This is a genomic window from Massilia arenae (assembly GCF_008014745.1).
GTDB lineage: Bacteria > Pseudomonadota > Gammaproteobacteria > Burkholderiales > Burkholderiaceae_D > Telluria > Telluria arenae.
In genome coordinates, this window is the sequence record NZ_VPFD01000002.1 from 1 (window position 1) to 57671 (window position 57671).

Below are 57671 nucleotides of genomic sequence, written 5' to 3' on the forward strand. Positions count from 1 at the left end.
ACGCCGCCGGCGCGCCGCGCACGCGCCAGGTCGACCGTGTTGCCCGGCGCGACCGGCGCCGGCGCCGGCGCCGTCGCCACGGCGCTCAGCGCCTCGAGCGCGGCGTCCAGCGCATTGTTCGCCACCACCAGCGTATTGGCCACCTGGCGCGCATCGGTCGGCATCGCATTGGTGGCGTGCTCCAGCGCGGCCAGGGCATCGGCCAGCAGTTCGAGACCGACGTTGGCGGCCGCGCCGCGCACCTTGTGCGCGAGGATGCGCAACTGCGGGTGCTCGCCGCCGGCCGCATGCAGGCGCAGCGCCTGGCCCAGGTCGGCGTACTGGCGGGCGAAGTGCTCGAGCGCCTCGGCATAGGCGTCCTCGCGGTTGCTCCAGCGGTGCAGGCCGGCGCGCCGGTTCAGTACTTCGCGCGGCGCATTGGCCGCACCAGGCGCATCCGGCGCGCTGGCCGACAGGCCGAGCACGCGCGCGATCTCGTGCGACAGTGCGAACCAGTCCACCGGCTTGCTGGCGAAACCGTCCATGCCGGCATCGACGCTGGCAGTGCGGTGTTCCTGCAGCACGCTGGCGGTCATCGCGATCACCGGCAAACGCGGGCGGCCCTCTTGTGCTTCACTGGCCCGAATCGCGCGGGTGGCGGCCAGGCCGTCCATGGTCGGCATCTGGAAGTCCATCAGCACCAAGTCGAACCCGCCGCCGACGGCCAGTTCGACCACGGCGGCGCCGTCGCGCACCGCGGTCATGGTGTGACCCCGGCGGCTCATCAGGAGCTGCATCAGTTCCAGGTTCTGCGGCACGTCGTCGGCCACCAGCACGCGCAGCGGCGGCAGCACGGCGGCGCTGCGCACGCGCGGCGCCTGTTGCGCAAAGCGCGCCAGCACCAGCGGCACCTGCACGTGGAAGGTGGTACCGCATCCGAGCTCGCTCTCGGCCCAGATCCGGCCGCCCATCAGCTCGACCAGCTGCTTGCTGATCGTGGTGCCCAGGCCAGTGCCGCCAAAGCGGCGCGTCATTGAGGCGTCGGCCTGGGTGAACGGGTCGAAGATGGCGGCCAGGCGCTCGGGCGCGATGCCGATCCCGGTGTCGACGACGGCGATGCACAAGCGGTCGCCTTCGGCGCCGACCTTGAGCGTCACGCTGCCCTTGGCGGTGAACTTGATCGCATTGTCCAGCAGGTTGGTCAGCACCTGGCGCATGCGCAGCTCGTCGCCGCGCAGGCCCGTCGGCAGTGCCGGGTCGTACTGGATGTCCAGGTGCAGGCCCTTGGCGCGCGCGTTCGCGGCCAGGGTCGAGGAGAGTTCGTCGATCAGGGACAGCAGGTTGTAGTCGTTCTGCTCCAGCTCCACCGCGCCTTTTTCGAGCTTGGCGGTGTCGAGGATCTCGTTGAGCAGGCGCAGCAGGGCGCGGCCGGCGCTGCGGATGGTGTCCAGGTGGCGCCGCTGCTCCACGTCCAGGTCGCCGTCCAGCAGCACGTCGGTGAAGCCCAGGATCGAATTCATCGGCGTGCGGATCTCGTGGCTCATATTGGCCACGAAGGTCGCGCGCGCGGCGGCGGCCTGCTCGGCGGTTTCCTTGGCGGCGCGCAACGCTTCTTCCATCTGGCGGCGCTCGGTGATGTCGAGGATGACGCCATCGAGCCACTGGATTTCGCCGGTTTCGTCGCGCGCGGCGGTGCCGTTTTCCCACAGCCAGCGCACACTGCCATCGGCATGCAGCAGGCGGTATTCGATCAGGAATGGACGGTCTTCGCGCATGGCCGTGCCGATCTCCTTCGTCACACGGACGCGGTCCTCGGCATGGATCAGCGCGCCAAATACCCGGCGTGGCGGCGTACCCAGGAAATCGCGCGCGGGATAACCGGTGACCAGTTCTACCGCATCGCTGATGAAGACCATCGGCCAGTCTCCGGCAAGCATGCTGCGGTAACCGATGCCGGGAATATTGCCGATCAGGGAACGGAATTGCTGTTCGCTCGTCTGCAGCGCCTGTTCCATCGAGCGCCGCTCGCTGATGTCGGTGACGAAGCAGACGAACATGTCCTGGGCGCCCAGCTTGGCGTGCCCCATCGCGCCGCGCACCGGCACCAGGCTGCCGTCCTTGCGCAGGCCGAAGGTCTCGGTGCTGGTGTTGATGCCTTCGAGGCTGCCCCGGGACAGCACGTACAGCAGGCCGCGCTCGGCCTTGCGGTCTTTTTCGTTGAGCAGCAGGCCGATGTTGCGGCCGACGATCTCGTCGCGCTTCCAGCCGAAGATGCGCTCGGCCGAGGCATTGAATTCGGTGATGGTGCCGTCGCGCCCCACCGTGATGACGCCGTCGACGGTGGTGGTGAGCAGCGCGCGCATCCAGGCTTCGCTGCGCGCCAGGCCGAGGTACATCTCGCGATAACGCAGCAGGCCGTTGGCGGCGACCACGCCCAGCGACAGCGCCACCGTGATGACCGTGATCGACAGCGCCAGGAAATCGCTGTTCGAACCGCTCAGGCCCATCGGATCGACTTCGCCGGCGAAGCGCGCGGCCGCCATTCCGGTGTAGTGCATGCCGGCGATGGCGCAGCCCATCACCACCGCCGCGATCAGCAGGCGGCGCGAATCGGTCATCGACTTGTAGCGCGACAGGCCATGGCGCACGCCCAGGGCCAGCGTGGCCAGCACCACCGCGACCACGATCGACAGCGCGAACATGGCGGGATCGTAATACAGGTCGAGGCGCATGCGCATGCCGGCCATGCCGGTGTAGTGCATGGCGCCGATGCCGGCCCCGACCAGCACCCCGCCCACCAGCAGGTGCGCCAGGCGCAGCTGGGGACGCGAGATCAGGCTGAGCGCGACCCACGACGCGCCGATGCTCGGCAGGGCCGATAGCAGCGTGATGCCGTGATCGTAATGGACCGGCGTGCACAGGTTGAAGGCGAGCATGCCGATGAAGTGCATCGACCACACGCCGGCGCCCAGCGCCAGGCTGCCGGTGCCGAGCACGATGGCGCGGTGCGCAGGGTTGGTGCTGGCGCGGCCCGTGATCTGCAGCCCCATCCAGGAAGAGAAGATCGCCACCAGCAGCGACAGCACGACCAGGCGTGGCTCGTGGACGCCATAGGTCAGCATGGATGGGTCGGCAGGGGCGTTAAATATTTGCAACATGTATTCGTGGGTAGTCAGGACAGGGGAATTCTGTCCGTAAGGCATGACCGCGAAGTATGGCATTTTCCCAGCTGGAAATGTTGTTGGCCATGGGAATGAACAGACGATTGGCGAGGTTTTGTAGCGCCCAAGCGACCATTTCTGTGCATTCCTTGTTCAAGGATTATGGTCAGCTGATATGCGGGCCGGCGCTGGTCGGCCCTACCGCGCAGCGGGCGCGCCGGCGCCGGCGCCGATTATTGCGTGACGTCGGCCGGGCCGGGCGGCAGCGTCGCCTCGAAGCTGGCTGGCGGCAGGCCCTGGCACCAGTGGCGCCACATCAGGCGCAGCGCGTGCTCGATGCCGTCGCCGACCCGGGTCATGGAGTCCGAGGTGGGGAGCACATAACGTTGGCGCAGCGTGGCGCGCACCGCCGCCAGCGCCGCCAGGTCGCCGCAGATGGCCAGGCCCTTGGCGACGAAATCGTCGACGCCGTGCGCGACGAAGTGGTGGAGCCCCCAATGCTCGAGGGAGCAGGCGGTTTGCCGTCCGGTCACGGTGCCCGCATCCAGGGTCAGGGTCGGCACGCCCATCCAGCCGGCGTGCATGGTCGTGGTACCGCCCGAGTAGGGGAAGGTGTCGAGGCACAGATCGACCTGCTGGTGCAGCTTCAGGTAATCGTGCAGCCCGGTGCGGCCATGGAAGTCGACCCGGTGCGCGGCGATGCCCTCGTGGTCCAGCCAGGCGCGCAGCTGGGCATGGTCGTGCTGTTCCGGCATGCCGCCGACCAGCAGCCGCGCATCGGGTAGCGCGCGCAGCAACTGCCCCCAGGCCTTGACCACTTCGCTGTTGAACTTGCTGAGACGGTTGAAGCTGCCGAACGTGATGTAGCCCTTGGCCAGCGCGGGCAGCGGTCCCACGTCGGGCGCGCTGCTCACCGGCTCGAAGGGGAACGACAGCGGCAACTGCACCAGTTTTTCCGCGAACAGATGGTCATACTGCCCGTGCGGCAGGAATTTTCGGTCGGTCAGGTAGTAATCCATCGCCGCCAGGCCAGTGGTGCCGGGATAGCCGATCCAGGATGCCTGGACCGGCGCCAGCCGGCGCGCGAACGCGGGCAGCCGGTTGAAGGCGGTGTGGCCCGACAGGTCGATCAGGATGTCGATGCCGTCGGCCCGCACCAGCCGCTCCAGTCCCTCGTCGTCGAGCGCGGCGACGTCGCGCCAATGGGGCAGGTGGCCACGCAGGCGCTCGGTGACGGCGTCGATCAGGGTATGGTTGTAGTAGGCATGCACCGCCAGCCCGGGGCGCTGCCCGAGGCGCTCGAAGACCGGTTCGATGAAGGTGGCGACCGCGTGGTTGCGTAGGTCGCCCGACACGAAGCCGATGCGCAGGGGCCGTTCCGGCTCGGGCGTATTGTCCCGGGGGGCGGGCGGCGCGGTCCTCTGTTCGATCAGGCTGCCGTAGGCTAGGTGTTCGGCGAACAGCGCCTCCGGCGTGATGCGGGGCATTTCGCTCAGGCAGAACAGCATATTGCTGTGGGCATCGGTATTCTCGGGATTGCGCGCCAATACATCGCGATAGACGTCCACCGCTTCGGTCGGCCGGCCCCGGTTCTGCAGGATCAGCGCGTGCGTGATGGCGGCCTTTTCATGATGCGGATCGAGCGCCAGCGCGGCCTCGATGCTGGCCTGCGCCTCGGAAAGCCGTCCCCGCTCCACCAGGGTCATGGCAAGGTGGTTGTGGGCATCCGCGTTCTCGTGCCGCAGCGCGAGTGAGCGCCGCAGCACGTTCTCCGATTCGTCCAACCGGTTGGCGCGCGTCAAGAGCATGCCCAGGTTGCTGAGCGTTTCGGCATCGTCGGCGTCGAACCTGGCCGACATCGCCATGGCATTCAGGGCGCCTTGTGCGTCACCGCGGCGGTGATAGATGCCACCCAATAGTTTCCAGCCGAATGAGTGCTGGGGAAAGCGCTCGACGAGCGAACGCGCGGCGTTCTCCGCTTCCTCGTTGCGTCCCTGGGCGAACAAGGCGGCGGCGGCGTTGATCTCGGCGTTGTCGGGCGCGCCCGAGCTGGTCAGTTGCCGTTCGATGTCGTCGATGATTGGACCTTGCAGGCCGCGGGTCCGGCCGAGCTTTAGCAGTTCAGTGGCGGCGGCAAACTGGTGCGCCTCGATCAGGGCGCCCAGATAGGCCAGCCAGTGGGCTTCCTGGCCGGGATCGGCTTCCAGGGCGGCGGCGAAATGGGGCATTGCCGTCTCGGCATCCCCGGCGCGGCTGGCCAGCATGCCCACTGCGTGGTGGGCGCCGGCGTGGCCGGGCTGGAGGTCGAGCACCGCCCCGTACAGGGCGAGCGCCTGCTCGAGGTTGCCCGCCTCGGTTTCGTGGTGTGCGGCTTGCATGGCCTGGTCGACGATCTGGCGGACGTCGTCGCTGGGGGGGAGCGTGCTCATGGCGCTACATTAGGGTAAGACGCGGGGGAGGGTCAAGGAGGGGCCATGAGGCGGCATTCTGCCCTGGCATGTTAATTTTCAATTCCGCCGTACAGGAATTTTCTTGACCCATGGATTTCCCAAGGTTCAGCACTGTAATTAAGAATGACGCTTATTTCTATGGCGGCTCGTTGATCTGGCGAGCCCGGCATTTTCAAGTCGTAAGTGTAAATTCCTTCGTAGTTGCAAGTCTTCTCTTCCTTGTTCTGGCAATCGAAGCCAATTTCAGAGGCAACACTTTCAATGGGTCGTCCATTCGCGTGTTTGTGAGCGTAATCTTGAACGAAATCTTTTAATTGAATATTGCTAAGACGATCGCTCCACGACGGGACTATCTTTTGCAAGCGAAGCCCTAACGGGCTTTTCCCCAAGCCGTCATAATTGCTAATGATGGATTGGAAGGCCCGCGCCGAGGGTATGGTCATCAAAAATATCGAGACGATAAGACAAAAGAAATTTCTCAATTTATGTGACCTGCGTGATCGGCTGAATCGCCGCGCTAGAAAGCAAAAAACCCGCGCTTCCTGGGAAGTGGCGGGTTTCACGCTGAACCGACTTGCTTGCTACTGGTGGTGCCTCCGGCCGGAATCGAACCGGCACGCCTTACGGCGCTTGATTTTGAGTCAAGTGCGTCTACCAATTCCGCCACAGAGGCCCAATCGCAGGCGCGCATCTTAGCACACGGCGCGCACAACTGACCAGTGTGCGCAAGAAATTGGCACAGCCCGGCGGACGGCTGCCTTTAAGCACGCCGCCAACCCGGCCCCGGCCCGCTGGCTCAACGCGCAATCCGATGCTGCAACAACCGCAAGCTCCCCACCGGCCCGACGATCTCGAGCACATGCTCGCGCACCGCGACATTGATCGCGCCTTCTTGTCCGCGCAGCCAGGGGCGCGGGCGGAAGTAGCGGATGCTGGTGCTGTCGGCCGCGGTGCGCCGGTAGCCCAGCGCGCCGAGCGCTTCGTCGAGCGTGCTGATCATGTAGTGGGCGTCGAAGCGGGTGCGCATCTCGAAGCGGCCAGGCCCGAGCATATACACCGGCAGCAGACCGCCTACGATGGCCGGCAGCACCAGGAAGGGCAGCGGCGTGTCGGGGTCGATCAGGTGCAGCGCCAGCACCAGCACCGGCAGGCCGCCCAGCAGCGTCAGTGCCCACGGCAGGGACTGGCGCCAGGTGTCGATGCGCCGCAGGAATCCGGGCCGCTCCCGGACACGCACGATCTCTGAAAACGTCACACTTTTCATGGTGATCTCTCCCTCACAGCATCTCGTGCAACGGTCCATGTTGGCCTGTACTTAAACTGACACAACACCCCATTCAGCCTGGTAATTGATCTGCATCGACTCACTTATTGTGACGAGCGACACCAGGCCGGTGCTTGACTCCGCGCAAACACGCATCCTTTGCGAATAGGTTCTCATATTGGCAACACTTGCCGCGCACAGGTGAATATCGTTGCTCACAAGCCTCATAAAGAAACAAGCCGCACGGTGTGCGGCTTGTCGAAGTGCATTTTATTGACTGCGGCGGAACAGCCTGAAGCGCTCGTCGCGGTCGGAGGCGCGCCGGCCTTCCCACAGAGGGATCGTGTTGCGTACGCCCCATTTGCGCAGCAGCGCGCGGTCGTTGCGGTTGCGCAGGCTGTCCTGCAGCAGCACATAGTCGCACTTGCCGCCGTCCAGGGTAACGAAGGGCAGGCGTCCGTAAAAGGCCAGTGAGGCGCGCTGGGCCGGGCCGACATTGGTCTCGATGCAGTCGGTGTCGGCCGGCAGGCGCGCCGCGATCTGCTGGGCCACGCCGGCGTAGCTCTTGCCGTAGTTCAGGTCAGGCAGGAACAGCGTCATCAGGAGCACCCACAGCAGGATCAGGCCACCGGACGACAGCACCACCGCGCGCCACAGCACCGATGGCTGGCGCGACAGGCGCCAGTGCACCAGCACGACCCAGCCCACGCTGGCGGCGGCGGCCACAGTGAAAGTGACGATGCCGATTTCCGGCGTGAAGCCTGGCACCAGCTTGAGCGCGTTCTTGGCCAGCTGGGCCGGCCAGCCGGTGAGCTTGGCGATCCAGAACAGCCAGATGGTGGCGCCCAGCATGGTCAGCACCATCACCGAGAACCAGTCGATGGCGTTGATTGCGCCGCGCTTCATGGTTGGCAGGCCGAAGGCGGCCATCAGGGCCAGCGGCGGCAGCATCTTGAGGAAGTCGCTGTTCTCGGGTACGGGGTCGCACAGCAGCTGCAGCACCAGGGCCAGGAAGAAGAACACCGGCAGCACGATGTGCAGCATCTGCTGCTGGCGGCGCCAGGCCCAGACCGCCCAGATGGCGAATGGCCAGGCCGGCCAGAAGAACCAGACGCCCGTGCGGAAGAAGGTCTTCACCGCAACCCAGCCGGGCACGCCAATCTGCTCCGCGTTCCAGGCCAGCCAGTCGGCCACCGGCGGCAGGCCAAACGGCTGCACGACGATGGCAGGCAGGATCCATACCATCGTCAGGCCAACGCCGACGCCGGTTGCGACGGCCAGGTGGCGCAGCGCCTGGCCTGCGGGCATGTCGAGGTAGCGGGTGCAGGCGAACAGGGCCACGATCAGCACCAGCGGCGGCAGGAAGCCTTGGGTGAGCGTCAGGGCGCCCAGCGCGAGGCCGACCAGCACCGCGTTGCGGGTGCTGGTGTGCTCGACGTAGCGCACGGCGCGGTACAGGAAATAAGCCAGCAGCGCGCCCTGCAGGGTGGCGGCCAGGGTCAGGTGGCTTTGCAGCAGCAGGCCCAGGCTGCCGAGGTAGATCAGGACCGCGGTGTCGCCCAGCGTGCGGCCATAGTCGTCGGGCTCGGGCTGGCCGCCGAAGGCCAGGCGCAGCGGCTGGGCCTCGGCGCGCCGGCCGAGGTGGAAGGCGGTGTACCACAGCGACATCGTGCCCAGCACGAAGATGGCGATGGTCGAGACGCGCGCGGCCAGCACGTCGCCCAGGATCCAGCCGAACAGCTTGATGCAGACGGCGCCCAGCCAGAAGGCCAGCGGGCCCTCGTCGACGCTGGCCAGGCCGGCGATGTTCGGATACAGCCAGTCATCCAGGCCGCCATGCGCCATGGTCCACATGATGCCGAAGCTGCCCGCGTCTTCCTTCCACAAATCGCGGCCGATGATGCCGGGCAGGATGTACAGCATGCCCAGCGCAAGCAGGGCCCAGCGGGGCAGCGCCAGGGTGGCGGCGGCGGGAAGACGGACTGGTTTCATCGGCAAATCGGATGGATGGAATAAAGCGCAGTATAGCTGCGAAAAAAAAGAAGCCGCTGAGGCGGCTTCTTTGGCGAAGCCCGGGTGGGCTTCGAAGATTCTACTGCAGCAATTAGCCGTTGGCGACCGAGGTCTTCGAGCCGACTGCGCCGAACTTCTGGCGGAATTTTTCGACGCGACCAGCGGTGTCGACGATCTTGTGCTTGCCGGTGAAGAACGGGTGCGACTCAGCCGACACCTCGATCTTGACCAGTGGGTAGTCCTTACCTTCGTGGTTGATCGTTTCGCGGGTGTTGATGGTCGAACGGGTGATGAATTTGAAGTCGCACGACAGGTCGTGGAAGACGACTTCGCGGTAATCTGGATGGGTATCGGTCTTCATGGTTCTGCTTTCTATTGAGTTGGTAGCCAAACAGCACTTCGTCGGTCGAACAGCTTCTTGACCCGATTGCCGATCACTTGCCAGGGGTTGGACTGAACCGGAGATTATAAAGCGGTTTCCGGCGCCAGGCAATGCCAAATAAAAAGGCAGCCCGAAGGCTGCCTCTGCACGCGTTGCGCTGGGGCGGATCAGCCGCCGCGGCGCATCATGTCGAAGAACTCGACATTGTTCTTGGTCGCGCGCATCTTGTCGAGGATGAACTCCATCGCCTCGATCTCGTCCATCGAGTACAGCAGCTTGCGCAGGATCCAGATTTTCTGCAGCTGGTCGGGCTTGATCAGCAGTTCTTCGCGACGGGTGCCCGATTTGTTCAGGTTGATCGCCGGATAAACGCGTTTCTCGGCCAGGCGGCGCTCCAGGTGCACCTCCATATTGCCAGTGCCCTTGAATTCTTCGTAGATCACGTCGTCCATGCGCGAGCCGGTTTCGATCAGCGCGGTCGCGACGATGGTCAGCGAGCCGCCTTCCTCGACGTTACGGGCGGCGCCGAAGAAGCGCTTCGGACGCTGCAGCGCGTTGGCGTCGACACCACCGGTCAGCACCTTGCCCGAGGCCGGGATCACGGTGTTGTAGGCGCGCGCCAGGCGGGTGATCGAATCCAGCAGGATGACCACGTCCTTCTTCATTTCGACCAGGCGCTTGGCTTTCTCCAGCACCATCTCGGCGACCTGCACGTGGCGGGTGGCTGGCTCGTCAAACGTGGATGCGACGACTTCGCCGCGCACCGAACGCTGCATCTCGGTCACTTCTTCCGGACGTTCGTCGATCAAGAGCACGATCAGGGTCACGTCGGGGTGATTGGCGGTGATCGCATGCGCGATGTGCTGCAGCATGACCGATTTGCCGGACTTCGGCGACGCCACCAGCAGGCCGCGCTGGCCCTTGCCGATCGGCGAGATCAGGTCGACGATGCGGCCGGTGATGTTCTCGGCGCCGTTCATGTCGCGCTCCAGGCGCAGCGGCTCGTTCGGGTGCAGCGGCGTCAGGTTCTCGAACAGGATGCGGTGCTTCGACGCTTCCGGCGATTCGCCATTGACCTTGTCGACCTTGACCAGTGCAAAGTAACGCTCGCCGTCCTTCGGCGTACGCACTTCACCTTCGATCGAGTCACCCGTATGCAAGTTGAAACGACGGATCTGCGACGGCGAGATATAGATGTCGTCGGTCGAAGCCATATAGCTCGCGTCCGGCGAGCGCAGGAAACCGAAACCGTCCGGCAGCACCTCGAGGGCGCCGTCGCCGAAGATCTGCTCGCCCTGCTTGGCGCGCTTCTTCAGGATCGCGAACATCAGTTCCTGTTTGCGCAGGCGGGCTGCGTTGTCGATGTCGAGGCCGATTGCCATTTCCAGCAGCGCGGAAACGTGCATCGCCTTCAGTTCAGATAAATGCATGTGTGTGGGTGACCCGTGACGGGTGAATTAGGTAGGGGAGGGGACTGCGTGGGTTAATCGAGGCGGGAGGGTGACTCCCGGCCAGTATTGTGACTGCGTGGCGACTGCGCGGGCGCGCCGTCGCCGCTATATTACTTGTATCAGATGTTGCTGTCGATGAAAGCGGTCAGCGGACCCTTGGCGACGGCGCCGACTTTCTGGGCTGCGACCTGGCCATTCTTGAACAGGATCAGGGTCGGGATGCCACGGATGCCGAACTGGGCCGGCACGGCCTGGTTCGCGTCGACGTCCATCTTGGCGATCGTGATCTTGCCTGCGTATTCCTTGGCTACTTCTTCCAGGATCGGGGCAATCATCTTGCAAGGACCGCACCACTCGGCCCAGAAATCGACCAGCACCGGCTGCTCGGACTTGAGCACGTCGGCTTCGAAGGATGCATCGCTGATGTGTTTGATGTTTTCGCTCATGGTTTCCTCAATGTGAGGTAAGAATCGTTATTAACGCCTTGAGACTCGTCATGCGGAATGTCTCGACCGGCTACCGTGTGTACTGCCTTGCCAAATATTGCTGCTACACAATGGTGGAGGCACTGTGTGCGAATTTCAATATTGGAAGAACGGCTAGAGGGTGTCAGGCGGGGAATGAGGCGAATAATACCCCATTTTTTTAAAAAGTGTTCGGGGCTTTGTACAAAATCTCAACATGCCAGCGCATGGCGCAATTGCTCGGGCGTGAGAGGCTTGCGGAACGAGCCGACCACCCGCAGGCCGAGGGCGCGCGCCAGGTCGGCGGCCGCCTCGCGCACCTCGTCCTCGAGGGCCGACAGCAGGATCACTTTGCCGGTATAGCCCAGGCTGGCCGCGGCCTGCAGGAACTCGATGCCGTCCATCTCGGGCAGCACCAGGTCGCAGATCAGGACGTCGGGCATGGCTTCGTCGAGCCGGGCCAGGGCCTGGCGCGCATCGAGTTCGAGGGCGATTTCGCACGGCCCGCAAGCCGCCAGCATCTCGCGCATCACCTCCAATAGCAGATGGTCGTCGTCGAGCACAAGCACGCGCATTAGCGCGGAAGGCGAATCGGCGGCGGCGTCGGGAGGGATGTGCGTCATTATCTGAAATGGGTAGATCGACGACCATTATCGCGAAAAACTGGCAAGCCGGGTTGTCCGAATCCGTAATTATTTATCAAACGCTACCGGTGAAGCGCGCCAGGTGTCCCGGATGCCACATCGTGGCCACCGAGGCTACCCGGCCGGCCGAGGTGGTGCGCCGGTGCAGCACCAGGCACGGGGCGCCGGCCTTGACCGCCAGCAGGCGCGCCTCTTCCTCTGGCGCCGGCTGGGCCTCTATCGTATAGGTGGCCCCCTGCAGCGGCGCGCTCACCATCAGGTGCTCGTTGGGCGTGATGCGCGAAAAATCCTGCTCCAGGTAGGCCGGGGCGCAGGCCGGGTTGACCCAGCGGTCTTCGAGCTGGACCGGCGTCTCGTTTTCGAAGTGGACGATCAGCGAATGGAACAGGGTGGCGCCCGGCTCCAGGTCGAACTCGGCGGCCAGCGTGTCGTCGGCGCTTTTTTCGTCCAGCGCCAGCACGCGGGCGGCGTGCAGCTTGCCGCGCGCGCGGATTTCGTCGGCGATGTTGCGGATCTCGACCAGGGTGCCCTGGTACTTCTGCGGGGCGACATAGGTGCCTGAGCCCTGGCGCCGCACCAGCACCTGCTCGGCGGTGAGTTCGCGCACGGCGCGGTTGACGGTCATGCGCGAGACGCCGAACTGGCGCACCAGCGCCTGCTCCGAGGGCACCAGTTCGCCTTCCTTCCAACGGCCGGAGGCGATTTCGCCAACCAGGTAATCCTTGATCTGCTGGAAAATGGGCGACTTTTCCTGCATGCTGTCTTGCGCGGTCTGTGCTTCCAAACTCAATCTCCGAATGCCTGGCCTCTGGGACCACGCCCGATTCTAGCATCGCGATTCGAAAGCAAGACCCGGAGTGCGGCCAGGCGGCGGCGGCTTCAGGATGGCGCAATTGCTGAAGGAGGACACCATCATGACGACAACGGATCGGAACGACATCGACAGTATCGGCGACGATGCGCGCTGGGACGCCGTACAGCGGCGCGATGCCGGCGCCGACGGCAGTTTCTATTATTCGGTGCGCACCACCGGCGTTTATTGCCGGCCCTCGTGCCCGTCGCGCGGTGCCAAGCGCGCCAACGTCGCCTTCCATGCCAGCAGCCAGGCGGCCGAGGCGGCGGGCTTCCGGCCCTGCCTGCGCTGCGCGCCGCACCTGCCGCCGTTGGCTGATCGCCAGCGCGATGCGGTGGCGCGCGCCTGCCGCCTGATCGAGGAAGCGGAGGAGGAGCCCGATCTGGATACCCTGGCCCAGGCCGCCGGCATGAGCCGCTTTCACTTTCACCGCGTGTTCAAGGCCCAGACCGGGATCACGCCCAAGGCCTATGCGGCGGCCAGGCGCGGCGCCCGGGTGCGCCAGGAACTGGAGGGGGGCGCCTCGGTCACCGACGCCCTGTACGGCGCCGGCTATGGTTCCAGCGGGCGCTTCTATGCGGCCTCGAACGAGGTGCTGGGCATGCAGCCGTCGAACTACCGCGCCGGCGGGCAGGGCGAGACGATCCGCTTCGCCGTGGCCGAATGCTCGCTGGGCGCGATCCTGGTCGCGGCGACCGGGCGCGGCATCTGCGCGATCCTGATCGGCGACCAGCCGGAACCGCTGGTGGAAGACCTGCAGGCGCGCTTTCCCAAGGCCGAGCTGCGCGGCGCCGAAGAAGGCTTCGAGCGCACCGTCGCGCTGGTGATCGGCCTGGTCGAACAACCACGGATTGGCCTAGAGCTGCCGCTCGACGTGCGCGGCACCGCCTTCCAGCAGCGCGTGTGGCAGGCGCTGCGTGCGATTCCCTCGGGCCAGACCGTGACCTATGCCGAACTGGCCGAACGGGTCGGCGTACCCGATGGCGCGCGCGCCGTGGCCGGCGCCTGCGCCGCCAATCCGGTGGCGGTGGCGATTCCCTGCCACCGCGTGGTGCGTACCGGCGGCGCGCTGTCCGGCTACCGCTGGGGGATCGAGCGCAAGCGCACCTTGCTCGAGCGCGAGGCCCAGCAGTGACCGTCATCGATTGGGATGACGTCGGCGTCCAGCTCGACGCCGCCGGCTGCGCCGTGATTCCGGGCCTGCTCGATGCGCGTCACTGCGCGCGCTTTATTAGCGCCTACGACGAGCCGCAGCGCTTTCGCAGCCGGGTGGTGATGGAGCGCCACGGCTTCGGCCGCGGCGAATACCAGTATTTCGGGTATCCGCTGCCGGAGCCGCTGGCAGCGCTGCGCACCAGCCTGTACCCGCCGCTGGCGCGCATCGCCAACCGTTGGCAGGCGGCGCTCGGGCTGGATACGCGCTTCCCGCCTGCTCACGCCGACTTCCTCGAGAAATGCCACGCGGCTGGTCAGCTGCGTCCGACGCCGCTGCTGCTGCGCTACCGCGCCGGCGACTACAACTGCCTGCACCAGGACCTGTATGGCGAGCAGGTGTTTCCGCTGCAGGTGGCGGTGCTGCTGTCGCGGCCTGGCGAGGATTTCGAGGGCGGCGAATTCGTGCTCACCGAGCAGCGGCCGCGCATGCAGTCGCGCGCCGAAGTCGTGAGCCTGCATCAGGGCGACGCCGTCGTGTTTGCGGTCAACCAGCGGCCGGTGCAGGGCACGCGCGGCGTCTACCGGGTGGCGATGCGGCATGGCGTCAGCCGCGTGCGGCAGGGCCTGCGCCACACCCTGGGCATCATCTTCCACGACGCTACCTGAGGGGGCACCGCCCTCATGCAGTACACTCTTCGGACCGTGCCCACGAAGCGCGGAAAACCCAACTCGGAGAGAGAAAAAAAGCATGCGCGCGCGCCAGATACCCCTGCAGTGTTCCTTACTCGTCCTGGCTGCCCTCGGCAGCCTGTCGGCACATGCCGACACCCTGATCGACAACGCCAACGGCTATACGCTGAACGGGAAGGGTGAGCTGGTCCAGTTCACGGCGATCGCCTTCGACGACAAGGGCCGCATCATCGCCGTCGGCAGCGGCGCCGACGTCGCAGCGAATGCGCCGAACGCGAAGCGCATCGACATGGGCGGCCGCACCCTGCTGCCGGGCCTGATCGACGCCCACGGCCACGTGTTCGGCCTGGGCCAGCAACTGACCCAGCTCGACCTGTTCCACAGCACCTCGCTGGACGGCGCCCTGAAGTCGATCGGCGATTACGCGCGGGCAAACGCTGGCCACGAATGGATCCGCGGCCGCGGCTGGAACCAGGAGAACTGGAAGCTGGGCCGCTTCCCGACCGCGCAGGAACTCGACGGCGTTATCAAGGACCGCCCGGTATGGCTGGAGCGCGTCGACGGCCACGCCGGCTGGACCAATAGCCGCGGGCTGGCGCTGGCCGGCATCACGAAATCGACGCCGGACCCGGTCGGCGGCAAGATCGTGCGCGACGCCAATGGCGAGGCGACCGGCGTGCTGGTCGACACCGCGCAAGAATTGCTGACCAAGGTGCTGCCGCAGCAGACCGAGGCCGAGGGACGCCTGATGCTCGACCGCGCGCTTGGTGAACTCGCGCGCGTGGGACTGACCAGCGTGCACGACGCCGGCGTCGACGTGGGCCAGGACCGCCTGTACCGCGCCTATGCCGATGGGGGCAAGTTGACCACCCGCGTGTACGGCATGATCGCCGGCACCGACAAGGACTTCGACCAGCTGGCCGCCAAGGGCCCGCTGAAGGACTACGGCAATGGCATGTATGCGCTGCGTTCCGTAAAACTGTATTCGGACGGCGCGCTGGGCAGCCGCGGCGCGGCCCTGATCAAGCCGTACAGCGACGAGTCGCACTCGCACGGCCTGCTGTTCTACAAGACCGCGCAGATGGATGCCATGATGGCCAAAGCCATGCGCAAGGGTTACCAGGTCAACGTGCACGCGATCGGCGACGCCGGCAACAAGCAGATCCTCGACATCTATCAAAAGGAGCTAAAGGCGACGCAGAGCGGCGCGCAACGTCACCGCATCGAGCACGCCCAGGTCGTGACCCCGGCCGACATCCCGCGCTTCAAGACGCTGGACATCATCCCGTCGATGCAGCCGACCCACGCGACCTCGGACAAGAACATGGCCGAGACCCGCATCGGACCCGATCGCATCAAGGGCGCCTACGCCTGGCGCAGCTTCCTGCACCAGGGCTCGCGCATTGCCTGCGGTTCGGACTTCCCGGTCGAGTCGCCGAACCCGTTCTTCGGCATCCACGCGGCCGTCACGCGCCAGGATGCGCAGGGGCAGCCGGTGGCCGGCTGGTATCCGAACCAGGCGATGTCGCTCAAGGAAGCCTTCCGCTGCTTCACGCTCGATGCCGCTTACGCCGGGCACCAGGAAAAAGACCTGGGTTCGCTGGAGCCGGGCAAGCAGGCCGACTTCATCGTGATCGACCAGGACCTGTTCCGCATGCCAACCTATGACATCCACAAGACCGGCGTATTGGAGACGTGGGTAGCCGGACGCCAGGTCTTCAAGAAATGATTTGACGAGGTTGTATAGACAACCTAGACTTCAGAGCAGCTTTACGGCGCGCGCCGCTGGCGCGCGTCGTGTCACCGACCGAAGGAGCTGCCATGTCCCAAGATACCCGTCCCCTGGACGACCCGCGTTTCGACCCCTCGCGCATCATCCAGGCCCCGCGCGGCAGCCAGCTCAGTTGCAAGAGCTGGCTGACCGAAGCCGCCTACCGCATGATCCAGAACAACCTCGACGCCGAGGTCGCGGAAAACCCGCAGCGCCTGGTGGTCTATGGCGGCATCGGCCGCGCCGCCCGCAACTGGGAGTGCTATGACCAGATCCTGGCCTCGCTGCGCACACTCGAGGATGACCAGACCCTCCTGATCCAGTCCGGCAAGCCGGTCGGCGTGTTCCAGACCCACCCGGATGCGCCGCGCGTGCTGCTGGCGAACTCGAACCTGGTGCCGAAATGGGCCGACTGGGAACACTTCAACGAACTCGATCGCAAGGGCCTGTTCATGTACGGCCAGATGACGGCCGGCAGCTGGATCTATATCGGCACCCAGGGCATCGTGCAGGGCACGTATGAAACCTTCGCCGAGGCGGGGCGCCAGCACTTCGGCGGCGATATGGCAGGCCGCTGGGTGCTGACCGCAGGCCTGGGCGGCATGGGCGGCGCCCAGCCGCTGGCCGCGAACTTCGCCGGCGCCGTCTCGCTGACCGTCGAATGCCAGCAGAGCAGCATCGACTTCCGCCTGCGCACCCGCTACCTGGACAAGCAGGCGCGCGACATCGACGAAGCCCTGGCCATGATCCGCCAGCACAAGGATGCGCGCGACGCCATCTCGATCGGCCTGCTCGGCAATGCGGCCGAGGTGCTGCCGGAACTGGTGCGGCGTGCGAAAGAGGGCGGCCTGGTGCCGGACCTGGTCACCGACCAGACCTCGGCCCATGACCTGATCAACGGCTACCTGCCGATCGGCTGGAGCGTCGATCAGTGGAAGACGGCGCAGCAAGACCCGGCGCAACACCCACGCCTGAAGGCGGAAGCGGCGGCATCGTGCGCGATCCACGTGCGCGCCATCCTCGACTTCAAGGCGCTCGGCGCCCATGCCGTCGACTACGGCAACAATATCCGCCAGGTGGCCAAGGACGAGGGCGTGCAGGACGCCTTCGACTTTCCGGGCTTCGTGCCGGCCTATATCCGGCCGCAGTTCTGCGAGGGCCGCGGCCCGTTCCGCTGGGTGGCGCTGTCGGGCGACCCGGAAGACATCCATAAAACGGACGCCAAGATCAAGCAACTGTTCCCGCACGACGCGCGGGTGCACCGCTGGCTCGATATGGCAAACGAACGGATCGCCTTCCAGGGCCTGCCGGCGCGTATCTGCTGGCTGGGACTGGGCGAGCGCCACCTGGCTGGCCTGGCTTTCAACGAGATGGTGCGCACGGGCGAGCTGAAGGCGCCGATCGTGATCGGCCGCGACCACCTGGACACCGGCTCGGTGGCCAGCCCGAATCGCGAGACCGAGGCCATGCGCGACGGCACCGATGCGGTGTCCGACTGGCCGCTGCTGAACGCCTTGCTGAACACGGCCGGCGGCGCCACCTGGGTCTCGCTGCACCATGGCGGCGGCGTGGGCATGGGTTACTCGCAGCATTCCGGCGTGGTGATCGTGGCCGACGGCACCGACGCCGCGGCCAAGCGCCTGGCGCGGGTGCTGGTGAACGACAGCGCCTCGGGCGTGATGCGGCACGCCGACGCCGGCTATGACAGCGCCATCGACTGCGCCAAGCGCAATGGCCTGAACCTCCCAATGATCAAGTAACGTGAGCACAAGCTGATGAACGACACCAACAACTTCACCCTGCAACCAGGCCAGATGGCGCTGAGCGACCTGCGCGCCGTGTGGGCCGGGCGCCAGACTTTGAGCCTGGCGGCCGACGCCTGGGACGCCATCGCGGCATCGGCCGCCACGGTCGAGGCCATCGTGGCCAAGGGCGACCCGGCCTATGGCATCAATACCGGCTTCGGCATCCTGGCCAAGGCCCACATCCCGCACGACCAGCTGGCCACCTTGCAGCGCAACCTGATCCTGTCGCATTCGGTCGGCACCGGCGAACTGCTGTCGGACACCATCGTGCGCCTGATCCTCTTGACCAAGATCGGCAGCCTGGCGCGCGGTTATTCGGGCGTGCGCCCGGTGATCGTCGAGACCCTGATCGCCCTGTACAACGCCAACATCATGCCGGCCATTCCCTGCCAGGGTTCGGTCGGCGCCTCGGGCGACCTGGCGCCGCTGGCCCATATGACCCTGGCGATGCTGGGTGTGGGCCCGGTGCGCCACAACGGGGTGCTGGTGGAGGCCAGCGACGCGCTGCGCGCGGCCGGCATCGAACCGGTGACGCTGGCGGCGAAAGAGGGCCTGGCCCTGATCAATGGCACGCAAGTGTCGACCGCGCTGGCGCTGCATGGCCTGTTCATGGCCGAACGCCTGCTGGAAGCGGCGATGGTCACCGGCTCGCTGTCGGTCGATGCGGCGCGCGGCAGCGATGCGCCGTTCGATCCGCGCATCCACGCGGTGCGCGGCCAGCCGGGCCAGATCGCGGCGGCGAAGATCTACCGCGAACTGGTGGCCGGCAGCGCGATCCGCGCCTCGCACCTGGTGGGCGACGAGCGGGTGCAGGACCCGTACAGCCTGCGCTGCCAGCCGCAGGTGATGGGCGCCGTGATGGACCTGATCGCCAATGCCGGCCGCACCCTGCTGATCGAGGCGAATGCGGTGACCGACAATCCGCTCTTGTTCGAGGGCGGAGAAATCATCTCCGGCGGCAACTTCCACGCCGAGCCGGTGGCCTTTGCCGCCGACACGCTGGCGCTGGCGATCGCCGAGATCGGCGCGCTGGCCGAGCGCCGCATCGCGCTGCTGATCGACGCCAACCTGTCCGGCCTGCCGGCCTTCCTGGTGCGCGAACCGGGCCTGAATTCCGGCTTCATGATCGCCCACGTGACCGCTGCGGCGCTGGCCTCGGAGAACAAGTCGCTGGCCCATCCGGCCAGCGTCGACAGCCTGCCGACGTCGGCCAACCAGGAAGACCATGTGAGCATGGCGACCTTCGCTGCGCGCCGTCTCGACCAGATGGCGCACAATACGGCGGTCATCGTCGGGATCGAGCTGCTGGCGGCCAGCCAGGGGATCGAATTCCACCGCCCTCTGAAGAGCTCCGGGACGCTGGAATCGGTGCATGCCCAGCTGCGCCAGCACGTCGCCCCCTACGATGCCGACCGCTTCTTCGCGCCCGATATCGAGGCTGCGCGCAAGCTGGTGGTCGATGGCGCGCTGTCGGCGTCGTGCAAGGAGTTGTTCACCGTGCTGCACCCATAAACCTGTAACGGAGAGGAGTCGTGATGGAGTTCCGGTTCAAGGCAGGCAGGCTTCCCATGCTGGTATCGATGCCGCATGCGGGCACCGACATTCCCGACGAGGTGGTGGACACGCTGGCGCCCTGCGCCGCGGCGCGCGCCGACACCGACTGGCACTTGCCGGAACTGTACGGCTTCCTCGAAGAGATGGGCGTCTCGACCATTTCGGCGCGCTGGTCGCGCTACCTGATCGACCTGAACCGCCCACCGGAGAACACCAACCTGTATCCGGGCCTGGACACGACCGGCCTGTGCCCGCTCGACACCTTCGGGCGAGAGTGTCTGTACAAGGAGGGCATGGAGCCCGACCAGGCGGAGGTGCAGCGGCGCCTGGAGCGCTACTGGCGGCCGTATCACGAACAGCTGCGCGCCGAACTCGATCGCCTGAAGGCCGAGCATGGCCGCGTGGTGCTGTGGGAAGCGCATTCGATCGCTTCCATCGTGCCGCGCTTTTTCGAGGGCAAGCTGCCGGACCTGAACTTCGGCACCGCCGAAGGCAAGTCGTGCGACCCGGGACTCGAGGAGGCCATCCTCGGCGTGGCGCGTGCGCAGGATCGATACACGATCGCCCTGAACGGCCGCTTCAAGGGCGGCCACATCACGCGCCACTACGGCCAGCCGGCCAGCGGCGTGCACGCGATCCAGCTCGAGAAATGCCAGTGCCTGTACATGAACGAGGCGCCGCCGTTCGACTACCGTCCTGACGTCGCCGGTCAACTGCAACCGCTGCTGCGCGACATGGTCGGCGCGGCGGTGAACTGGGTGCGTTCATGACGACCGCCCTGTTCGCGCGCCATGCGCTGCTGCCGCAGGGCTGGCAACGCGACGTGCTGCTCGAATGGGATGCGCACGGCGACCTGACCCGGGTGTCGTCCGGCGCCACGGCTTCTCCCGGCACTCGGCAGGCGCAATATGTCTTGCCCGGCATGGTCAACCTGCATTCGCACGCCTTCCAGCGCGCGCTGGGCGGCCTGACCGAAGTCGCCGGCGACGGGCCGGACAGCTTCTGGACCTGGCGCGACCTGATGTACCGCTTCGCGTCCCGCATCACCCCAAGCCAGATCGAGGCCATCGCGGCCCAGCTGTTCGCCGAGTGCCTGCGCCACGGCTATACCTCGCTGTGCGAGTTCCACTACCTGCAGCGCGACGTCGATGGCGCAGCCTATGCGCGGCCGGCCGAGACGGCCGAGCGCGTGGCCGCGGCAGGGCAGGCGACCGGCATGGGACTGACCCTGCTGCCGGTGCTGTACAGCCACGCCGGCTTCGGCGAGAAACCGCTGGCGCCGGCGCAGGCACGCTTTCGCACGAACGTCGATGAGGTGCTCGGCATCGTCGAGGCGCTGGCGCCTCTGCGTAGCGGCCAGCTGGAGGTCGGCGCCGCGCCGCATTCGCTGCGCGCGGCCACCATCGACCAGATCCGGGCGCTGGCGGCCGGCCTGCCTTCGGTCCGTCCGCTGCACATCCACATCGCCGAGCAGCAGGGCGAGGTGCAGCAATGCCTGGCGCACGCGGGCCGGCGCCCGGTCGAGTACCTGATGGACCACGTCGCGCTCGACGCGCGCTGGTGCCTGGTGCACGCGACCCATTTGAACGAGACGGAAGTCGCGGCGCTGGCAACAAGCGGCGCCGTGGCCGGCCTGTGCCCGACCACCGAAGCCAACCTGGGAGACGGCCTGTTCCCGCTGGCGCCCTTCATCGAAGCGGGCGGACGTTTCGGCATCGGCAGCGACAGCCATGTGTCGCAAAGCCCGGTGGAAGAGCTGCGCTGGCTCGAGTATGGCCAGCGCCTGCTGCACCAGAAACGCAATGTGGCGCACACGCCCGCCCAGCGCGACGTGGCCGGCTTCCTGTGGCAGGCTGCGCTTGGCGGCGGCGCGGCCGCGGCGGGGCGGCGCGTCGGGCGGCTCGAAGTCGGCAGCCGCGCCGACCTGCTGGTGCTGGACGACGATCATCCTAACCTCGATGGCATCATTGAGGCCGAAGTGCTCGGACGTGTTGTATTCTGTGGCAACGACAACCTGGTGCGCGACGTGCTGTGCGGTGGCCGCTGGGTGGTCGAGAACGGGCGCCACATGGCGCAGGAGGCGATCGCCGGACGTTACCGGCAAGCGCTGAAGGAGTTGCGCGCAGTGTCCCAGGAGGTGGCGAAATGACTGTCTTGATTCCATTTGCAGGCTTGTCCCCGGTGCCGTGGAAGAACGGCGGCGGCAGCACGATCGAGATCGCGATCGGCCCGCCTGATGCTGGCTTCGACGATTTCGACTGGCGCGTCAGCCTGGCGACCATTTCCGAGGACGGCGCGTTCTCGCAGTTTCCCGGCGTGGACCGCACCCTGGCGCTGGTCGACGGCCATGGCCTGACCTTGCAGATCGACGGTGAGCCGACCCTGATCAGCGACGCCGAACCCGTGATCGCCTTCGATGGCGCCTCCGAGGTAAGCGCGCGGCTCAATCGCGGGCCGACCCTGGATTTCAATGTGATGTCGCGCAGCGAGCGCTGCTGGCACCAGTTCGGGCGGCGGCGCCTGAGCGGCGACTCCACCTTCGTCGCGCGCGCCGAGGTGACGGTGCTGTTCCTGGCCGAGGGCGACAGCCTGCAGCTGGCCAGCGACGATGAGCGCATCGGCCTGGTGCGCTACGACGCCGTGATCCTCGATCAGGGCACGGTGTGGTCGCTGGAGGCGGGGCAGGCCACGATCTTCATCGTCGACGTTCACTACTATTCGGAGGACGACGACGAGGCGTTTTATGACTGAATGCGTGACTGAACTGTTGTTCACCAACGTCCACCTGGCGACGATGGAAGACGGCTACGGCGAGATAATAGATGCCGCGCTGGCGGTGAAGGATGGCCGCATCGCCTGGATCGGCAAGCGCGCCGACGCCCCGCAGGCAAGCCGGGTACACGATTGCGGCGGCGCCTGGATGACGCCGGGCCTGGTCGATTGCCACACCCACGTGGTCCACGCCGGCAACCGCAGCAACGAGTGGGAAGCGCGCCTGAACGGCGCCACCTATGAAGACATCGCGCGCCAGGGCGGCGGCATCATGTCGACCGTGCGCGCCACGCGCGAGGCCAGTATCGACGACCTGGTCGCAGCCAGCCTGCCGCGCGTGCGCGCCCTGCTGGCCGAGGGCGTGACGACGCTCGAGATCAAGTCCGGCTACGGCCTCGAACGCGGCGCCGAAGAACGCATGCTGCGCGCGGCGCGCCTCATCGGTGAGCTGCTGCCGGTGCGGGTGGCGACTACCTTCCTCGGCGCGCACGCGCTGCCGCCGGAATTTGCCGGCCGCCAGGACGATTACGTGACCGAAGTGTGCGAACGCATGCTGCCGGCGCTGGCGGAGCAAGGCCTGGTCGACGCGGTCGACGCCTTCTGCGAACGGATCGGTTTTACCAGCGCCCAGACCGAGCGCGTGTTCGACGCCGCGCGCAAGCTCGACCTGCCACTCAAGCTGCACGCCGAGCAGTTGTCGGACCAGGGCGGGGCGGAGCTGGTGGCGCGTTACGAGGGCCTGTCGGCCGACCACCTGGAACACCTGAGCCCGCAGGGCATCGCCGCGATGGCGCGCGCCGGCACCGTGGCGGTGCTGCTGCCGGGGGCTTATTACTTCCTGCGCGAGACCGTGATGCCGCCGATCGAGGCGCTGCGCGAAGCGGGCGTGCCGATGGCGGTGGCCACCGACTGCAATCCCGGCACCTCGCCGATGACCTCGCTGCTGCTGGCGATGAATATGGCCTGCACCCTGTGGCGACTGACGCCGCAGGAAGCGCTGCTCGGCGCCACCGCCTATGGCGCGCTGGCCCTGGGCTTGCAGGCCGAGATCGGCACGCTAACGGTCGGCAAGCGCGCTGACCTGGCCTTGTGGAAGATCGCCCGTCCCGCCGACCTGGCATATGCGATCGGCTTTAATCCCTGCCAGGCCGTGGTCAATGGCGGCGTGCTGCGCGCGCCGCATCTTGCCGCTTAGTCCGGCAACACTTGTCCCCTTGTCGCAACACCCGCAGTCACAGTGGGTAAGTGCTTGATCGCCCTCAAGCCTGGGTTTCGCGCCTGGTTGATGATGGATTCAACACGCAACTACAAGAAGTAGTTACTGCAGCGGTTACAGCGGTAAGCAAATGTAAGCCTTAATGGATCATTAAGAATGGCCGACTATAGTCATTCATGTGATTCCCATCTCCCCTCCCCATTTGCCAAAATGGGTTTGCCCACGGTGCTAAGGCCCGTGGGTTTTTCTTTGTGCGTCGCTTTTATTGAATGCTTTTAGCTGTTCTTTGCGAGCGACAGCAGGCTATCGCCGGTGACGCGGCAGATACGCCAATCCGGCATGACATCCGCCCCCATGGCTTTATAAAACTGGATGGCCGGTTCGTTCCAGTCCAGCACCGACCACTCGAAACGTCCGCAGCCGCGTTCGACCGCCAGTTGCGCCAGGCGTTGCAGCATCTGCGTGCCATAGCCCTTGCCGCGGTGCGCCTGCTTCACATACAGGTCTTCCAGGTACAGGCCCTTCTTGGTGAGGAAGGTCGAGAAATTGTGGAAGAACAGGGCGAAGGTAAGGACTTCACCGTTTTCTTCGCCGACGATCGCTTCGCACGATGGATGCGCGCCGAACAGGCCTTCGTGCAGCAGGGCTTCGGTGGCGACCACCATGTGTTCGAGTTTTTCAAAGACGGCCAGCTCCACGATCATGGCGTGGATGTGGGCGACGTCTTGCGGCTGCGCGGGGCGGATGGAGAAATTAACAGTCATGGCGATTCGATGGCATTGTTCAGGTTAGCGGATTGCACGCTCTTGGCGGCAGGCGCGCGCACGGCCCAGGCGACGCTGGCCAGGCACAGCACCATGCCCAGGAATTCAAGCAAGCCGGGACGGTAGTCTTCGAGCTGGACCGACAGCAGCACCGACAGCACGGGCGTGACGACGCCGATATAGACGGCCTTGTTGGCGCCGAGGCGGCCGATCAGCGTGAAATAGGCGAAGAAGGCGATCACCGAGCCGAAGATCGACAGGTAGACCAGGCCCGCCCAGTAGGTGGCGCTGTCAGGCAGGATGAAGGCGTCGCCGTTGGCCAGCGACCAGACCGCCACCATCGACGCGCCCCACAGCATCGACCAGGCCATCGTCAGTGGCAGGTTGGAAGATTGTTCCTTGACCTTGTTGACCACGATGCTGCCGGCCGAGCTGGCCAGGGTGGCGGCCAGCGCGAGCACCACGCCGGCCAGGAAATGGCCGTCGCCGCCCGTCTTCAATTCTTGCCAGGCATCGCTGATCGAGTGCCAGAACAGCAGGCCTACGCCTACGGTGGCGACGGCGCCGCAGGCCCAGGTGCGTCCCTTGACCTCGGTGCCGAAGAAGATGCGGCTCCAGATCGGCGTCCAGAACACCATCAGCGCGAACATCACCGCCACCAGCCCGGACACGATGTGCTGCTCCGATTCATAGGTGCAGATATACGAGATGCCGAAGGTCAGGCCGCCCTGCAGCGCCATCCAGCGATGGGTGCGCCAGGGCAGCCGCAGGCTGTCGCGGCGCACCAGGCAGATGGCGAACAGGGCAGCGGCGGCCAGGAAGAAACGGTAAGCCACCGACACGGCCGGAGCGACGTGTCCCAGCTGTAAGGTGATGGCCCAGAAGGTCGAGCCCCAGATCAGTGAGGCGACGATGAAGAGGACGGGAGAAGACATCCGCGGGAGTATAGTCCTCCCGCTTTGTCCTGCCGGCATCTTTTAAGACGGTGGGGCGGCGTGCTGTATCAAAAGCGCAACATCGTCGTCCGGGCGGTCAATAGGCCAACCGCATCCGCCGATACAGGAAGCTCAGCACGAACAATGGCCCGATCAGCAAGAAGCGCAGGTCGTCGAAGAACGACGGCTTCTTGCCCTCGATATGGTGGCCGATGAATTGCCCGATCCAGGCCAGCACGAACACCCCGATCGAGGTCACCAGCACGGTGCCCTCCGGCAGCATGTTCAGCAGCCCCAGCATCACCGCGGCCATCGCCGCCATCCCCAGCGCGAACGGCCTGGACAGCCTGGCGTAATAGACCAGCGCGGCGGCCACGACAGCCAGGGCCACGACGGGGTGAACTGCCCACAGGATGCCCAGCAGGCTGAACACGATGGCGGGGATGCAGACGAAGTGGATCAGTTCGTTGACGGGATTGCGGTGGCTCTCGGCATAGCGGGCCAGCAAGACGTCGATATCGCGCGGCGTAGAGGAAAATTCCATGACGGCGGTCTCCGGTTGTTATGCCGACGATTCTACGCCCGCTTCAGTTGCCTTGTCCCGTCTACCGCGCCCCTGATGGCAGGGCCGGCACGGGCGCCGCGGTGTCGGCCGGCTGCAGGCGCAGGTTCGGATGGTTCGCGAACAGTTCCGAGATCCATTCGACGAACACCCGTACCTTGGCCGACAGGTGGCGGTTGTGCGGATAGACGACGTACACCGGCAGCGGGTCGCAGCGCCATTCGGGCAGCAGGCGCACCATCTTGCCGGTGGCCAGGTATTCGTTGAGCAGGTAGTCCGTCATATTGATCACACCCAGGCCGGACAATCCCGCCTGGACATAGGCACTCGAATCGTTCAGGGCGATGACGCCGGGCAGGGTCATCTCGATGCGCTCGCCATCGTGGTTGTAATCCCAATTGAGGATCTTGCCATTCCTGGCCGAGAAATAGTTCACGCAGCGGTGGCGCTCCAGGTCGCGCGGGTGCATCGGCATGCCATAGCGTTCCACATAGGCGGGCGACGCGGCGGTCACGAAATTGATCACACCGACCCGGCGCGCGATCAGGTTGGTGTCCAATAACTCCCCGCCACGGACGGCGCAATCGACGCCTTCCTCGATCAGGTCGACCGGACGGTCGGTCGTGCCGAGCTCGAGCGTGATGTCCGGATAGCGCTCGAAGAAGTCGGGCAGGGAGGGAATGAGGATCTCCGACGTCAACCCGGTCGGCGTATCCACCCGCAGGCGCCCGCTGGGGCTGAAGCGGTGGCGCGACAGCGATTCCTCGGCGTCGCGCACGTCCGACAGGATGCGCACGCAACGCTCATAATAGGCGGCGCCGTCCGAGGTCACCGAGACATGGCGCGTGGTGCGGTGCAAGAGCTTGGACGCGAGCGAGGATTCCAGCGACTGGATCAGCGTCGATACCGTCGCCTTGGGCAATTGCAGGGTCTCGGCAGCGCGCGTAAAGCTGCCGGCGTCGACCACCTGCACGAAGACTTCCATGGCCTGGAGTTTGTTCATATCCTGTTCTCCGGATCAAAAGGCAGAGAAAAATGTGGCGATTGTTCAGCAATCCGAACAATCAATTCGGTATTGCCATCTTTATCTGATTGTAGATGAAGACTATTATGTGTGCATCGCAACAATGTATTGACCAGGAAGACGGAGCAGGCCATGAGCCATCGGAACATTCAGAACGGAATCTTTACCACGGTAGCAGTCGCCTTGAGCGGCGTCGCACTGGCGGCACTGCTCTGCACCGATGCCTACTCGCGCGCCGCCGGCGCCGAGGCACGTGGTTTCCATGCGCTGTCCCTCGAAATGCAGATGAGCTGCGTGGGCGATTGCGCCGGCGTCGACGAGCGCATCGTCGAGCTCCAGAAACAGGGCGGCGCCCGATGAGCGCCGTGCTGGAAGCCGTCGATCGCACCCTGAAGGTGCGCGAGCTCGAGGTCGGTGGCGCCACCGGCCCCCTGGCCGCACGGTTGTATGCCGCCGGCCCGGCCGCCAAGCGCGACATGCTGGTGGTGTACTTCCACGGCGGCGGCTTCGACAGCGGCGACCTGGATGAGTGCGACGACTTCCTGCGCAGTCTGGCCGAATGCGACCACCTGCCGCTGGTGCTGGCCACCACCTATACGCTGGCGACCGTGAGCCCGTTCCCGGCCGCGGTCGAGGATGCCCACGCCGTGCTGCAGTGGGCCAAGAAGAACAAGACCAAGCTGGGCTGGAACGGCAAGCAGATGGTCACGGCCGGCATCGAAGCCGGCGCCAACCTGGCGGCGGTGTGCGCGCTGATGTCGCGCGACCGCGGCGGCCCGGCCCTGGCTGGCCAGATCCTGGTCATGCCGATGCTCGATCCGGCTCTCTCCACCGGTTCGATGCGCCAAATGACCTATTGTGCCGATCGCGAAAAAGCGGCTACCGTATGTGCGGCCGCCTACCGCGGCTATCTGCCGCACGCGGCCGACCGCTCGCATCCGTATGCGGCGCCGCTGCACTCGAGCCGTCTCAAGAACCTGGCCCCGGCCCTGATCTTGTCGGCCGAAGACGACCCATTGCGCGACGAGGCCGAACAATACGGCGCAAAACTGATCAATGCCGGCATCTGCACCACCGTGCGCCGCATGGCCGCACCAGACCTGCAGGATCCGAACGGGCGCAACGAGTGCGCCTGCAAGGTGCAGGCAATGCTTGAAATCTCCAGCTTCCTCGCGCGGCTGGAGGGGCGCGGGGGCGCCTGACGGTTCAGCACCAGTTCACCTGACGCCTGGCCGAGCCGGGCACACAATCGTATCGCAAGACACCGTGCCAGGCGCATTGGTGGGGGAATCGCTGTAACTGCGTCTTTCGCAGTTTATGCGGGTAAGTAAGAGTCAATCTACAAAGGAGGGTCGCCATGATTCACAACGAGCAGGCACGGGGCCGGCGGTTGCAAGCAGCGCGCGACTGTCCACGGGCCTGAGCCCGGCGCTGCCGGCATGAACTGACCGGCCGCGCTTCATCCAGATACTGAACTTTTTTCCGCGCTGCGGCGCGGAAGGGGCTTCTTTTCGCCAGCGTTTCGCTCGACTCGACAAGTCGACGACGCCGGACGGGGTTTTATTGTCTTTTCAATCGTGTTTAATAAGAAGGGTTAATCATGAATAACCAACCAGAACTGGGCAAAACAAAGGGTCTGTTGCAGGGCAAGCTGCGCGTGATCGTCGCTGCGCTGGCGCTTGCCGGCGTGGTCGGCGCCGGTGTGACCGGCTGCGCCGACGCCAATAGCAACGATGCACCGGCCGCACCTCCGGCGCCGCCGGTATCCGCCGCCGTGGTCCTGCAAAAACCCGTCCTCGAGACCCAGGAATTCTCGGGCCGCCTGGAAGCGATCGACGTGGTCGAGATCCGTTCGCGCGTCTCGGGCTACATCACCGCCGTCAATTTCAAGCCGGGCGCCGAAGTCAAGAAGGGCGACGTGCTGTTCGTGATCGACCCGCGTCCTTACCAGGCCGAGTCCGACCGCACCCAGGCCGCCGCCGCCGCCGCCCGCGCTCGCGCCGACCTGGCACGCCTGGAGCTGCAGCGCGCCGAGCGCCTGCTGGCCGATAAAGCCATCGCCCAGCGCGAATTCGACGAACGCGACGCCGGCCAGAAGGAACTCGACGCCACTGCCCGCGCCGCCGCCGCCGAACACGAAGCCGCGCGCCTGAACCTGGCTTATACCCGCGTCACCGCCCCGATCGACGGCCGCGTCTCGAAAGCCGAGATCACCCTCGGCAACCTGGTCGACGCCAGCGCGGTACTGACCTCGGTGGTGTCGCTGGACCGCATCTACGCCAGCTTCGACGGCGACGAAAACACCTATCTGCGCGTGAGCCGCCGCACCCACGCCGGCCAGCCGGTCGACGTCAAGGTCGGCCTGGCCGGCGAGGACGGCTTCCCGCACAGCGGCAAGCTCGAATTCGTCGACAACCAGCTCGATAGCCGCAGTGGCAGCGTGCGCATGCGCGCCACCCTGGCCAACGCCGACCGCCAGCTGGCGCCAGGCCTGTTCGCCCGCGTCCAGATCGCCGGCGGCGCGCCGAGCCAGCAGATCCTGATCCAGGACCGCGCCATCAACACCGACCAGGACCGCAAATTCGTCTACGTGGTCGACAAAGAGGGCAAGGCCGAATACCGCGCCGTCAAGCTCGGACCGCTGGACGATGGCTTGCGCGTGGTGCGCGAAGGCCTGAAACCGGGCGAGAAGATCGTCGTCAACGGCCTGCAGCGCGTGCGTCCCGGCGCGCCGATCGCCGCCCAAACCGTGCCGATGGTGGCCCCCGCGGCCGCAGCCCCGGCGGCCAAGGACGCCAAAGTGGCGCTGGCCGACGTCAAGGAGTAATCGAACATGAACTTTTCCAGATTCTTTGTCGACAAGCCGATCTTCGCGGCGGTGCTGTCGGTGATCATCTTCGTCGGCGGCCTGATTTCGATCTTCCAGCTGCCGATCTCGGAGTACCCGGAAGTGGTGCCTCCATCGGTGGTGGTGCGCGCCCAGTATCCGGGCGCGAACCCGAAGGTGATCGCCGAAACGGTGGCCACGCCGCTTGAAGAACAGATCAACGGCGTCGAGGACATGCTGTACATGTCCTCGCAAAACACCTCGGATGGCGCGCTGATGCTGACCGTCACCTTCAAGATCGGCACCAACGTCGAGCAGGCCGAGACCGCGGTGCAGAACCGGGTCCAGCGCGCCTTGCCGCGCCTGCCGGAAGAGGTGCGCCAGATCGGTGTGACCACGGTGAAATCGTCGCCCAACATCACCATGGTGGTGCACCTGAATTCGCCCAATGGCCAATACGATGACCTGTACCTGCGCAACTACGCGGTGCTGAACGTCAAGGACCAGCTGGCCCGCATCAATGGCATGGGCGAGGTGCAGCTGTTCGGTTCCGGCGAATACGCGATGCGGGTCTGGCTCGATCCGCAGAAGGTGGCGGCGCGCAACCTGACCGCGGGCGACGTCGTCGAGGCGATCCGCGAACAGAACGTGCAGGTCGCGGCCGGCGTGATCGGCCAGGGTCCGGCCAAGGACGCCGACTTCCAGCTGACCGTCAACACGGTGGGCCGCCTGCAGAGCGTCGAGGAATTCGGCGACATCGTCTTGAAGACCAATGCAGACGGCGGCACCACCCTGCTCAAGGACGTGGCGCGCCTGGAACTCGGTTCCAGCTCGTATGCACTGCGCTCGCTGCTGAACAACAAGTCGGCGGTGGCGATCCCGATCTTCGCCGCCCCTGGCGCCAACGACCTGCAATTATCAAGCGACGTGCGCGCCACGATGGACGAGCTGGCGAAGGACTTCCCGCAGGGCGTCGAGTATTCGATCGTGTATGACCCGACCCAGTTCGTGCGCGAATCGATCGATTCGGTGGTCAAGACCCTGCTCGAAGCCGTGGTGCTGGTGGCGCTGGTCGTCATCATCTTCCTGCAAACCTGGCGCGCCTCGATCATCCCGCTGCTGGCGGTGCCGGTCTCGGTGGTCGGTACCTTCGCCGTGATGCTGGCCTTCGGCTTCTCGATCAACACCCTGTCGCTGTTCGGCCTGGTGCTGGCCATCGGCATCGTGGTCGACGATGCGATCGTGGTGGTGGAAAACGTCGAACGGAATATCGCCAATGGCTTGACGCCGCACGATGCGACCATCCAGGCGATGAAGGAAGTCTCCGGTCCAATCATCGCCATCGCGCTGGTGCTGTGCGCCGTGTTCGTGCCGATCGCCTTCGTGGCGGGCCTGACCGGCCAGTTCTACCGCCAGTTCGCCCTGACCATCGCGATTTCGACCGTGATCTCGGCCTTCGTGTCGCTGACCCTGGCGCCGGCCCTGTCGGCCTCGATCCTGCAGCCGCATCATGCGCCGAAGGACCGCCTGACGCGCATGATCGACGCCGTGTTCGGCCGTTTCTTTGGCGTGTTCAACCGCTTCTTCGCCCGTTCGTCCGAGAAGTACGAAGACGGCGTGAAGGGCGTCCTGCGCCGCAAGACCGCCGCCATCGGCGTCTACCTGGCGCTGGCCGTGGCCGCCGTGTTCATGTTCAAGGCGGTGCCGCCGGGCTTCGTGCCGCAGCAGGATAAAGCCTACCTGATCGGCTTCGCCCAGCTGCCGGACGCCGCTTCGCTCGACCGTACCGAAGCCGTGATCCGCCAGATGTCGTCCATCGCCAAGGAAATCCCTGGCGTGGAATCGTCGATCGCCTTCCCGGGCCTGTCGATCAACGGCTTCACCAATGCGCCGAACGCCGGCATCGTGTTCACCAGCCTGAAGCCGTTCAAGGATCGCAAGGGCAAGGACATGAGCGCGGACGCCATCGCGGCCGAGATCAACAAGCGCATGGGCGCCGTCGAAGACGCCTTCGTGCTGGTGCTGTCGCCACCGCCGGTGAACGGCCTGGGCACCACCGGCGGCTTCAAGATGATGATCGAAGACCGCGGCAACGTCGGCTACGACGAGTTGAACAACGCGGTGCAGGCCGTGCAGGCACGCGCCTGGCAGACCCCTGAGCTGGCCGGCGTGTTCTCGGGCTTCCAGATCAACGTGCCGCAGCTGTTCGCCGACATCGACCGCGTGAAAGCCAAGCAGCTGGGCGTGCCGCTGTCCGCGATCAACCAGACCTTGCAGGTGAATCTGGGTTCGGTGTACGTGAACGACTTCAACCAGTTCGGCCGTACCTACCAGGTGCGCGTGCAGGCTGACGCCGAGTTCCGTTCGCACCGCGAGCAGATCGAACAGCTGAAGGTGCGCAGCAATACCGGCGAGATGATTCCGCTGTCGTCGGTGATGCGCGTGAAGGACACCTATGGTCCGGACCGCGTGACGCGCTACAACGGCTATGTGTCGGCTGAGCTCAATGGCGGCGCCGCTCCGGGCGTGTCGTCGGGCCAGGCGCAAGCCATCATGGAACAGATCGCGAAAGAGACGCTGCCGAAGGGCGTGTCGTATGAATGGACCGAGCTGACCTACCAGGACATCCTGTCCGGTAACACCATGATCTATGTGTTCCCGCTGTGCGTGCTGCTGGTGTTCCTGGTGCTGGCCGCCCAGTACGAAAGCTGGACCCTGCCGCTGTCGGTGATCCTGATCGTGCCGATGTCGATCCTGTGCGCGCTGGCCGGCGTCAAGCTGTCGGGTGGCGACAACAACGTCTTCACCCAGATCGCCCTGTTCGTGCTGGTGGGGCTGGCCTCGAAGAACGCGATCCTGATCGTGGAATTCGCCCGAGAACTCGAAGACCATGGCCGCAGCGTGATCGACGCCGCCCTGGAAGCTTCCCGCCTGCGTCTGCGTCCGATCCTGATGACGTCGATCGCCTTCATCGCCGGCGTGGTGCCGCTGGTGTTCTCGAGCGGCGCCGGCGCCGAGATGCGCCACGCGATCGGTATCGCCGTGTTCTGGGGCATGCTGGGCGTGACCTTCTTCGGCCTGTTCCTGACGCCGCTGTTCTACGTGCTGCTGCGCATGCTGGCCAAGCGCTTTGAAAAACCTGCGAAGGCGCCCGCCGTGGCGCATAGCACGGAAGGAGTACATTGAGATGAATAATCCATTCATTCGACGCGGCGTCGCGCCGCTGCTGGCGGCACTGCTGCTCACCGCCTGCGCCACGCCGGACTTCGTCCAGCCGCACGTCGCCACCCCGACCGCCTTCCGCGAGTCGCAGGCGCCGGCCGCGGCCGACGTGGAAGTGGCAGGCGTCGACGGCGCGCGCTGGAAGCCGGCGCAGCCGGCCGAAGCCCAGCCGCGCGGCCAGTGGTGGCTGGCCTTCAACGACCCGGCGCTCACCGCGCTGATCGAGGAAGCCGCCGCCAACAACGCCAACCTGTCGGTCGCGGCCAGCCGCGTCAAGCAGGCGCGGGCCATCGCCGGCATCGCCGAAGCCGACCGCATCCCGCAAGTGGGCATCGGCATCGGCGCCCAGCGTGCACGCCTGTCGCCGCTGGAATCGAACCTGCCGCAGGGCACGGATACCGAAGCGCGCAACAGCTATACCGCGCGCCTCTCGGCCAGCTACGAGGTCGACCTGTTCGGCCGCGTGGCGGCCGGCGTGTCGGCGGCGCGCGGCGACGCGGCGACCTCCGAGGCGAACTTCCGCTCGGTGCTGCTGGCGCTGCAGGCCGACGTGGCCCAGACCTATTTCAGGCTGCGCGCGCTGGACGCCGAACTCGTGACGGTGGACCAGACCGTGCGCCTGCGTGAAGAGAGCGTGGGCGTGACCCAGCGCCGCTTCGACCTGGGCGACATCGGCGAATTCGACCTGTCGCGCGCCCGCACCGAGCTGGCGACTGCCCGCGCCGAAGCGATTGGCGTGCAGCGCCAGCGCGCCACCACCGAGCACGCGCTTGCCGTCTTGCTGGGCAAGCCGGCGGCCGACTACGTGGCCGGCCCGAGCCCGCTGCTCGATGCGAGCCTGATGCCGGCGATTCCCGCCGGCCTGCCGTCGTCGCTGCTGGAGCGCCGTCCCGACATCGTCGCCGCCCAGCGTGCGATGGAAGCGTCCAACGCCCGCATCGGCGTGGCGCGCGGCGCCATGTTCCCGGCGCTGACCATCAGCGCCGATGGCGGCGGCGTGGGTGGCGTGTTCTCCGAAGTGTTCAAGTGGAGCAGCCGCTCGTGGGTAGTCGGCGCGCTGGCATCGATGCCGCTGATCGACGGTGGCCGCAACCGCAACAACGTGCTGCGCAGCGAAGCAGCGCTCGAGGAATCGGTCGGCACCTATCGCCAGAGCGTGCTGGTGGCGTTCGCCGAAGTCGAGGACAACCTGGCCGGCCTGCGCATCCTGGCCGGCCAGTCGGCCCAGATCGACGCCGCCGTGGTCTCGGCGCGCCGCTCGGCCGACCTGGCGCAGAAGCTGTACGACGCGGGCCGCTCGAGCTACCTGGAACTGCTCGATGCGCAGCGTAACCTGGCGGCGGTGGAACGCAGCGCGGTGCAGCTGCGCGGCGACCGTGCGCTGACGACTGTGGCGCTGATCCGGTCGCTGGGTGGCGGCTGGGATGCGGCGCAGGCGGGCAGTACGAACCTGGCACAGCGTTGATCTAAATACCCCTGGCGTTTGTTTTGCCCTTTGCGGCGGTGCGTGTGAGCGTACCGCCGCTTTTTTGTTTGAGGTAGGAAAACTACATATTTCACCCAGATTCAGTTGACACACTTATCGTGCGCGCAGAGACTCTTCGTGTCGAACTCATCGGCGGCAAGGATTCTTGGAGAAAGAAGGTAGTTTATCTACCTCGCTGGTTGCTTCCGATGGGTGTGACGAGACGCTGATTTTTGAAGGAAAACCATCCCAACTGCAAAAAAATCGGAGGAGACATAATAATGAAGAAGAGCATCATCGTCATGCTGGCGGCAAGCGCCCTGGCTGTTTGCGTCGGCGCCAGCGCCGCCACCCCGCCGGCCCAGTCCGGTAACAGCCAGGCCGTTCTGCTGCAAGGCTTCCACTGGAACTCGTCGGGCTATCAAAGTCCGAACTGGTACAACACTCTGCTGGGCAATGTGGGCGATCTGAAAACGATGGGATTCACCCACGTCTGGTTCCCGCCGGCGTCGGATTCCGCCGCGTCCCAGGGCTATCTGCCGCGCCAGCTCAATGTGCTGAGTTCCAGTTACGGCAGCTCGGCCGAGCTGACCAACGTCGTGCGCGCCTTCACCAACAACGGCATCAGGGCGGTGGCCGACATCGTGGTCAACCACCGCGTCGGCACCACCAACTGGTCGGACTTCACCAATCCCAACTGGACCCTGCACACGATCGTCAACAACGACGAGTGCAACTGCGGCCTGGGCAATCCCGACACCGCCCTCGGCTTCGACGGCGGCCGCGACCTCGACCACCGCAACGTAGGCGAAGTCCAGAAGGGCATCGTCACCTGGCTGAACCACACCCTGAAACCGGTGGGCTTTACCGGCATGCGGATCGACTACGTGCGCGGCTTCAGCCCGAGCTATGCCGGCCAGTACGCCAACGCCTTCGGCGCCGAATTCTGCGTCGGCGAGCTATGGAACGATATGAACCTGAACAATATCGACGCCCACCGCCAGGAAATCATGAACTGGATTAACGGCACGGGCAACAGCTGCGGCGCCTTCGATTTCACCACCAAAGGCTTGCTCAACGATGCGCTCGCGAACGGCAACTACTGGCGGCTGCGGGATTCGTCCGGCAAGCCGCAGGGCGCGCTCGGCTGGTGGCCGGCGATGTCGGTAACCTTCGTCGATAACCACGATACCGGCCCTTCCGAAAGCTGCGGCAATGGCCAGAACCACTGGTCGGTGCCGTGCGGTGCGGTGATGGAGGGGTATGCGTATGTGCTGAGCCATCCGGGCATTCCGACCGTGTATTACCCGCACATCTATAACTGGAACCTGAAGACGCCGATTTCGGCGCTGATGGCGGCGCGGCGTAGCGCGGGCGTGCATTCGACGTCGCCGGTGGCGATCCAACAGGCGACCCAGGGGCTGTATGCGGCGATTATAAATGGCAACACGCGTCAGCTGGCGATGAAGATCGGGCCGAATAGCTGGAGTCCGGCGGGGAGTGGGTGGGTGTTGCAGACGTCGGGGAATAATTACGCGGTCTGGATCAAGTAAGATCCGTCTCTGAACCGGCTGCCACGCGGTGGCCGGCTTCCTTTCTAAGCAAAAAATCAGCGATACGTGCAAATCCGGCCAGCGATACACCCGGATGGATTATTCTTTCCATGGTTTCTTGCCAGGCCTGCGAACCTGACTGTCCTCGATACGCTGGCGCAGATAGGCCCGGATGTCTTCAGGCGTATGCCCATTTCCATTTTGCAGCATCTCCGCCTTTGCTTGACGCGCCTGTGCAACGAAAGCCGCGCGCTGCTCGAGTTCTTCGGGAAGTTTGAATGACGTTGTTGACATGATATGAATCACCTTATTTCGATGTTCCTAAGGTAGCGCGTTGGCGGCCGGGTTTCAAGCTGTCAGGTCTGCCTATCGCTACAATGCCTCCATGCAGAACGCAACCGTCCCCACTCTCACCGGCCTGGCGCCGGTTCTCGATGCCGGCGTGCGCATCCTTGTCCTGGGCAGCTTCCCTGGCGCCGCTTCACTGGCCGCTGGCCAGTATTACGCCCATCCGCGCAACCAGTTCTGGCGCCTGATCTCCAGCGTCGTGGACGAGGACCTGGCGGCGCTGCCTTACGCCGAACGCCTGCCGCGCCTGCTGGCGCATGGCATCGGCCTGTGGGACGTGCTGGGCGAGTGCGAGCGGGTCGGCAGTCTGGATTCGGCGATCCGCAAGCCGGCTGCCAATGACTTCGACCGACTGCGCGAGCTGTGCCCCTTGCTCGAGACGGTCGGCTTCAACGGTCAGGCCTCGGGCAAGTTCGCGCCGCAATTCGCAGCAGCTGCTTATCGTACGGTCGTGTTGCCATCGAGTTCGCCGGCGCATATGGCGATGTCGTTCGAACAGAAGCTGGATGTGTGGTCGCGACTCCGAAGCGACCAGCAGCGCGGCTAGCGAAGCCGCGTCCCCGTCGTCGCCACCTTGCGCAAATGCGCCAGCTTGGCCGAATACACCTCCCGCATATCCCCCCGCGTGCTGTGATCCACCGCCAGCGCAATATGCTCACGCGCGTCGCCCAGATGCCCGAGCCTCAAGTGTGCGATCCCCAGCCAGAACCTGAACTCGTCGTTATACGGCGCCCGTTTCACCTCGCGTGCGAAGTCGACGACGGCCTGGTCGAAGTCGCCCGCCTTGAGCGCCACCATGCCCTTATCAAAATAATGATACGGCGGCGTCGGTTCGATCGACGCGATCCTTTTGGCCAGCGCCTGCGCTTCCAGCGGCCGGCCCAGCGTCAGCAGCAGCGGCTCCAGGTTGCGCAGCACCGACAGGTTCTCGGGCTCGCGCGCCAGCGCGGCCTGGAAGGTGCGCTCGGCCAGCGCCAGTTCGCCGTGGCGGTGGTAGATCACGGCCAGCGTATTGAGCGTGGTCGCCGTTCCGGGACGCGCCGCCACCGCCGCGCGTGCCCACCAGTAGGCGTCATCGATGCGGTCCTGTATCAGCGCTTCGGCGGCGCGGTTGTTCAGGTAGAGGGCGACGACGTCTTCTTCTTCGAGCTCGCGGGTGCGCAGGCTCGCGGCTTCGTCGCGGGGGATGAAATCGACCACCAGCACCCGTTCGGGGTCGTAGCCGCGCAGGACGTCGGATGCATGCTGTCCAAGGCCGATGTTGATGTGGGCGCTCGACAGGTAGATGCCGGCGGTGCGGCTCCAGCTGTCCGCTACCTCCACGCTCTGGAAGCGCACCGGCATCCCGAGTTCCTTCGCGAAGGCGGCCGTCATGACGACCAGCGACAGGCAGTTGCCCATGCGAGCCTCATACGTTTCACTGGCGGTGCGCGTGATGCGCGATTCGTATTCGAGTTTCAGGTCGGTCTTGCTGTACAGCGCGTCGAGCAGGCCCTGGCGCATGCCCTTGCTGCGCAGGCGCTGGGTGAAGGTGGCGCTGTGCAGGTAGTCGCGCATCGCGGGACTGAGCGTGAACAGGTCTTGTGCGCCGACCGCTTCGGACGGTGGCGCGAAGTGCTCATCGGCGAACAGCGCGGGTGGCGGGGAGGTGGGGGCGGTGCTGGCGCAGCCGCCCAGCAGCAAGGACAGCGACAGCAGTCCGGTCACGAGGCGCTTCATGTCTCCTCCCTGTACGCGCGGGTATTTACATCCCAGTATCCGCTTGCGTCAGGCAGAAGTAAAGTGCGTCAATCCTCGTGGAAGGCTTCCAGCAATTCGTCCAGGATCTCGGCGGTTTCTTCGTCCGACAAACCGAGATAGGCGCAGGCCGCGGCGCCGCCCTTGTTCCACTCGTTCGACTCGGCGTGGCCCTGGTAGCGGCAGATCGCATTCTCGGCCAGCAGCGACAGCGCGACCAGCGAACGCACCGGCGATGCCGTCGACGCGTCGTCGATCACCGCGTAGTCATGGTGGTGCAGGATGGCCCATGACACGTGGTCGGACAGTCCCCAGTTACGCGCCAGCAGGCAGCCGACGGCGGCGTGGCTGGTGTCGTGGCGTTCGACTTCGAGCGCGGTGAACGGGCGGACCGCTTCGAGCGAGGCCGCGCCATAGGTGACGTTGTAATCCTTGAAACGCTCCATCAGCAGCGGCACGCCGGTATCGCAGAACAGGCCGAAGGTGTGGGCCACGTCCGCTTCGCCCATGCGCAGGCGGCGCGACAGGAACACCATCGCGTGCGCGCGGCGGGTGGAGATGTCCCAGAAGCTGGCCAGGGCTGCGCTGTTGGCGGGAATCGCCTGGCGTGCCAGCAGGCCGGTCATCAGGGCCGCCACCTGGTTGATGCCGAGGAACAGGATGGCCTGCTCGATCGACTTGGCCTTGCGCCGGCCGCCATAGATGGCCGAGTTGGCAAGTTTCAGGAGGGCGCCCGACATGCCGACGTCGCTCGCCACGATCTTGCCGATGGCGTCCAGCGACGGATCTTCCGCCGCCAGTTCGCGCTGCAGGTCGGCGAGCAGGCTGGGCCGAGGCGGGATGCGGATCGATTTGATCAGGGCATCGACCTGGTCGATCTGCGGAATGGGCTCGACGACGGTGTTCATGGAGGTAGAGGCGCGAATGGACTTCGCGGAAATGCGGAGGACCCTGCCACTATACCCGAGTCATTTCTTTATTGCAGCAAGGCAATGCCATTATCACTCTGTTCTTGTATCAATTTCACCAAAACGGCGGGTCGCGCTGTCCCACGCTAGAATCGCCGCATGGCTATTTCTACAATTGCAGGGATCGATTTTTTGGCACCGGCAGAGACGGTTGCGCAGCAGTTGATTGGGGTCACGGTGCTGATTGACGGCGTCGGCGGCCGCATCGTCGAGACCGAAGCCTATGACCATGAAGACCCGGCCTCGCACGCGTTTTCCGGGCCGACCGATCGCAATGCGTCGATGTTCGGGCCGCCCGCGCATGCTTATGTCTACAGGTCGTACGGCATCCACTGGTGCCTGAATTTCGTGTGCCAGGAGGTGGGGCATGGCGCCGGTGTCCTGATCCGGGCGCTGGAGCCGGTGGCGGGACTGGATGTCATGCGCGCGCGGCGCGATGCGGTGGATGAGCGCCTGCTGTGTTCCGGGCCGGGCAAGCTGTGCCAGGCGCTGGGCGTGACCCGTGCGCACAATGGCATGGCGTTGTCGGGACGACCATTCGAACTGCTGCCGGCCGCGCCGGGATTGACGCTCGTGGCCGGGCCGCGTATCGGGATTTCGAAGGCGGTCGATGTGCCGTGGCGGTTTGGGCTGGCGGGGTCGAAGTTTGTGAGTCGGCGGTTCAAACCTTAGGCACCCGCCAAGGCGCCCGGCGAGGGCGGGTGCGACGTGCCTGCGTAACGATGTGCGCTCAGGCGCGGCGGCGCGTCGGGGCGGCCGGCAGGGCGCGCACCGGACTGCCCCGCATCCCGCTGCCCGATGCGCGCCGTTCGCCCACGCCCTGGAAGCCGGCTTCCGGCGCTTCTTCAACGATCGTCTCCGGTTGCGCTTCGACGCCGGCCACATCGGCGTCCAGACCCGGCGCGATGCGGAAGATCGCCACCGCCTTCGCCAGGTTGACGGTCTGCTCGTGCAGGCTTTCGGCGGCCGCCGCGGCTTGCTCGACCAGGGCCGCGTTCTGCTGCGTCATGCCGTCCATCTGGCCGACCGCGCGATTGACCTCCGCGATGCCGTCGGCCTGCTCGGTGCTGGCGATGCTGATGCGGCCGATGATGTCATTCACCTGGCGCACCGACGACACGATGTCGCCCATGCTGGCGCCGGCCTCGCTGACCGAGGCATTGCCGCGCTCGATGATGTTCACCGAATCGGCGATCAGGCCCTTGATCTCCTTGGCCGCCGCCGCCGAGCGCTGGGCCAGGGTGCGCACCTCGGAGGCCACCACCGCGAAGCCGCGTCCCTGTTCGCCGGCGCGCGCCGCTTCCACCGCCGCGTTCAGGGCCAGGATATTGGTCTGGAACGAGATGCCGTCGATGACGCCGATGATCTCGACGATCTTGCGCGAGCTGGCCTGGATCGATTCCATCGTCGTCACCGCCTGCTGCACCGCCTGGCCGCCGCGCGCCGCCAGCTGCGCCGCCGTCGCCGACAATTCCGAGGCCTGGCGCGCATTGCTGGCATTGTCCTTGACTGCCGTGGTCAGGGTCTCCATGGTGCTGGCGGTCTGCTCGAGCGAGCCGGCCTGCATCTCGGTGCGGGTCGAGAGGTCGAGGTTGCCGCTGGCGATTTCCTGCGACGCCGTGTCGATCGAGCGCACCGCGTTCATCACGCTGTGCAGGGCGGCGTTCAGGCGCGCGATGGTGTGGTCGAGCGCGCGCGCGGTGTCGTCGATCTCGTCGCGGCCTTTCGCCTGTAGCGGCGGCGCGTCGAGCCGACCCTCGGCCAGTTCGCCGACCGTGTGCGCGATCGAGTTGATCCCGGCCAGCATCGAGCGCCGCACCAGCATCGTCACCGCCAGCGACAGCCCGATCGACAGCAGCACCAGGCCGGCCATGCTCAGGCCCAGGCTGCGAAACTCGGCCTTGGCGGCGGCATGGGCATCCTCGCTCATCTTTTTTTCCAACTGGGCCAGGCGCGTCAATTCGGCGTCAAGGGCGACGAACTGCTGCTCGGCCTTCTGCATCGAGTTGGTGGCGATCGACTGGTCGACCGACGCCATCTCGATGGTCTCTCCAACCGCCTTGCGGTAGCTTGCCAGCGCCGCCTGCGAGGCCTCGATCGGCGCGCGCTCTTCCTGCTCGGCGTTTTGCGCGAACTTGCCCAGCTTGTCGCCGATGGCGGCGTGCCTGCGCCCGATGTCGGCCGTCAGCGCAGTCAGTCGGTTCTGGGCGAAGCTGCCGTTGACCCAGGCCAGCAGCTGGTAGGCGTTGGCATGCGCGAAGCGCGCCTCGCCGGCGACGTCGGCCACCGCCTGCAGGCGCGCGGCGCGCACCTGTACCATGTGTTCGAGCGAGGCATTCTGGCGCACCATGCCGTAGTAGGCGGCCGCCGAAAGCATGGTCAGCAGGACGAGCACGAGTCCCGGGGCCAGCAGCAGTTTCTGGCCGATCCGCAGTTTGTTCAGCATGGATTACTCCGTGAGAGGTGGCCATCGCTGGACAGGAGGCGCAGCGAGAATAGCCGTCGTCCCCGCGAAGGCGGGGACCCAAGTTTGCCGGCACCGTGAGAGCGCCAGCCGAAACTCACTTCTTATAGATGCCCGCCTCCAGCACCACGTCGTCGACCAGCAAGATATAGGTCGTCTTCGGCTCGATCTTGCCGGTGGTCGGATTCTTGTACTGGTAATCGACCCAGCCCTTGCCCTTGGCCGCGGCCAGCTCGATGATCTCGCGCCGGTATTTCTTGCCGTTCGCGTCGGGCACGTCGGTCAGGTCCTTGCCGACGATCGACGGGTTGTACGGGTGCGCCAGCACGATGCCGGTCTTGACGTCGCGCAGGTCGACATACAGCGAGCCCTGGACGAAGCTCGGATCCTTGGCATTGATCAGCCTCATCATCTCGGCCTTGCCCTTGGCCTTGATCACGGCGGCGCCGCGCTCGGCCATTGCGATGGCGTCCTTCTCGTTCGGTTCGTTGGCCTGGGCGGCGCTTGCGGCCAGGCCCAGGCACAGGGCGGCAGCGGTAAAGAGCAGTTTCATGGCAGTTCCTTTCAAGTGTTTTCTCGGGCTCATATTGCTTAAGTGCATTGGCAAATGTACCGGGGCGGAAAGGAGACGGATTGCGGCTGCGCAATATCGAGACATGGTAGGGCCGGAACGTTGCGTGCCGGTCTCAGGAGATGCCGAGGACGTCGGGCGCCGCTGTGGGTTGTTGTGAACCCATTGTCGCTTAATCGAACGCGGCAGTAGCCCGGCATGGCTGGCTGGGCTAAAATCCTCTTTTTTCAGAACTTGCAGTAATGAAACTGGAACAAGCCGCCATCTTCGAGGACAGAGTCGAACAGCCCCGTCCAGCCCCCGCCCATCTTCCTTATCGACCCGATATCGATGGCCTGCGTGCGGTCGCCGTGCTGGCGGTGGTGCTGTTCCACGCTTTTCCGACCTGGCTGCGCGGCGGCTTCATCGGGGTCGACGTCTTCTTCGTGATCTCCGGCTTCCTGATCTCCAGCATCCTGTTGCGCGAACTGCGCCAGGACGCGTTCAGTTTCGCCGGCTTTTACGCGCGGCGCGTGCGCCGCATCTTTCCGGCCCTGGTCGTGGTGCTGGCGGCCTGCCTGGCCTTTGGCTGGCTGGCCCTGTTCCCGGACGAATATGCGCAACTGGGCAAGCACGTGGTCGGCGGCGCCGGGTTTGCCGCCAACTTCTTCTACTGGGCCCAGATCGGCTACTTCGATACTGCGGCCGAGACCAAGCCGTTGCTGCACCTGTGGTCGCTCGGGATCGAGGAGCAGTTCTATATCCTGTGGCCGGTGGTGTTGCTGCTGGCCTGGAAGCGGCGTATGAACCTGCTGCTGGTCGCCGTGGCGCTGGGCGTGGTGTCATTTCTCGTCAACGTCGTCGGCGTCATTCACCATCCCAGCGCCACCTTCTATTCGCCGGCCAGCCGCGCCTGGGAAATGCTGCTGGGGGCAGGCCTGGCCTGCGTGCACGCGCGGGCGGCCGCTGGATTGCCCTTGCTCCCCGCGCGTTTCGCGGCGCGGCAGCTGCCGCGGCTGTCGTCTGACCAGCTGGCCTGGACCGGCGTGGTCCTGCTGGGCGCCGGCCTGGCGTCGATCACGCGCGACGATCGCTTCCCCGGATGGCCGGCGCTGCTGCCGGCCGTCGGCGCGCTGCTCATCATCGCCGCCGGCCCCACGGCGTGGTTCAATCGCACGGTGCTGTCGAACCGCCTGATGGTGTGGGTCGGGCTGATCAGTTATCCGCTCTACCTGTGGCATTGGCCGCTGCTGGCCTTCGCCCAGATCATCGAGTCGGGGACGCCGGCACCGGCGATCCGGGCCGGCGTGGTGGCGCTGGCGTTCATGCTGGCCTGGCTGACCTGGCGCGTCGTGGAGCTCCCGCTGCGCGCAGCCAGGGAAAAGACCGTGATCGCCGTCCTGTGCGGGCTGATGCTCGCCTGCGCCGCCACCGGCGGCTACCTGTGGTTCAGGCAAGGCCTGCCCGAGCGCGAGGTGGTCCAGGACAACCTGGCCAACCAACAGGCCCTGGTGGTGTTCGAGGACAAGGCCAAGGCGGCGGCATGCAAGGCGCGCTATGGTTTCGAGTCGATGTATGACTATTGCATCATGTCCGACCCCGCCAGGGACCCGACCGTGGTGCTGCTGGGCGACAGCCATGCCTATCACCTGGTGTACGGCCTGATGAAGTACTACGACGGACTCGGCGACAACCTCCTGAAGCTGGGCACCCGCTATCCCTACTGGGGCATCGAGCCGGGTGACGATCCGTACCAGCAGGCGACCCAGCCGCTGCTCGAGAAAGCACTCGCGATGGACTCGGTGAAAACCGTGCTGATCTCGACCCATGCGCGCTTCAGCGCCGCCCCTGGCGGCAAGGTCGTCATCGAGGCCGCGCGCGAAACCTTCCGCCGCTTCCTGGGCGCGGGCAAGCACGTGATCTTCATCAGCGATGTCCCGACCATCGGTTTCGATCCGCGCGCGTGCATCAAGCGCGCCGGGGTGGCTTCCTCGGCCACGCGCTTTCCGTGCTCCATTACGCGCGAAGAATGGGACACGCAGATCGCGCAGCACAAGGAAGTGCTAGCCGGCCTGGCCCGCGAGTTTCCGCAGGTCGAATGGTTCGATGCGTCCGAGGCACTGTGCGACGAACGTGAGTGCCATGCGATGATCGACGGGCGTCTGATGTACCGCGATAACAATCACTTGAGCCTCGACGGCGACTACCTCGTCAGCCGGCATTTCGCCAAGCGCCCGCCATTCAGTCCAGCGCCATAGAGCGTGGCCGCCTCCTGCCGCGGCAGGGGGCGGCGCTGCCCGGCGTTTTCCGGGACTTGTGCCTTCCTTGTTTTAACTCGGGCGTCCGGCTTGGTTATGTTGATTCACGGCAATTGAGCAGTAGCTCAGTTACCTAAGATGGGTACTTCCCGGCAATTTTTCTTCCCCGCCGGCTTCATCTTTCGTCTCCGGAGAATCGACGTGATCACGACTGCATCGACGCCCTCGAAGTTCAAGCCGTATACGCGCCAGTCCATCGTTACTGCGCGCCAATGGGAATGGCTCACGCCCGAGCTGCAGGAAGCTGTACAGGTGGTGTCCCACGTGCTGCCGTTCCGTACCAATGCCTATGTCATGGATGAGCTGATCGACTGGAAGCGCGTGCCGGACGATCCGATCTATCGCCTGACCTTCCCGCACCGCGACATGCTGCCGGCCCAGGAATACGAGCAGCTGCGCGAGCTGGTGCTGTACAAGAAGGACGATGCCGCGATCGCGCGCCTGGTGCACGACATCCGCATGCGCATGAATCCGCACCCGGCCGGCCAGATGACGCACAACGTGCCGCGCGTGAACGACGCGCCGCTCAAGGGCCTGCAGCACAAGTACAAGTGACGTTGTAAAACGCCCCTTCTTTAAAAGATTCACTCAACCTTGATCTAGCTCAAGCAAAGGCATGAAACACGGTGTGAGACTCGGCCTCATGCCCATGTACCGATCCCCCTTATCAGTCCCCCCGGCTGCTATCCTGGCAGCGGCCCTGGCCCTCTGTGAGATTCATGGTCCGTACTACGCCCGATGCTTCCTTGAAGAGTGCGGCGTAGACAGCAGCGTGATTACGGAACTGCTGGATATAGGCGATAGTCCGGCCTCCTGGCCCATTCCTGGCCTCCACAGAGCTACCTGAAATCCGGCCTCCTGGTAACACCCTCCTACGCTTAGCAAATTGTCCCGCTCCTTCTTCTTTTCGCGTACGGAAATTCACGCTGAACCGCCACCAAACGGCAACCCTTGCCACTGGGAAATGACCCCTGTATTTACGGTAACAGCGAAACAACATTTCCTCACAGAAACCCCACGTTTCCCTACTTTGGCCGATTCGATTATTTTGTAACAGAGGGTTGACTCTGAGTCGAAAGTGTGATTTTGCTTGACAAGCGGAGGCATGTAGTGTACAATGGAAACTAATAGAGTCATGTGTAGTTCCCCGGCGTCTATTCCATCTGTTTCAAATCAAACTTTGAACAAACTAATATCCGATTTCACCTTGGAGGATTCCCCTATGGTATTCAGCAACGCAGCATATCCGGCTTATGGTGGCCGGCTTAGAACTCCCGAGTTCTACGAACAAACCAACCGAATCGTCAATACTTTGCGTGGTCGTGTAACGCTCGCAACCATCGCTCGACATTTGACAAATCAGAAATTCACCACACCCGCAGGTAAGACCTGGACGAAAGATCGTCTTTCCGCTTATCTCAAATCTAACGCTTATAAAGGAAACTAAGATCATGGCAACAAAGTCAGTCCCAGTAACAGAAACGCCCGTAGCAACTTCCCTGGTCGATATCGCTAAGCAGCCTGACAGCATCACCTTGTTCGGATTCTCCCACGATGTCCTCAACGAGATGACCATTCACGCCCGTAACGGCTACCGTCCCTTCGTCGGCGTCAACGTTGAATTCTTCCCACACAACGGCATGATGTCGATTCTCTTGCAACGTGGCGATCCTATGCCGTTGGCCGTCCAACGAGCAGCGGAAACCATCGCCAACGAACAGCGCAAGGAAGCCATCGAGTTCGAGCGTCGCGTACAGGAAGAGGCAGCACGCCGCGTGACAGCCAATGCCCAAGCCGAGCTGGACGCACGCATTGCCGCCGCTGAAGCCGTAGCAGAGGCCCAGGTAGCACGCATCCGTGAAGAAGTCGCAGCAGCACGCCAACGCATCGAAGCAGCAGCCCTGTAATTCCCTGGCCTCCCGGCTTGGGAGCGCATCGCACGCCGACTCCGGCACCGCAGTAAAACAATCGAATCCCGCAGGCCCGTGTACCGGCTCCCCACAGGTAGCTATAGGCACGTCCTGCGCGTTCGCAAACATGAAAGAAACGACAAATGAAACAGACAGAATTGACCGTCCCGCTGTCCGCCGAAGGGTGGAACCGGATTCAAGAAATCATGGAATGCATCCCAGGCTTGCCCCTGGCCCAGCTCATCGAGAAAGCCCTGGTCCTGGCGTGGGCAGCAGACGATACGGAGCTTGCATGATTACCAACCGCACCAGCCGCCCTCTAGGCCGTGTCCCAGGCACCAGCCGCCGCCTCGTCATCGCAGGCGATGGAGTCGAACTAGAACGCTCCCAGGTCTATATGCCTGCCGAAACGTGGGAATCACTTTACCAGCTCGCCAAAGCCCAGCAAACCAGCGGATCGAAAGTCATCGCCCAACTGATCGAGAATGCCGTAAAGGCGTGTCAAGTTAATTGAACATCCTGGACGTTTTACACTCAAGCCGCTTCATAGTGTAATCCGTTCGCCCCTCATAGGGAAAAGATGACCGTTACAATAGTATAGGTTCTTTAAGGAGACTATAGTTATTGATTAACTAACTAATAAATATAAACAAGGAATGAAACAATGCCTGTAGCAGCAATTCAATATCCAACAGATATTGTCAACTATAACAATAACGGTGGTTATCACCGACAGGGGAAACGAGCGTACCGTAACGCTGTGCGAAAGATTACCGATTGCCTCCCCCTCTACCGGGAGGCTCGCCTGTATCACTTGTGCTTTGAAGGCAAGACCCATCCCGAGCACATGAAGATGCTTCACGCTCTCGGCCAGATGGCTACCAGAGCCGGTATCGAGTGCGAGTGGTTCGCAGCCCGTGAGGTAGCAGACGGCACCAAAGCCGATCACCTCCACGTCTTCATGCTGATCGACGCCCACGGCAACAACGTGTGGAAAGTGTTCAACCAGTTCGATGACGGACAGGTAGGCCAGCTCTGCAACGACAAGGGCATCGAGTTCGCCATCTTCAGCCCGAAGGACTTTCAAGGCATCCACGGACGGAACAACTACATGGCGCTGCCGTACCAAGGCCCAGGCAACCGTGAGACAGCCCTAGGCCGTAAGCGACTAGCCGACGCCCTGGTTTGGTTGTCTTACAACTACAAGGCCCGCAGCAAGCCCCAGGACGACAAGAAATGGCAAATCTTCCCAGCGTCCCGCCCAACCCGTAAAGCACCAGCAGCCGCCCAGGAAGCACCAACCGTAACAAACCCTTCCCCCTCGGTCGATCCTTCGACTGGGAAGGCCAATCACACACTCACAGAGAAGGAAACGCAGCATGAAGGAAGCACTACAGAGGGCAATTGCCCAGAAAGCAGCAGCCAAGGCGAAGCCGACAGCAGCCAAGGCGAAGCCGACAGCACCAGCCAAGACCACAGCGGCCTCTACACCGGCCCCAGCAGCAACCCGGAGCTGGGGAGCAGCCGACCCCGGCCACGAATACCGGCACCCAGCGCCAGCGGCCCCAGCACCGAAGCCCAAGCACGGCCTGGACAAGCGCATGGTGGCGCTACTGGCCCAGCAGGCGAAGCCGACCTACCGATAACACACCCCTACATAGACGCCCGGAAAATTCCGGTCGTTGATTCTGACCCAGTACTGACCACAGGAGAAGCCATGACACCAGCAGACCGATACATCGCAGCGAAATACGAAGCTGGCGTAGATGCCAAGCTCGACCTAGACGCCATGAGACGGTTCCTACTGGCCCACGGCATAAGGCGTACACCAGCCCAGGTAGTGCATGAGCTGGACAGCGTGTACGGGTTCTACGAGTACACCAGCCGACACCCAGCGCCAGCGGTGGTAGATGTTACTCAGCTCGACCGGGCTATCGACCGGATGAAGAATGGAGACGTTAAGCGCTTGCCGATCCCATCATCAGTTGACGGTAGGCTTAGATTCGTTAGCGAGCTTGCGTTCGTGCAGCTCAATTGTGGTTAAAAACGCTTCTATCGACACAGGCTTCAGCAGACAGCTATCAAAGCCAGACGATGTTGCCTTGCCCACAAATTCAGGACATTCCGTACCTGTCAGGGCGATAAGTAGACACTTAGCGGTTTCAGGCGCTTGTCGGATTCGTGTTGCAAATTCCAACCCGTGCAGATCATTGAACACTAGCGACGTATAGATAATATCTGGAGACTCGCTCTCTGCCCAGACTAACGCGTCGGCAGGAGACGCGATTGCCTTCGCCTTATGTCCCAGTACGTCGAAGATCATTACGAATATCTCGCACAGGTCTGGATCACGCTCGACAAATAGAATTTTGAGCGGCTTACTGGTAGCGGACTCAGTTTTCATTGTAATCACTCCCCGTGGCTACTGCGTAAGTACACTAAACGCGCATCTGTACATTATATACGGCACAGCTTACTTGCCAAGAATGCACGCCTATCACAAGGGCAGGGTCGAATGATCGTGCTCAGCAGTACGCAAAAAATCTATCAAAGCCATCGTTATCTCTAGAGTCTAGTGATAATATCTCTACATCTAGACTCTCATGATAAAAAGGAAGAACGAAATGACCAAGTATGGGTATGCAAGAACATCGACGGTAGAACAAGTAGCCGGACTGGCAGACCAAGTAGCAAAGCTGAAGGAAGCAGGCTGCACCGATCAGACCATCTACCAAGAACAGATCAGCAGCGTAAAGATGGCTGACCGTGTGGAGTTCGCTAAGGTGCTGGCAAAGCTGGGCAAGGGTGACGTACTGGTGTTCACCAGCCTCTCCCGCGTGGCACGCTCCATGATTCACATGCTGGAAATCGAAGCTACGGTAGCTGCTGCCGGTGCAACCATCCAGATTCTCGATATGGCGATTGATACCAGCACGCCACAAGGACGCCTCACACTGAACCTGTTTGGCTCGATTGCCCAGTTTGAGCGTGAGAACATGCTGGAGCGCCAGAAGGTCGGTATCGCAGCGGCGAAGGCCGAAGGCAAGTACGCCGGACGTGCTCCGACTGCCCAGGCGAAGGCGACGAAGGTGTTAGAGCTGCACCGTAAGGGATTGAACAAGCAAGACATTGCGAAAGCCTGTGGGATTGGCGTTGCCTCGGTCTACCGGATTCTAAAAGCTGCATGAAACGCGATTAGACGGCCCCAGAGCCGTTTTACAGCCAATGTTGATACCAGCCTAGCCAAAACCATCTTGACGCCTCCCAGGACCTTTAAATCGACCCTAGGAGGTATTGTCATTTCGATATTTGAGTTGATATTGACAGGTTTCTGTACCAGTCATAAACCCGGTTGAGCCGTGCTAGACCTCCCCGGATATTATTTCTCCCTGGTAACTCACCTAGACCGACAGGCCCACTCTGAATTTTTCCGTTTTTCAAAATTCGCCCAGGAGAACGTTCCTGGCCGGAACAGGCCATCGGTACGCCTGGAGACTTCCTTCCGGTGCTTCACCCGGATTGTGCGGAAACAACAATGCTTGACAACCGGAAAAATAACCGTTACGATACTGCCCCGAGCGAGCGTTAGCGAGCGAGGGGATATAAGTATACTAAGTACCGAAGGTACAGAACACCTTATTAATTTAGTAATAGTAATATAATAGTAAGAACTTCCCGAGTGAGCGTAAGCGAACGAGGGAAGGGAAGAAAGTAAAATTAAGAGATATGTTCTGTGCCTATGGCACCTTACTGATTATCGCCAATGGCGAATATCTATTATGTGGACTTCGTTATCCGACGAGTTCCGCGTCCGTTCGGTACAGTGAGAGTGCCAACGGCTGAGCCACCGATACCGCCTGTCCGTAGTCGCTTCTTGACGCCAGCGGCAATCGCGTTAGCCTGCTGGAGCTTAGGAGCTTCCCCGACGCCTCCGGTAAGTACCAACCCCTCCGGCATCTCTTCCGGCTCCCATGGCTCGCTCATATCGTTATCGAGCGCTATGTAGCCGATCCGGTTCTTCTCCACAGCAAACATCGCCACCGCCACGTCACGCTGGACCAGCAGGTAGCCTTCAGAAATCCGAACCTGTACGCCCAGGCGATGAAGGAAAGCGTTCACCCTACGCCGGGTAGGCTTGTCCGTTAGGTCGATCCTGGCCCGTATCTCGCTCCAGCTCAACTTCTCGCCCCCGGTAAGCTCTCCGGTCAAGCGTTCAATGTCGGCCTGCAATGCCTTGATACGTCCGCTGCTCTCTATGACCAGATCGTGATAGGTCGGCACAGTAGGATGCAGTTTTAGCTGCTCAGTCCATATCGCCAATTTCTCACGCTCGGTCAACAAGCGTCCCTCCGCTGCCTGTAGCTCTCGATTCAGCTTGTCCGGGTCCGGCATGACCAAGCTAAGGGCGTCCAGGTGCAGCAGCATCGCCATAAGGACATCTTCGCTCTCGTCCAGTCGGACATTCTTGGAACCCTCACACGCCCCGTAGCGACGGTTAGCGCACATCAAGTACCTGAACTTGGTACGTTGGATGATGTGCATGTTACTTCCACAGGCTCCACAGACAACCAGCTTACGCCACACGTTGAAGTCAGCCGACTGCTTCGTAATCTTGCCCGTCTGCCTCACCGTTACCATGTTCTTAGCCGCGTCGAACGTTTCAACGCTCACGACAGCCGGGAAGTAGTCCGGGATCGGCTCTCCGCCGTCCTTTAGCGCCAGCTCACCGATAGCAGCACGGTTCTTCAGGATCGTGAGTACAGCCGTGGTCCCCCAGCGTTTGCCCTTGTTGAAGGTCCGGTAGCCTTCAGCGTTGAGTGTCTGGGATATGGCCGTACTACCCAATCCATCCAGGCACAGCTCAAAAATACGTCCGACTGCGAAGGCGTGTTCGTTCAGATAGTACGTACCAGCTTGCTTGTCTAGTGTCAGCCAGTTCGATACACGGTTCCCGATGTGTCGCTTAGTCTCCCTGGCAAGCCTGAACCGCGTCTCCCATTCGCCCTTACCCAGATCGCTCTTACGGGCGCTCTCCTTATGCGCGTTATCCATGTGCAGGATCGCTTGCAACAGGTCGATAGCCGTGCTGTTATGGTCAAACCGCATTTCAGGCCGTAGCGTGACGACGATGATCCCTAGTCCTACCAGCTCTTGTAGTAGGCCCGAAGCCTGCCACGCATTGAGCCGGGTAAGCCTGTCCAGGCTCTCAAGGATTAGGTAGCTACCGGCCTCGATTTCACCAGCTTTGACCAGTGCAATGAACCGTGCAAGTGCTCCACTCTCAAGATTCGCCCCACTAAAGCCCGATACAGCCTCGTCCTTGAACCGATCAGTGGACAGCGGAATCTTATGTTCCTCACACCACTTTTCAGCGAGTGTCTGTTGTCGGACGATGGACGTTCCAGGACGTTGGGCGTCACTGGAGAAGCGCGAGTAGGAGTAGGCTTTCATAGTGAAACCATTGTAGCAGCGCTGTGATGTTAAAGGGCGTTTTACAGCAGTACAGGTACAAGGAAACCGTGCTGTTCTTCCCCAGCGCCGGCCAGACCTGCCATGCCTACTGCACCTTCTGCTTCCGCTGGCCGCAGTTCGTCGGGATGGAAGAGATGAAGTTCGATGCGCGCGAGTGCGGCGAACTGGTGGCCTACCTCAAGATGCATCCGGACGTGACCGACGTCCTGATCACCGGCGGCGACCCGATGATCATGAATACGCGCTCGCTGGCCGAATTCCTCGAACCCCTGCTGGCGCCCGAGCTGGAACACATCCAGAACATCCGCATCGGCACCAAGTCGGTCGCCTATTGGTCGCAGCGCTTCGTGTCGGACAAGGACAGCGACGACCTGCTGCGCCTGTTCGAGAAGGTGGTGGCGAGCGGGAAGAACCTGGCCATCATGGGCCACTACAACCACGCGGTCGAGCTGCGCGCGCCGATCGCCCAGCAGGCGGTCAAGCGCATCGTGGGCACCGGCGCCACCCTGCGCATGCAAGGCCCGCTGATCCGCCATATCAACGAAGACCCGAAGAGCTGGGCCGAACTGTGGACCACCGGCGTGCGCCTGGGCGCCATCCCCTATTACATGTTCGTCGAGCGCGACACCGGGCCGCGCGACTACTTCTCGTTGCCGCTGGCGCGCGCCCACGAGATCTTCCAGGAGGCCTATTCGATGGTCTCGGGCCTGTCGCGCACCGTGCGCGGGCCGTCGATGAGCGCCTTCCCGGGCAAGGTCGTGATCGACGGGGTGGTGACCATCAATGGCGAAAAGCTGTTCGCGCTGCAGTTCCTGCAGGCGCGCAATCCCGAGTGGGTGCGTCGCCCGTTCTTCGCCAGGTTCGACCCCGACGCGACCTGGCTCGACCACCTCAAGCCCGCGTTCGGGCGCGACCGCTTCTTCTTCGAGATGGAAAGCGGCGGCCCGCTGCGCGGCCCCGGCGGGCGTGTGATCCCGCTGGTCCCGGCCGGCCAGCGCGGCGAAGCGCAACCCGACGCGGCCTGACGCCGGGCGCGGGTCCGATGATGCAGCCAGCCGCCGTGGCTTGCCCGGCACCCCTGCGCCTGTCCGGCGTGGGGGTGTTCTTCTACGTGTTCCTGCCGTTCGCGCTGGGGCACTTCCTGTCTTCGCTGCTACGCAACGTGAACGCGGTGCTGGCCTCGCACCTGGTGGGTGCGCTGGCGCTCACGCCGGGCCAGCTCGGATTATTGACCAGCGCGTTCTTCTTCGCCTTCGCCCTGGTCCAGCTGCCGGTCGGGATGGCGCTGGACCGCTACGGGCCGCGTCGGGTGCAGGTGGCGATGCTGCTGCTGGCTTCCTGCGGTGCGCTGCTGTTCGCGAACTGCAGCGGCTTTTATGGCCTGCTGGCGGCGCGCGCCGTCATGGGCTGCGGCCTGGGCGGCTGCTTCATGGCGGCGGTCAAGGCAATCTCCACCTGGATCGCGCCGAACCGGCTGCCGTCGGTGCACGGCTACCTGATCGCGGTGGGCGGCATGGGCGCCGCCAGCGCCACCATGCCGGTGCGCGCGGTGCTGGAATACACCGACTGGCGCGGCCTGTTCCTCCTGCTGGCGGCGCTGGTGGCCTGTACCGGCCTGCTGATCGCGCTGCTGTACCCCAGGAACGACGGCCCGGCCGCGCAGCGCGGTCCGCTGCTGCCGGCCCTGCGCGAAGTCTGGCGTGCATCGAGTTTTCGTGCTGTGGCCTCGCTGGTGCTGATTCCACATGCGGTGTTTTTCGGCGTGCAGGGTTTATGGATCGGGCGCTGGCTGTCCGACGTGGGACGCTACCCCGAGCCCGCGGTCGCCTATCTGCTCTACCTGGGCATGGCGGCGGTGGTGTTCGGCGCGATCGCGGTCGGCATGATCACCGAATGGGCCGGGCGGCACGGCATGCCGCCGCTCGACGTGGCGGCCGCCGGCATCACCTTCTTCGTGCTGGTGCAGGCCGCCTTCGTGGTCGGTTACCGTCCCAGCTTCGCGATGCTGTCGGTGATGTTCACGCTGGTGGGCACGATCACCGGCATCGAATACGCCATCGTGGCGCAATCGATGCCGCGCGAACTGACGGGACGCGCCGCGACTTTCCTGAACCTCCTGATCTTCATCGGTGCCTTCCTGGTGCAGGCCGGTTTCGGGCTGGTGATCGGTCTGTGGGAGCCCGACCTGCTGGGCCGCGCGCCGCCGGAAGCCTATCGCGCAGCCTTCGCCCTGCTGGTGGCGATCCAGCTGCCCGGCCTGTGGCGTTTCGCGCGCCGGCGCACAGCTGAGCTTTCTCAGCCGTAACGTGCGGTGCGCCATTGTTTGTCAGATACACTTCCCCCATTCGATATTCTTGGGGAAAGCCATGCGCAAACCACTACCGTTCATGTGCGCCGGCGCCGCCATGCTCCTGCTGGCCGCCTGCGGCGACAAATCGACCTTGCCGGCCGGCGCCGACATGGGTTCGCAGCCGACCCTGAAGGAGCCGAACAGGACCCTGATCCCGACCGTCCACATCGCCCCGGCCAAGAGCTGGCCGGCCAATATGACGCCGACCCCGGCGCCCGGCCTGGCGGTGAACGCCTTCGGCACCGCGCTGGATCACCCGCGCTGGATCTACGTGCTCCCGAACGGCGACGTGCTGGTGGCCGAGACCAATGCGCCGCAGCGTCCCGCAAAGAAGGGCATCGGCGACTGGGTGACGGGCAAGGTCATGGCGCGCGCCGGCGCCGGCGTGCCGAGCGCGAACCGTATCAGCCTGCTGCGCGACGCCGATGGCGACGGCGTGGCCGAGATGAAAAGCGTGTTCCTGAAAGACCTGAATTCGCCGTTCGGCATGGCGCTGGTGGGCGACGTGCTGTACGTGGCCAATACCGATGCGGTGGTGCGCTTTCCGTACAAGGAAGGCGTGACCGAGATCCTGGATAAACCGCAGCGGGTGGCGCCACTACCGGGCGGTCCGCTGAACCACCATTGGACCAAGAACATCATCGCCAGCAAGGACGGCAGCAAGCTGTACGCGACCACCGGCTCGAACAGCAACGTCGCCGAGAACGGCATGGACCAGGAACAGGACCGGGCCGCGATCCTGGAGATCGACGTCGCCAGCGGCAAGACGCGCGTGTTCGCATCGGGCCTGCGCAATCCGAACGGCATGGCCTGGCATCCCGAGACCGGTGTGTTGTGGACCGTCGTGAACGAGCGCGACCTGATCGGCAGCGACCTGGTGCCGGACTACCTGACCTCTGTGAAGGATGGCGGCTTCTATGGCTGGCCGTACAGCTACTTCGGCAAGAACGTCGACACGCGCGTCGAGCCGCCGCGTCCCGACCTGGTGGAAAAGGCGATCGTGCCGGATTATGCGCTGGGCGCCCACGTGGCGGCGCTGGGCCTGGCCTTCTACGAGGGCTCGCTGCTGCCGGCGCAGTTCAGGCACGGCGCCATCATCGGCAACCACGGCTCCTGGAACCGCAAGCCGCGTTCGGGCTACAACGTGGTGTTCGTGCCGTTCAAGGATGGCCGGCCGAACGGCAAGCCGGTCGACATGCTGACCGGCTTCGTCAACAAGGATGGCGAGGCCCATGGCCGGCCGGTTGGCGTCGCGGTCGACCACAAGGGCGCGGTGCTGGTTGCCGATGACGTCGGCAACGTGATCTGGCGCGTGGTGCCGGACGCTGGTTGATGCGCCATCAGGCGCATCCGCTCACCAGCAACACCGGCATACCGGTCCACGCGATCGCCACGAAGGCCAGCACCGCGCTGGCCGCCGCCACGTAATCCACGAACTCGGTCGACCCCTGCCGCAGGCGTTTGCCGCCGGCGGCGCCGCTCCATACGCAGATGGCCAGCGCCAGCAGCGTGACGCCGCCCAGCAGCCACGGGTTCGGCCCCTCGGGCCGCCAGGCGCCCGGCGTGCACTGGGCCGCGGCCACGATATAGCTGAAGCCGAAGTGTGCGGCCCAGACCAGGAGGGGAAGCGAGGCGCGCGTGGCGCGCCGGAAGAATCGGTCGTCCATAGTCAATCCATCACCAGCAGCAGGCCGCGGATCACCACCATGGCGGTCAGGCCCTGCAGCGTCACGTAGTGCCAGATCAGCGCGATATTGTCGCGCGTGGCGCGGTTTTCCGGCTTGACCAGGCCGCGCCAGGCGCGCACGCACAAGTAGGGCGCGGCCAGCAGCAGCACGAACAGCATCACGCCCTGGAAGCCGAGCATGATCGAGATCGAGGCGCTCCACGCGTCCTTGGTGCCGTCCAGGTGTACCAGGCGCCAACTGTGCACGTCGAGCAGGAAGGCGCCTGTGGTGCAGGCCAGCGCCGCCAGCGTGGTCCAGGCCATGCCATGGCCCTTCAGGCGGCCGCTGAACCAGACCAGGGCGGAGCCGAGCAGCAGCAGGGCGGCCGCGCCGATGGTGTACGTCCCGTCGGGCAGCGAGGCGCCCGGCGGCGGGCAGATTTCGAGCCGCATCGAGGTGTGGATGTAGGTGTAGGCGAAGGACCAGAAGATCCCGTAGATCACGATCAGCATGATGAAGGTGCCCCACCACGAATGCGAGGCCGCACCAACCGCGCCGATCGGCAGCTTGATGCCGCCGCCGATCGGAGCGTGCGTCATATTGACGCTGCGATCCGACTGCCACAGCCAGCCGATGATGGAAGCGATGGCGATGAAGCCGCAGATGAAGGCCAGCACCATCGCCTTCACGGTCAGCAGCAGGAAGAATCCGGCGGTGCCGGCGGCGCCGATCACGGTCAGCCAGCTGTCGCCGGGCAGGATCATCAGGTAGTTGGGTGTCGCGCTCACCGGGCTGGTGGCGATCGTTTCGCGGCGGCCAGTAACGGTGCCGGGCAGGTAGTGGCGGCCTTCTTCGACTTCCTTCGACAGGGTCGGCTGGTCCCACAGCGGATCGTCGGAGGTGATGATCGGGATGCTGCGGTTGCCGTAGTCTTCGTTGGGAAGCCATTCGAGCGTGGCCGCATTCCACGGATTGCCCGTCTTTTTCTCCGGACGGCGCAGGGTGCGGGTGGCGTCGACGATCATGCCCAGGATGCCGAAGGCGAACATGAAGGCGCCGACGGTCGAGATCATATTGAGCCAGTCCCAGCCCATCTCGTGCGAGTAGGTATACACCCGGCGCGGCATGCCGTACAGGCCCGTGAAGTGCATCGGGAAGAAGGTGATGTTGAAGCCGCCGAACAGCAGCCAGAAGATCGGCTTGGCCCAGCGCTCGGACATCTGGTTGCCGTTCACCAGCGGCATCCAGTAATAGATGGCGGCGAACACCGGGAACACCATGCCGCCGATCAGCACATAGTGCAGGTGGGCCACGATGAAATAGGTGTCGTGCACCTGCCAGTCGAACGGGATCACGGCCACCATCACGCCGGTCAGCCCGCCCAGCACGAAGATGAACATGAAGCCGAGCATAAAGAGAGTAGGAGCATTCAGCTTGATGCGCCCGCTCCATAATGTGGCGATCCAGCCGAACACCTGGATGCCGGTGGGGATCGCGACCGCCATGCTGGCCGCCGAGATCAGGCTCATCTCGAGCACGCCCAGGCCGGCGGTGAACATGTGGTGGGCCCACAGGCCGAAGCTGAAGATGCCCACGCCAACCAGCGCCACCACGATCACGCGCCGTCCCACCAGGCGGTTCTGGGCAATGGTGGGGATCATGGTCGAGATCATGCCGGCCGCCGGCAGGAAGATGATGTAGACCTCGGGGTGGCCGAAGAACCAGAACAGGTGCTGCCAGATCAACGGGTCGCCGCCGCGCTCCGGATCGAAGATCGGCATATTGAAGGCGCGCTCGAGTTCGAGCAGCGCGGTGCCGGCGATCACGGCCGGGAAGGCGATGATGATCATCACGCCCACCACCAGCATCGCCCAGGCGTAGACCGGCATGCGGCGCAGTGTCATGCCCGGC

At 64.3% G+C, this 57671-nt stretch carries 49 protein-coding genes, 1 tRNA gene and 2 pseudogenes (1 of these 52 running past the window's edge); 28 read left to right on the plus strand and 24 right to left on the minus strand.

The features are described from left to right. From FVD38_RS01400 to hutC, 11 genes are all read right to left on the minus strand, one after another. Positions 1–3137, minus strand: a 3137-nt coding sequence (locus FVD38_RS01400) for an MHYT domain-containing protein (protein WP_229493346.1), incomplete at its 3' end; no start/stop codon positions are given. A 236-nt stretch (positions 3138–3373) separates the two neighbouring features. Then, positions 3374–5569, minus strand: a complete 2196-nt coding sequence (locus FVD38_RS01405; protein WP_147933204.1) for a tetratricopeptide repeat protein — start codon at positions 5567–5569, stop codon at positions 3374–3376. 71 nt (positions 5570–5640) lie between these two features. Next, positions 5641–6033, minus strand: a complete 393-nt coding sequence (locus FVD38_RS01410) for a hypothetical protein (protein WP_147933205.1) — start codon at positions 6031–6033, stop codon at positions 5641–5643. Between the two features lie 145 nt (positions 6034–6178). Next, a tRNA-Leu gene (locus FVD38_RS01415) sits at positions 6179–6263 on the minus strand. Between the two features lie 123 nt (positions 6264–6386). Further along, positions 6387–6854 (minus strand): hypothetical protein, encoded by a 468-nt coding sequence (locus FVD38_RS01420; protein ID WP_147933206.1) that lies wholly within the window; start codon positions 6852–6854, stop codon positions 6387–6389. Positions 6855–7124: 270 nt separating this feature from the next. After that, entirely contained in the window at positions 7125–8846 is a 1722-nt protein-coding gene (locus FVD38_RS01425; protein WP_147933207.1) for an ArnT family glycosyltransferase, read from the minus strand. A gap of 112 nt (positions 8847–8958) precedes the next feature. Continuing rightward, on the minus strand, positions 8959–9228 hold the full coding sequence (locus tag FVD38_RS01430) for a type B 50S ribosomal protein L31 (protein WP_137174727.1): 270 nt from the start codon (positions 9226–9228) through the stop codon (positions 8959–8961). 188 nt (positions 9229–9416) lie between these two features. Next, positions 9417–10679 carry a transcription termination factor Rho gene (gene rho, locus FVD38_RS01435; protein ID WP_005665081.1) on the minus strand — a complete coding sequence of 421 codons (1263 nt, stop codon included), beginning with the start codon at positions 10677–10679 and terminating at the stop codon, positions 9417–9419. A gap of 140 nt (positions 10680–10819) precedes the next feature. Beyond that, on the minus strand, positions 10820–11146 hold the full coding sequence (trxA, locus tag FVD38_RS01440) for a thioredoxin TrxA (protein ID WP_005665082.1): 327 nt from the start codon (positions 11144–11146) through the stop codon (positions 10820–10822). A gap of 230 nt (positions 11147–11376) precedes the next feature. Beyond that, a complete protein-coding gene (locus tag FVD38_RS01445) occupies positions 11377–11787 on the minus strand; it encodes a response regulator (protein ID WP_229493347.1) in 411 nt (136 codons plus the stop codon). A 76-nt stretch (positions 11788–11863) separates the two neighbouring features. Then, on the minus strand, positions 11864–12565 hold the full coding sequence (gene hutC, locus FVD38_RS01450; protein ID WP_147933417.1) for a histidine utilization transcriptional repressor HutC: 702 nt from the start codon (positions 12563–12565) through the stop codon (positions 11864–11866). Positions 12566–12722: 157 nt separating this feature from the next. On the opposite strand from hutC, the gene ada reads away from it, so the two are divergent. From ada to hutI, 9 genes are all read left to right on the plus strand, one after another. Next, on the plus strand, positions 12723–13796 hold the full coding sequence (gene ada / locus FVD38_RS01455) for a bifunctional DNA-binding transcriptional regulator/O6-methylguanine-DNA methyltransferase Ada (RefSeq protein ID WP_147933208.1): 1074 nt from the start codon (positions 12723–12725) through the stop codon (positions 13794–13796). After that, entirely contained in the window at positions 13793–14482 is a 690-nt protein-coding gene (locus tag FVD38_RS01460; RefSeq protein WP_147933209.1) for a 2OG-Fe(II) oxygenase, read from the plus strand. The genes ada and FVD38_RS01460 overlap by 4 nt, the downstream gene beginning before the upstream one ends. Before the next feature lie 82 nt (positions 14483–14564). Then, the gene (locus FVD38_RS01465) at positions 14565–16235 is read left to right on the plus strand and encodes an amidohydrolase (protein WP_147933210.1); all 1671 of its coding nucleotides are present in this window, start codon (positions 14565–14567) and stop codon (positions 16233–16235) included. A 92-nt stretch (positions 16236–16327) separates the two neighbouring features. Next, complete coding sequence (gene hutU, locus FVD38_RS01470) at positions 16328–18037, plus strand: urocanate hydratase (protein ID WP_147933211.1); 1710 nt, start codon at positions 16328–16330, stop codon at positions 18035–18037. A 15-nt stretch (positions 18038–18052) separates the two neighbouring features. After that, the gene (hutH, locus tag FVD38_RS01475) at positions 18053–19594 is read left to right on the plus strand and encodes a histidine ammonia-lyase (RefSeq protein WP_147933212.1); all 1542 of its coding nucleotides are present in this window, start codon (positions 18053–18055) and stop codon (positions 19592–19594) included. Between the two features lie 23 nt (positions 19595–19617). After that, entirely contained in the window at positions 19618–20406 is a 789-nt protein-coding gene (gene hutG / locus FVD38_RS01480) for an N-formylglutamate deformylase (RefSeq protein ID WP_147933213.1), read from the plus strand. Then, positions 20403–21785, plus strand: a complete 1383-nt coding sequence (locus FVD38_RS01485) for a formimidoylglutamate deiminase (RefSeq protein ID WP_147933214.1) — start codon at positions 20403–20405, stop codon at positions 21783–21785. Before hutG ends, FVD38_RS01485 begins: the two co-directional genes overlap by 4 nt. After that, on the plus strand, positions 21782–22387 hold the full coding sequence (locus tag FVD38_RS01490) for a HutD/Ves family protein (RefSeq protein WP_147933215.1): 606 nt from the start codon (positions 21782–21784) through the stop codon (positions 22385–22387). Before FVD38_RS01485 ends, FVD38_RS01490 begins: the two co-directional genes overlap by 4 nt. 43 nt (positions 22388–22430) lie before the next feature. Next, complete coding sequence (gene hutI / locus FVD38_RS01495; protein ID WP_370660621.1) at positions 22431–23603, plus strand: imidazolonepropionase; 1173 nt, start codon at positions 22431–22433, stop codon at positions 23601–23603. 296 nt (positions 23604–23899) lie between these two features. On the opposite strand, the gene FVD38_RS01500 is transcribed toward hutI, so the two are convergent. The 4 genes from FVD38_RS01500 to FVD38_RS01515 form a co-directional block, all read right to left on the minus strand. Further along, positions 23900–24388 carry a GNAT family N-acetyltransferase gene (locus FVD38_RS01500; protein ID WP_147933217.1) on the minus strand — a complete coding sequence of 163 codons (489 nt, stop codon included), beginning with the start codon at positions 24386–24388 and terminating at the stop codon, positions 23900–23902. Further along, positions 24385–25323: a DMT family transporter gene (locus tag FVD38_RS01505; protein ID WP_147933218.1), complete on the minus strand. Its 939-nt coding sequence runs from the start codon at positions 25321–25323 to the stop codon at positions 24385–24387. The genes FVD38_RS01500 and FVD38_RS01505 overlap by 4 nt, the downstream gene beginning before the upstream one ends. Positions 25324–25420: 97 nt before the next feature. Further along, positions 25421–25867 (minus strand): Mpo1 family 2-hydroxy fatty acid dioxygenase, encoded by a 447-nt coding sequence (locus FVD38_RS01510; protein ID WP_147933219.1) that lies wholly within the window; start codon positions 25865–25867, stop codon positions 25421–25423. Positions 25868–25928: 61 nt separating this feature from the next. Next, complete coding sequence (locus FVD38_RS01515; protein WP_147933220.1) at positions 25929–26888, minus strand: LysR family transcriptional regulator; 960 nt, start codon at positions 26886–26888, stop codon at positions 25929–25931. Between the two features lie 153 nt (positions 26889–27041). On the opposite strand from FVD38_RS01515, the gene FVD38_RS01520 reads away from it, so the two are divergent. The 6 genes from FVD38_RS01520 (at position 27042) to FVD38_RS01545 (ending at position 35976) form a co-directional block, all read left to right on the plus strand. Next, positions 27042–27269 (plus strand): hypothetical protein, encoded by a 228-nt coding sequence (locus FVD38_RS01520; protein WP_109348049.1) that lies wholly within the window; start codon positions 27042–27044, stop codon positions 27267–27269. Further along, positions 27266–28111 carry an alpha/beta hydrolase gene (locus tag FVD38_RS01525; protein WP_147933221.1) on the plus strand — a complete coding sequence of 282 codons (846 nt, stop codon included), beginning with the start codon at positions 27266–27268 and terminating at the stop codon, positions 28109–28111. Before FVD38_RS01520 ends, FVD38_RS01525 begins: the two co-directional genes overlap by 4 nt. A 398-nt stretch (positions 28112–28509) precedes the next feature. Beyond that, positions 28510–29736: an efflux RND transporter periplasmic adaptor subunit gene (locus FVD38_RS01530; protein WP_147933222.1), complete on the plus strand. Its 1227-nt coding sequence runs from the start codon at positions 28510–28512 to the stop codon at positions 29734–29736. A 6-nt stretch (positions 29737–29742) separates the two neighbouring features. Beyond that, complete coding sequence (locus FVD38_RS01535; RefSeq protein WP_123071901.1) at positions 29743–32922, plus strand: efflux RND transporter permease subunit; 3180 nt, start codon at positions 29743–29745, stop codon at positions 32920–32922. 1 nt (position 32923) lies between these two features. Further along, positions 32924–34423 (plus strand): efflux transporter outer membrane subunit, encoded by a 1500-nt coding sequence (locus tag FVD38_RS01540; RefSeq protein ID WP_147933223.1) that lies wholly within the window; start codon positions 32924–32926, stop codon positions 34421–34423. 281 nt (positions 34424–34704) lie between these two features. Beyond that, positions 34705–35976, plus strand: a complete 1272-nt coding sequence (locus tag FVD38_RS01545) for an alpha-amylase C-terminal beta-sheet domain-containing protein (RefSeq protein WP_147933224.1) — start codon at positions 34705–34707, stop codon at positions 35974–35976. A 99-nt stretch (positions 35977–36075) separates the two neighbouring features. Here FVD38_RS01545 and FVD38_RS01550 read toward each other — a convergent pair whose 3' ends face one another. Next, positions 36076–36270 (minus strand): hypothetical protein, encoded by a 195-nt coding sequence (locus FVD38_RS01550; RefSeq protein ID WP_147933225.1) that lies wholly within the window; start codon positions 36268–36270, stop codon positions 36076–36078. Between the two features lie 91 nt (positions 36271–36361). On the opposite strand from FVD38_RS01550, the gene FVD38_RS01555 reads away from it, so the two are divergent. Next, on the plus strand, positions 36362–36871 hold the full coding sequence (locus FVD38_RS01555) for a DNA-deoxyinosine glycosylase (protein WP_147933226.1): 510 nt from the start codon (positions 36362–36364) through the stop codon (positions 36869–36871). Here the strand turns inward: FVD38_RS01555 and FVD38_RS01560 are convergent. Together FVD38_RS01560 and FVD38_RS01565 are read right to left on the minus strand one after the other, a co-directional pair. Continuing rightward, positions 36868–38043, minus strand: a complete 1176-nt coding sequence (locus FVD38_RS01560; RefSeq protein ID WP_147933227.1) for a tetratricopeptide repeat protein — start codon at positions 38041–38043, stop codon at positions 36868–36870. The two genes, FVD38_RS01555 and FVD38_RS01560, sit on opposite strands and share 4 nt — an antisense overlap. Positions 38044–38111: 68 nt before the next feature. Then, the gene (locus FVD38_RS01565; RefSeq protein ID WP_123071896.1) at positions 38112–38969 is read right to left on the minus strand and encodes an HDOD domain-containing protein; all 858 of its coding nucleotides are present in this window, start codon (positions 38967–38969) and stop codon (positions 38112–38114) included. 159 nt (positions 38970–39128) lie between these two features. Between FVD38_RS01565 and FVD38_RS01570 the strand changes: the two genes are divergently transcribed. After that, on the plus strand, positions 39129–39701 hold the full coding sequence (locus tag FVD38_RS01570) for a DNA-3-methyladenine glycosylase (RefSeq protein ID WP_147933228.1): 573 nt from the start codon (positions 39129–39131) through the stop codon (positions 39699–39701). A 58-nt stretch (positions 39702–39759) separates the two neighbouring features. Here FVD38_RS01570 and FVD38_RS01575 read toward each other — a convergent pair whose 3' ends face one another. Both FVD38_RS01575 and FVD38_RS01580 read right to left on the minus strand, forming a co-directional pair. Continuing rightward, positions 39760–41475, minus strand: a complete 1716-nt coding sequence (locus FVD38_RS01575; RefSeq protein ID WP_147933229.1) for a methyl-accepting chemotaxis protein — start codon at positions 41473–41475, stop codon at positions 39760–39762. 115 nt (positions 41476–41590) lie between these two features. Continuing rightward, positions 41591–42046 carry a cache domain-containing protein gene (locus FVD38_RS01580; RefSeq protein ID WP_147933230.1) on the minus strand — a complete coding sequence of 152 codons (456 nt, stop codon included), beginning with the start codon at positions 42044–42046 and terminating at the stop codon, positions 41591–41593. A 260-nt stretch (positions 42047–42306) separates the two neighbouring features. Here FVD38_RS01580 and FVD38_RS01585 point away from each other — a divergent pair, with 260 nt between their 5' ends. The 7 genes and pseudogenes from FVD38_RS01585 to FVD38_RS01610 all read left to right on the plus strand — a co-directional run bounded on the left by FVD38_RS01585 (position 42307) and on the right by FVD38_RS01610 (position 48315). After that, positions 42307–44301, plus strand: coding sequence for an acyltransferase family protein (locus FVD38_RS01585; RefSeq protein ID WP_229493348.1), 1995 nt, complete (start codon positions 42307–42309; stop codon positions 44299–44301). A 201-nt stretch (positions 44302–44502) separates the two neighbouring features. Next, positions 44503–44913: pseudogene (locus FVD38_RS01590) on the plus strand (lysine 2,3-aminomutase); the annotation flags it as partial. A 670-nt stretch (positions 44914–45583) separates the two neighbouring features. Beyond that, positions 45584–45808 (plus strand): recombinase family protein, encoded by a 225-nt coding sequence (locus FVD38_RS01595; RefSeq protein WP_187271451.1) that lies wholly within the window; start codon positions 45584–45586, stop codon positions 45806–45808. A 4-nt stretch (positions 45809–45812) separates the two neighbouring features. Then, the gene (locus FVD38_RS01600; RefSeq protein WP_147933232.1) at positions 45813–46268 is read left to right on the plus strand and encodes a hypothetical protein; all 456 of its coding nucleotides are present in this window, start codon (positions 45813–45815) and stop codon (positions 46266–46268) included. 146 nt (positions 46269–46414) lie between these two features. Continuing rightward, the gene (locus tag FVD38_RS26370) at positions 46415–46567 is read left to right on the plus strand and encodes a hypothetical protein (RefSeq protein ID WP_187271452.1); all 153 of its coding nucleotides are present in this window, start codon (positions 46415–46417) and stop codon (positions 46565–46567) included. Further along, positions 46564–46785 (plus strand): hypothetical protein, encoded by a 222-nt coding sequence (locus FVD38_RS01605; protein ID WP_147933233.1) that lies wholly within the window; start codon positions 46564–46566, stop codon positions 46783–46785. Before FVD38_RS26370 ends, FVD38_RS01605 begins: the two co-directional genes overlap by 4 nt. 150 nt (positions 46786–46935) lie before the next feature. Then, positions 46936–48315 (plus strand): hypothetical protein, encoded by a 1380-nt coding sequence (locus FVD38_RS01610; protein WP_147933234.1) that lies wholly within the window; start codon positions 46936–46938, stop codon positions 48313–48315. Here the strand turns inward: FVD38_RS01610 and FVD38_RS01615 are convergent. Beyond that, positions 48253–48675 carry a response regulator gene (locus FVD38_RS01615; RefSeq protein WP_147933235.1) on the minus strand — a complete coding sequence of 141 codons (423 nt, stop codon included), beginning with the start codon at positions 48673–48675 and terminating at the stop codon, positions 48253–48255. The genes FVD38_RS01610 and FVD38_RS01615 overlap by 63 nt on opposite strands. 220 nt (positions 48676–48895) lie before the next feature. Here FVD38_RS01615 and FVD38_RS01620 point away from each other — a divergent pair, with 220 nt between their 5' ends. After that, a complete protein-coding gene (locus FVD38_RS01620; RefSeq protein ID WP_147933236.1) occupies positions 48896–49459 on the plus strand; it encodes a recombinase family protein in 564 nt (187 codons plus the stop codon). A 589-nt stretch (positions 49460–50048) separates the two neighbouring features. Here FVD38_RS01620 and FVD38_RS01625 read toward each other — a convergent pair. After that, positions 50049–51722, minus strand: a complete 1674-nt coding sequence (locus FVD38_RS01625; RefSeq protein ID WP_147933237.1) for a recombinase family protein — start codon at positions 51720–51722, stop codon at positions 50049–50051. Positions 51723–51769: 47 nt separating this feature from the next. Between FVD38_RS01625 and FVD38_RS01630 the strand changes: the two are divergent. The 3 genes and pseudogenes from FVD38_RS01630 to FVD38_RS01640 all read left to right on the plus strand — a co-directional run. Beyond that, positions 51770–52768 (plus strand): annotated as a pseudogene (locus FVD38_RS01630) (KamA family radical SAM protein); the annotation flags it as partial. A 17-nt stretch (positions 52769–52785) separates the two neighbouring features. Further along, a complete protein-coding gene (locus tag FVD38_RS01635; protein ID WP_147933238.1) occupies positions 52786–54048 on the plus strand; it encodes an MFS transporter in 1263 nt (420 codons plus the stop codon). 61 nt (positions 54049–54109) lie between these two features. Then, positions 54110–55426, plus strand: coding sequence for a PQQ-dependent sugar dehydrogenase (locus FVD38_RS01640; protein ID WP_147933239.1), 1317 nt, complete (start codon positions 54110–54112; stop codon positions 55424–55426). Positions 55427–55433: 7 nt separating this feature from the next. Here FVD38_RS01640 and FVD38_RS01645 read toward each other — a convergent pair whose 3' ends face one another. Beyond that, positions 55434–55760: a hypothetical protein gene (locus tag FVD38_RS01645; RefSeq protein WP_147933240.1), complete on the minus strand. Its 327-nt coding sequence runs from the start codon at positions 55758–55760 to the stop codon at positions 55434–55436. A gap of 2 nt (positions 55761–55762) precedes the next feature. Next, on the minus strand, positions 55763–57671 hold the 3' portion of the coding sequence (gene ctaD, locus FVD38_RS01650) for a cytochrome c oxidase subunit I (protein WP_147933241.1). Its footprint extends 614 nt past the window's final position; the window shows 1909 of its 2523 coding nt (coding positions 615–2523); its start codon lies beyond the right edge, outside the window; the stop codon is at positions 55763–55765.

Excerpts from the sequence above, each read along its gene's own strand:
- FVD38_RS01520 (WP_109348049.1), top strand. The coding sequence starts at position 27,042 with ATGAGCCATCGGAACATTCAGAACGGAATCTTTACCACGGTAGCAGTC.
- hutG (WP_147933213.1), top strand. The coding sequence starts at position 19,618 with ATGGAGTTCCGGTTCAAGGCAGGCAGGCTTCCCATGCTGGTATCGATG.
- hutC (WP_147933417.1), bottom strand. The coding sequence starts at position 12,565 with ATGCAGGAAAAGTCGCCCATTTTCCAGCAGATCAAGGATTACCTGGTT.
- FVD38_RS01525 (WP_147933221.1), top strand. The coding sequence starts at position 27,266 with ATGAGCGCCGTGCTGGAAGCCGTCGATCGCACCCTGAAGGTGCGCGAG.
- FVD38_RS01555 (WP_147933226.1), top strand. The coding sequence starts at position 36,362 with ATGCAGAACGCAACCGTCCCCACTCTCACCGGCCTGGCGCCGGTTCTC.
- FVD38_RS01595 (WP_187271451.1), top strand. The coding sequence starts at position 45,584 with ATGGTATTCAGCAACGCAGCATATCCGGCTTATGGTGGCCGGCTTAGA.
- FVD38_RS01545 (WP_147933224.1), top strand. The coding sequence starts at position 34,705 with ATGAAGAAGAGCATCATCGTCATGCTGGCGGCAAGCGCCCTGGCTGTT.
- FVD38_RS01530 (WP_147933222.1), top strand. The coding sequence starts at position 28,510 with ATGAATAACCAACCAGAACTGGGCAAAACAAAGGGTCTGTTGCAGGGC.
- trxA (WP_005665082.1), bottom strand. The coding sequence starts at position 11,146 with ATGAGCGAAAACATCAAACACATCAGCGATGCATCCTTCGAAGCCGAC.
- rho (WP_005665081.1), bottom strand. The coding sequence starts at position 10,679 with ATGCATTTATCTGAACTGAAGGCGATGCACGTTTCCGCGCTGCTGGAA.
- FVD38_RS01430 (WP_137174727.1), bottom strand. The coding sequence starts at position 9,228 with ATGAAGACCGATACCCATCCAGATTACCGCGAAGTCGTCTTCCACGAC.
- FVD38_RS01540 (WP_147933223.1), top strand. The coding sequence starts at position 32,924 with ATGAATAATCCATTCATTCGACGCGGCGTCGCGCCGCTGCTGGCGGCA.
- FVD38_RS01575 (WP_147933229.1), bottom strand. The coding sequence starts at position 41,475 with ATGCTGAACAAACTGCGGATCGGCCAGAAACTGCTGCTGGCCCCGGGA.
- FVD38_RS01490 (WP_147933215.1), top strand. The coding sequence starts at position 21,782 with ATGACTGTCTTGATTCCATTTGCAGGCTTGTCCCCGGTGCCGTGGAAG.
- FVD38_RS01635 (WP_147933238.1), top strand. The coding sequence starts at position 52,786 with ATGATGCAGCCAGCCGCCGTGGCTTGCCCGGCACCCCTGCGCCTGTCC.
- FVD38_RS01410 (WP_147933205.1), bottom strand. The coding sequence starts at position 6,033 with ATGACCATACCCTCGGCGCGGGCCTTCCAATCCATCATTAGCAATTAT.
- FVD38_RS01580 (WP_147933230.1), bottom strand. The coding sequence starts at position 42,046 with ATGAAACTGCTCTTTACCGCTGCCGCCCTGTGCCTGGGCCTGGCCGCA.
- FVD38_RS01505 (WP_147933218.1), bottom strand. The coding sequence starts at position 25,323 with ATGTCTTCTCCCGTCCTCTTCATCGTCGCCTCACTGATCTGGGGCTCG.
- FVD38_RS01500 (WP_147933217.1), bottom strand. The coding sequence starts at position 24,388 with ATGACTGTTAATTTCTCCATCCGCCCCGCGCAGCCGCAAGACGTCGCC.
- FVD38_RS01405 (WP_147933204.1), bottom strand. The coding sequence starts at position 5,569 with ATGAGCACGCTCCCCCCCAGCGACGACGTCCGCCAGATCGTCGACCAG.
- FVD38_RS01610 (WP_147933234.1), top strand. The coding sequence starts at position 46,936 with ATGCCTGTAGCAGCAATTCAATATCCAACAGATATTGTCAACTATAAC.
- FVD38_RS01570 (WP_147933228.1), top strand. The coding sequence starts at position 39,129 with ATGGCTATTTCTACAATTGCAGGGATCGATTTTTTGGCACCGGCAGAG.
- FVD38_RS01585 (WP_229493348.1), top strand. The coding sequence starts at position 42,307 with ATGAAACTGGAACAAGCCGCCATCTTCGAGGACAGAGTCGAACAGCCC.
- hutH (WP_147933212.1), top strand. The coding sequence starts at position 18,053 with ATGAACGACACCAACAACTTCACCCTGCAACCAGGCCAGATGGCGCTG.
- FVD38_RS01615 (WP_147933235.1), bottom strand. The coding sequence starts at position 48,675 with ATGAAAACTGAGTCCGCTACCAGTAAGCCGCTCAAAATTCTATTTGTC.
- FVD38_RS01640 (WP_147933239.1), top strand. The coding sequence starts at position 54,110 with ATGCGCAAACCACTACCGTTCATGTGCGCCGGCGCCGCCATGCTCCTG.
- FVD38_RS01445 (WP_229493347.1), bottom strand. The coding sequence starts at position 11,787 with ATGACGCACATCCCTCCCGACGCCGCCGCCGATTCGCCTTCCGCGCTA.
- FVD38_RS01560 (WP_147933227.1), bottom strand. The coding sequence starts at position 38,043 with ATGAAGCGCCTCGTGACCGGACTGCTGTCGCTGTCCTTGCTGCTGGGC.
- ada (WP_147933208.1), top strand. The coding sequence starts at position 12,723 with ATGACGACAACGGATCGGAACGACATCGACAGTATCGGCGACGATGCG.
- FVD38_RS01515 (WP_147933220.1), bottom strand. The coding sequence starts at position 26,888 with ATGAACAAACTCCAGGCCATGGAAGTCTTCGTGCAGGTGGTCGACGCC.
- FVD38_RS01485 (WP_147933214.1), top strand. The coding sequence starts at position 20,403 with ATGACGACCGCCCTGTTCGCGCGCCATGCGCTGCTGCCGCAGGGCTGG.
- FVD38_RS01600 (WP_147933232.1), top strand. The coding sequence starts at position 45,813 with ATGGCAACAAAGTCAGTCCCAGTAACAGAAACGCCCGTAGCAACTTCC.
- FVD38_RS01565 (WP_123071896.1), bottom strand. The coding sequence starts at position 38,969 with ATGAACACCGTCGTCGAGCCCATTCCGCAGATCGACCAGGTCGATGCC.
- FVD38_RS01420 (WP_147933206.1), bottom strand. The coding sequence starts at position 6,854 with ATGAAAAGTGTGACGTTTTCAGAGATCGTGCGTGTCCGGGAGCGGCCC.
- FVD38_RS26370 (WP_187271452.1), top strand. The coding sequence starts at position 46,415 with ATGAAACAGACAGAATTGACCGTCCCGCTGTCCGCCGAAGGGTGGAAC.
- FVD38_RS01425 (WP_147933207.1), bottom strand. The coding sequence starts at position 8,846 with ATGAAACCAGTCCGTCTTCCCGCCGCCGCCACCCTGGCGCTGCCCCGC.
- FVD38_RS01465 (WP_147933210.1), top strand. The coding sequence starts at position 14,565 with ATGCGCGCGCGCCAGATACCCCTGCAGTGTTCCTTACTCGTCCTGGCT.
- FVD38_RS01550 (WP_147933225.1), bottom strand. The coding sequence starts at position 36,270 with ATGTCAACAACGTCATTCAAACTTCCCGAAGAACTCGAGCAGCGCGCG.
- hutU (WP_147933211.1), top strand. The coding sequence starts at position 16,328 with ATGTCCCAAGATACCCGTCCCCTGGACGACCCGCGTTTCGACCCCTCG.
- FVD38_RS01535 (WP_123071901.1), top strand. The coding sequence starts at position 29,743 with ATGAACTTTTCCAGATTCTTTGTCGACAAGCCGATCTTCGCGGCGGTG.
- FVD38_RS01645 (WP_147933240.1), bottom strand. The coding sequence starts at position 55,760 with ATGGACGACCGATTCTTCCGGCGCGCCACGCGCGCCTCGCTTCCCCTC.
- FVD38_RS01620 (WP_147933236.1), top strand. The coding sequence starts at position 48,896 with ATGACCAAGTATGGGTATGCAAGAACATCGACGGTAGAACAAGTAGCC.
- FVD38_RS01625 (WP_147933237.1), bottom strand. The coding sequence starts at position 51,722 with ATGAAAGCCTACTCCTACTCGCGCTTCTCCAGTGACGCCCAACGTCCT.
- FVD38_RS01510 (WP_147933219.1), bottom strand. The coding sequence starts at position 25,867 with ATGGAATTTTCCTCTACGCCGCGCGATATCGACGTCTTGCTGGCCCGC.
- FVD38_RS01605 (WP_147933233.1), top strand. The coding sequence starts at position 46,564 with ATGATTACCAACCGCACCAGCCGCCCTCTAGGCCGTGTCCCAGGCACC.
- hutI (WP_370660621.1), top strand. The coding sequence starts at position 22,431 with ATGGAAGACGGCTACGGCGAGATAATAGATGCCGCGCTGGCGGTGAAG.